Source organism: Cupriavidus sp. 01L43 (assembly GCF_056399925.1).
Map to the genome: position 1 here is coordinate 1 of NZ_JBFTSH010000016.1, position 56,378 is coordinate 56,378.

Below are 56,378 nucleotides of genomic sequence, written 5' to 3' on the forward strand. Positions count from 1 at the left end.
ACCGCCAGGAAATAGGCCTGACGCCCGGTCAGCCCCTCGTCCAGCGCGCCGCCGTAAGCCTTCAGTTCTTCCCCAAGATCCGCCATGCCTTTGCGCTCCGTTGTCAGCCTGATAAAGCCTGCTGCAAGGACAACGCGTCGTGCGACGCGTGCCTTGCGCGCCGCACGATAAACGGATTCTCAGGGGGTGGAAATGCTTTGGCTGGGGTAACTCAGAGGCGTTTGATCAAGGCTCAATCGCCATGCAGATTCAGGGTTCTTCTATATCTCTAGCCCGCCGTGCATGCTAGCGGGCGCGAAAGATCATCGTGCTACTTCTTGAGCCGATAGAGCACCTGCAGGATCACGAGCCCGAACAGCGTGCCGACCACGGCCGTGCTTTCGCGGCCGAGGCCGCAAGCCACGCCGATGGCGGCCACGGTCCAGATGCTGGCGGCCGTAGTCAGGCCCTGGATGTTTTCCTCGCTGTTGAGCTTGATGATGGCGCCCGCGCCCAGGAAGCCGATGCCGGACGCCACGCCCTGAAGCACGCGGCTCATGTCCGCGACCTCCATGCCTGCCATCAGCGGCACGAGCACGAACAGCGCCGATCCCAGCGCCACGAGCATGTGCGTGCGCAAGCCGGCGGCCTTGCCGGCCGCTTCCCGCTCGAACCCGATCAGCCCGCCCAGCACGATCGCGAGCGTGAGCCGCGTGAGAATGCGGGTCAGTTCCGCGACATCGGGGATATCGGCAAATTCCGAACGCAGCGTGCTGTAGACCTCTCCCCAGATACCATCCATGGCAGGCTCTCCGTGATCGTCTTGCGGGGAGGCTAGCATGCAGGGCGCTGCGCGCGCAGTCGGGCGCCGGCTGACAGCGGAAGTGCCGAGGTCAGCCCAAATTCAGCGCAGGCGCAGCGGCTCGAGCAGCGCGGCGTCGTACTGGGCGCGCGATATACGGCCCAGTTCCATCATCCGTAGCAGGATATAGGTCTGCCGCTGGCGCGCCCGGCGCGGGTTGACCACGGGATTGTTGGCCGATGGCGCCTTGGGCAGGCCGGCCAGCATCGCGCATTCGGCCAGCGAGAGCTGGGCCACGGGCTTGGCGAAGTAGGTCTGGGCGGCCTCGTCGAAGCCATAGGCGCCCTGGCCCAGGTAGATCTTGTTCAGATAGATCTCAAGGATCTCGTCCTTGGTCAGCGCGCGCTCGATGCGGTAGGCCATCAGCACTTCGTAGAGCTTGCGCGTGTAGGTCTTCTGGCGCGACAGGAAGAAGTTGCGCGCCACCTGCATGGTGATGGTGGACGCGCCTTGGGAGAGGTCGTCCGACAGATTGGCGATGCCGGCCCGCATCACGCCGACGTAGTCCACGCCGTCATGGAGATAGAATCGGTCATCCTCGATGGCCACCACCGCCTCGCGCAGCGCCGGCGGGAACTGGCGTAGCTCGACATAGTCCGGCGTCTTGCGGAACGCGGTCAGGGAGTCGAGCGACGGTAGCTGGCGGTCGGCCACCAGTACGGCGAAGGCGATGAGCAACGCACCGCCGAGTACGGCGAGCAGGACGAGTTTGACGAAGGCGGACCAGAGGCGTTGCATGGCGCATATTTTGCCATGGGTCCGATGACGATTCGGAAATTGCCGATCGCCCGCCTTAATTCGAGCACGGGTTTCGTGATGGGGGCGTCTTGTTGGCGGGGACGGCGGTCAGACCCAGCCGAGCCAGCGCCAGTACGTGGCCGCGAACAGCAGCATCAGGCCATAGCCGATGATCGTCAGCGGAATGCCCACGCGGGCGAACTGTCGGCCGTTGAAGGTGTCCGTGCCGAGGCAGACCATGTTCTGCGGCGCGTTGATCGGCAGGATGAAGCCGAAGCTGACCGTGAAGCCGAGCAGCATGGTCATGCCGACCTTGTTGATGTCGCCCGGCAGCGTCTGGAGCACCGAGATCAGGATGGGCAGCAGCGCGGCGGTCAGCGCGGTGGCGCTGGCGAACCCCAGATGGATCAGGATCAGGAACGCGGACAGCACCGCGAAGACCATCAGCACGCCATGGTCGGCAAGGCCGGAATGCGTGACCACGAACTTGCCGAGCCACTGGCCGGCCTGCGTGGTCAGCAGCGCGGTGCCAAGGCTGATGCCGACGCCGAATACGATCAGCGTGCCCCACGGCGTGCGCGCCTGCATGGTCTTCCAGTCCATCACGCCAAAGCGCGGCAGCATCAGGATTACCAGGCCGACGAAGGTGATCGTCGCGGTGTCGAAGCTGTGCAGCTTGCCCTCGGTCGCCCAGAACACCAGCAGGCCGATGGCGACGGCGGCGAGACGCTTCTGCGGGCCGGTCATCGGCCCGAGCGCGGCCAGTTCGCGCTGCACGGCTTCCTTACCGCCGGCAATCGCATCGGTTTCGGGCGGCAGCAGCCAGCGCACGAGGAAATAGAGCACCGCCGACATGACGAGCGCCCACGGCGCGCCGGCGATCAGCCATTGCAGCCAGGTCACGCGCTCCCCGAGCAGCTTGTCCATGAAGCCGGCGGTCAGCAGGTTCTGCGCGGCGGCGGTCTGGATGCCGACGTTCCACACGCTGGTGGCCATCGCCACCATGATCATGATGCCGGCGGCGGTATTGGACTTTTTGTCCACGCCGAACGCGGCAATCACGCCCATCATGATCGGCACCGTGCAGGCGCTGCGCGCGGTGGCGCTGGGTACGACCAGGCTGAGGATGATCGTGACCGCGATGGTGCCGATGAGGATGCGGCGCGTGCTGGTGCCGATGGCGGAGAGCGTGACCAGCGCGATGCGCCGGTCGAGCCCCGTCACGGTCATCGCGGCCGAGATGAACAGCGCGGCCGCCACCAGCGCGAGCGCCGTGTTCGAGAAGCCGGCCAGCGCCATGCCCAGCGCGCGCGAGGTGCCGTAGTTGACCGTGGGATCGGCCACCGTCGGCGCGAAGCCGATCAGGCCCGCCATCAGCGAGGTGATCATGATCGCGCTGGTCTCGTAGGTCACCGCCTCGGTGATCCACACGACCACGGCGAAGGCGAGGATGGCGAGCATGCGCTGCCCGGCGATGGGAAGCCCTTCGGGCGTAGGTATCAGGAGTACCGCGGCGAGCACGGCGAGGGCGAGGTACAAGCCCCAGTGGAGGGTCACCTTGGGGGTGACGGGCGCCGACATGGCGGCGGCGGGTGCAGCAGAGATATGCGGGTCAGGCATCTTGACTTCCTAAGTGGATGAGCCTGTCGACGCGGTCGTCACGCAGGGTCGCCGCGGTCGACCCACGCATTATGAGAAGCGTGCCTGCCCATGCCAAGGCACCGCGTCAGCGCGATTTGTCCAGGATCAAGCCTCTGCAAGATCAGGCATCGGGGGCGACACACGGTGCGTCACGGCGGCGCAACGGATTGCGGACATTGGGCGATTCCCGATGGCGCCGCGTGTCCTCGATCTGAAATAATTGGGGACGATGTTGAAAACCCTTCGATCACCCTTAACCGGACACCGACATGGTGACTCACGCAACACACATCCGTCCGTGCCTGCCGCTGGAGACCATCAGCAACGCACGTGACCTCGGTGGCCTCGTCGGCGCGCATGGGCGCCGCGTGCGTCACGGCAAGCTCTTTCGCAGCGGCAATCCTGCGCTGGCCAGCGTGGCGGACCTGGATCGCCTGCATGCGCTGGGCCTCGACATGGTCATCGACTTCCGCTCGACTGGCGAGAAGTCCCCACAGGAGGCCGCCTTCGGTGAGCGCTTCCGCTGGATTCCCGTGCCGGTGCTGGAGGGCAGCATGGCGATGGACGTGCTGATGCCGCGTCTGCGTGACAGCACGCCGGCGCAGGTCCATGCCTTCATGGTCGATGTCTACCGCGATTTCCCGGTGCGCTATCGCGACGCGTTCGGTGGCTTCCTGCGCAATGCGGAGACAGGCGGCACGCTGTACTACCACTGCACTGCCGGCAAGGACCGCACCGGCTTTGCGTCGCTGCTGCTGCTGTCCGCGCTTGGCGTGGCGCGGGACGACATCGTCGCCAACTACCTCGAGTCCAACCACTGGAACCGCCGCTTCAACGAGGCGATCCTCGCGCGGACCGAGGCGCTGGGCGTGCCGCCCGACGTCATCATGCCGTTGCTCGAGGTGCGGCCGGAATACCTGGAGGCGTCGATCGCCGCCATCGAGCAGGCGCACGGCGGCCTGGAGGCCTATCTGGCCGATGGGCTTCGCGTCGATATCGACCGCCTGCGCGGCCACTATCTCGAAGCCTGAGCCCGGCCGCCGCCGCTACTACAGTCCGCCGCGCTCGCGCAGGATGCGCGCGGTGGAGAGCGCAATCATGCCTTCCTCGTCGGTCGGCAGCACCAGCACGGGCACGCGGCTGTCGTCGCGGCTCACGCGCTGGGTGTTGGCGGCATTGGCCTGCTCGTCAAGGCGGACGCCGAACAGCCCGTCGAGGTAGGCGCAGATGCGCGCACGCACCTCGGCGGAGTTCGCACCGATGCCTGCCGTGAACACCAGCGTATCGAGCCCGCCCAGCGTGACGGCCAGCTTGCCGATCTCCTGCGCGGCGCGATAGGCGTAGAAGTTCACCGCCAGCACCGCACGCGGCTCGTTGCTGGCCAGCAGCACGCGCATGTCGCTGCTGATGCCGGAAATCCCCTTGAGCCCCGACTGGCCGTACAGCATGGCCTGGATCGCATCGGCTTCCATGCCTTGCGCGGCGAGCCACAGCACCGCGCCCGGATCGATATTGCCGCAGCGCGTGCCCATCGGCATGCCATCCAGCGCGGTCAGTCCCATTGTCGATTCCACACTCCGGCCCTCGCGCATCGCGCAGAGGCTGGCGCCGTTGCCGAGATGCGCCACGATGACACGGCCCTCGGCCAGATCCGGCGCCACCTGCCGCAGCCGTCGCGCGATATACGCATAAGACAGCCCGTGGAAGCCATAGCGGCGGATGCCGCGCTCGTAGTACTCGTACGGCAGCGCCATCAACTGCGCGAGCGGGTCGTGGCCGGCGTGAAAGGCGGTGTCGAAGCAGGCCACCTGCAGCAGCTCCGGCACGGCGGCGCGCACCGCACGGATCGCGGTCAGGTTATGCGGCTGGTGGAGCGGGGCGAGCGGGACGAGGGCCTCCAGCCGCTCGATCACGTTGTCGTCGATCGCCACCGCATCGGCGAAGTCTGCGCCGCCATGCACCACGCGATGGCCGACCGCCACCGGTGGCGTATCGCGCAGGCCCACGCTCAGCGTCAGCCGAATCAGGCGGAAGGCGGCATCGTGGTCGGCCACCTGCTCCACGGGAAACTGCTCATCGGCCACGACGCGGCCATCGGCCATGCGCGCGGTCAGGCGCGGCGCCACGCCGATGCCCTCGATCTGCCCGTGCGCGGCCAGTTCGGGCTGGATATCGACATTGTGATGCGCCGACTCGGGCACCACGTAGATGGAAACCTTCACGCTCGATGACCCGGCGTTGACAACGAGGATCACGGGATGGACGGTACTCAAGATGATTCTCCTGGCGACTGTCTTGGCGCTGGCATCGCGCTCAGGCGGGCACGGCGGCGGCGGTGCGGCGCGCGTGCGCAAGCAGCACGGCGATGGCGCAACTGCCGATGCGCGCGCGCACGCTGTCGGCACGGCTCGTCAGGATGATCGGCACCCGTGCGCCCAGCACGATGCCGGCGGCCTCGGCGCCGGCCAGGAAGGTGAGCTGCTTGGCGAGCATGTTGCCGGCCTCGAGGTCCGGCACGAGCAGGATGTCGGGGTCGCCGGCCACCTCGGAGTGGATGCCCTTGGTGTCCGCTGCGGCCTTGCTGATCGCGTTGTCGAAGGCCAGCGGGCCGTCGAGGATGCCGCCTTCGATCTGGCCGCGCCGGCTCATCATGCAGAGCGCCGCCGCGTCGATGGTCGACGGAATCTTGTCGGTGACGGTTTCCACGGCGGAGAGGATCGCCACCTTGGGCGTCTCGATGCCGAGCACGCGCACCAGGTCGATGGCGTTGCGGACGATGTCGGCCTTCTCGTTCAGCGTGGGGAAAATGTTGACCGCCGCGTCGGTGATGAACAGCGGCTTGTGATAGGTGGGCACGTCCATCGCAAACACGTGCGAGAGACGCCGGCCCGTGCGCAGGCCGCTCGCCGAACTGGCCACCGCGTGCATCAGCTCGTCGCTGTGCAGGCTGCCCTTCATCAGCAGTTCGGCCTCGCCGGCACGCACCGCTTCCACGGCACGCGCGGCGGCGGCGTGGCTGTGCGGGACGTCGAGGATGCGGGTGCCTTCCAGCGACAGCCCGTGTTCCGCCGCGACATGGCGGATGCGGACTTCGGGGCCGACCAGCAGCGGCACGATCAGGCCGAGCCGAGCCGCCTCGAGCGCGCCATCGAGCGAACTGTAGTCGCACGGATGGGCCACGGCGGTGGGAATCGGCGGCAGGCCCGCGCAGCGCGCGAGCAGCATGGCGTACTTGTCGCCGGTGGGCGGCAACGCGGACGGGTCCAACGTAGGTGTGAGCATGGGCAGCGTTCCCTGGAACCAAAATTCTGGAGTCGGGCAGGCATCCCCCGGGGGCCAAGGATGCTGCATTGCGCAAACGGCATCTGCGAGTATAGGTCGGGCGACGATGACACGCCAGCGTCATATCCGGCGCGGAAATTGCACGAATCTGCGCCATCGGTTGTCTTCGTCCGCCGAGGCTGGTAGATTTTTACTTGCTGCATCGCAACAGGCGCCTAGTACGCCGCTGCGACCCGTCTGACCACCTCCACACCTTCCCAGAGGGGAGAATCGGAATGAATGCACGCCAACCCGCCGGGAGCGGTCCCGCTCCCGCGCAAGATGAATCCGCATCGCCTCCGCCGTTCCCAGATCTCTCGGCAATCTCCGCTTACGCTGCCCATCCCCTGGCCCAGGCCGCCTGGGAGTATGGCGTCGACGCCTGGCAGCGCAGCATCCTCTTCCTCGACATCCTGCGCCGGCGCGGCAACGAGACGGCCGAGCACGAGCGCGGTGGCATGCCGCCCGTGCTGGTGTTCGAACATGAATTGCTGATGGACGGGCGCACGATGCCCAAGCCCGTCAATTACGCGCTGCTGCGCATCGTCCCGCCGGAGGCCAATCCGACCGATCCCGACAAGCGCCCCTTCGTGGTGATGGACCCGCGCGCGGGCCATGGCCCCGGCATCGGCGGCTTCAAGGCCGACAGTGAAATCGGCAACGCCATCCGTGGCGGCCATCCGTGCTACTTCATCACCTTCTTCCGCGATCCCTGCCCGGGGCAGACCATCGAGGACGTGGCGCGGCTCGAAGCCACCTTCCTGCTAGCGGTGGCCGAGCGCCATCCGAACGCGCCGGGCAAGCCGTTCGTGGTCGGTAACTGCCAGGCCGGCTGGGCGCTGCTGATCCTGGCCGCCGCCGCGCCCGACGTGACCGGCCCGATCCTGCTGGCCGGCGCGCCCGTGGCGTACTGGGCCGGCGTGCGCGGCAAGAATCCGATGCGCTACAGCGGCGGCCTGCTCGGCGGCTCGTGGCTCTCCTCGCTGGCTGCCGACATGGGCAACGGCCGCTTCGACGGCGCGTGGCTGGTGCAGAACTTCGAGAAGCTCAACCCGGCCAACGCGCTCTGGGAAAAGCTCTACAACGTCTACGCCAAGGCCGATACGGAAGGCCCGCGCTTCCTTGAGTTCGAGCGCTGGTGGGGCGGCCACTTCCTGATGAACCGCGAGGAGATCGACTGGATCGTCCAGAACCTGTTCGTCGGCAACCACTTGACCGCCGGTGAGATCCACAGCGCCGATGGCGAGACCGTGATCGACCTGCGCAACGTGCGCTCGCCCGTGATCGTATTCGCGTCCTGGGGCGACAACATCACGCCGCCCCAGCAGGCGCTGAACTGGATCCCCGATCTCTACGCCAACGTGGACGAGATCGTGGCCAACCAGCAGACCATCGTCTACTGCCTGCATCCGTCGATTGGCCACCTCGGCATCTTCGTCTCGGCCAGCGTGGCCAACCGCGAGCACACCGAGCTGTTCTGCGCGCTCGACCTGATCGACGTGCTGCCGCCCGGTCTCTATGAAGCGAAGATCGAGGACGTGGCGCCGGGGACCTCGCATCGCGACCTGATCGAAGGCCGCTACCTGGTCCGCTTCGAGCGCCGCACCATCGACGATATCCTCGCGCTCGACGATGGTCGAGACGACGAGCGCCCGTTCGAGGTGGTGCGCCGCGTGGCCGAGATCAACCAGCATCTGTACGACACCTATGCGTCGCCGTTCGTCCGCGCCGCCGCCACCGAAGTCACTGCCGAGGCGATCCGCGAGACCCATCCCTCGCGCATGGAGCGCAAGCTCGCCAGCGACACCAATCCGCTGATGGCCTGGGTCGGCGCGCTGGCGCCGATGGTGCGCGAGCATCGCCAGCCGGTTTCGGCCGACAACCCGTTCATCGCGATGCAGACGGCGATGTCCGACCAGATCGTCACGATGCTGAACCAGTACCGCGACGTGCGCGATGCCTGGCAGGAGCAGTGGTTCGAATCGCTCTACGCCACGCCGTGGCTGCCGGCGATGCTCGGCATGGAGACCACGGCGCGGCGCGCGGAGTCGCCGGCCATCCACGCGCTGCGCGCGGAGGTGGCCGAACTGCGCAAGCGCGAGGCGCTGGCGCACGTGGGCGAGGGCACCGCGCTCGACGCCTTCACGCGCATCCTGGCCTACGTGACGGAGGGCAAGTCCGCCATCGAGGAGCGGCCGTTCAACCTGCTGCGCAAGCTCGCGCGCGAGAACCCGCCGGAGAAGCGCGTGACGCTGGCGCAGTTCAAGGACGCGGTCTGGCGCCAGAGCTATGTGGTGAGCCTCGATGCCGCCGCGGCGCTGCAGGCGCTGCCGGCGCTGGTGCCGGACATGAAGGAGCGGCGCCGCGTGATGGTGCTCGCGCATCGTGTGCTGACCGTGGGCGGGCCGCTCGATGAGGACTGGCTGGCGCGCTATCGCCAGGTGGCCGCCGTGCTCGGCGCGGACCACAGCAGCCCGGCCACGCGCGACGCCGAGGCCGGTGCGGCCACCGATTCTGCCACCTGAGGAGGGCCGCGCCATGGTGCAGGTACCCAATCCGCCGCTGGCCGGCGCCCGTGTGCTGGTGGTGGGCGTGGCCAATGAAGACTCGATCGCCTGGGGCTGCGCGCGCGCGTTCCGCGAGCTGGGCGCCGAGATCGCCATGACTTACCTCAACGACAAGGCGCATCCGCACGTGGCGCCGCTGGCGGCACAGGTCGCCGCCCCAATCTTCATGCCGCTGAACGTGGAGGACGAGACGCAGATGACTGCGCTGTTCGCGCGCATCGCCGAGGACTGGGGCCGGCTGGACGCCGTGGTGCATTCGGTGGCCTTCGCACCGAAGGCGGACCTCCAGGGCGGGCTGCTCAATTCGTCCGCCGACGGCTTCGCCCGGGCCATGGATGTCTCGTGCCACTCGTTCATCCGCATGGCGCGCCGCGCGGTGCCGCTGATGACCGAAGGCGGCACGCTGTTCGCGATGAGCTACGACGGCGCCAACCGCGTGGTGCCGAACTACAACCTGATGGGGCCGGTGAAGGCCGCGCTCGAGGCCAGCTGCCGCTACCTCGCGCACGAGTTGGGGCCGCAGGGCATCCGCGTGCACGCGATCTCGCCGGGGCCGCTGAAGACGCGCGCGGCTTCGGGGCTCAAGGACTTCGACCTGCTGCTCGCGGAGGCCGCCGGCCGCGCGCCGCTTGGTGAACTGGTCGACATCATGGACGTGGGCTTCGCCACGGCCTACCTGGCGACGCCCTACGCGCGCCGGCTGTCCGGCAACACGGTCTACGTGGACGGTGGCGTGCACATCATGGCGTAGCGCGGCGGCGCAAGACTTTGGTAACCAGGAGAGGCTGTAATGCAGGTACTGATCCGTGGGCTGCATCGGGATGTGACCGAGGACATGCTGCGGGACAAGCTCAAGGGCTACGCGCCCGTGAACTCGGTGGAACTGGTGCGCGATGGCGATCCCAATCACCCGTGGGCCTGGGTGGACCTGGCGGTGGACCCGTTCACCGCATGGCGCCTGCTGCGCCAGCTGGACAAGCAATACTTCGCCGGCAGCGTGATGCGCTGGTACATCCCGGCGCACCAGAGCTGACGGGGCGGGGAGGTCGCCGGGGGCACCGCTTCGCAGTACCATAGCCGCACCTCGGCAACCGTACACCTCCACATGCTAGAACTCCAAGGCGCCATCTGGTTTCGCGCCGGCACGCAGGACTGGGGCGGACGCGACCGCATCGCGCTGCTGGCCGCCATTGGCGAGCGTGGCTCGATCACCGCCGCCGCGCGCGCGGTGGGCATCAGCTACAAGGCCGCGTGGGACGCCATCGACGCTATGAACAACAGCGCCGGCGAGCCGCTGGTCTCGCGCGCCGCGGGCGGCAAGGGCGGCGGCGGCACGCGGCTGACCGAACGCGCCGAGCGGCTGATCCGCACCTACCGGGCGATGGAAACCGAGCACGCCCGCTTCGTCGCCTATCTCGACAAGCTGGGCGGGGCGATTTCCGACGCCAATCCCGATGACATCCACCTGATGAGGCGCCTCATGATCCAGACCAGTGCCCGCAACAAGCTGTTCGGCCGCGTGGCCGCCGTGCGCAGTGGCGCAGTCAATGACGAAGTCACGCTGACGCTCTCGGGCGGCCAGCAGGTAGTGTCGACGATTACCCACGAGAGCGTCGAGACGCTGGGCCTGGCGCCCGGCGCCGAGGCGTTCGCGCTGGTCAAGGCGTCGTCGGTGCTGATCGGGCTGCCCGATCCGGGCATGCGGCTGTCCGCCCGCAACCAGTTGCCGGGCGTGGTGGCCCGCGTGGTGCCGGGCGCCGTCAATGCCGAGATCGTGCTCGACCTCGACGGCGGCGGCACCGTGGCGGCCATCATCACCAATGGGTCGCTGGCGGATCTGGGGCTGAAAGAGGGTGTCCGCGCCCTGGCGATCTTCAAGGCCTCCAGCGTGATCCTTGGGACGATGGCCTGACTAGATGGCGTGCGCGGGCTGCTGCGGAGCGTAGACCGGCGGATGCTGCCTGCCGCGCCCGCCGCCGTGGATGCGGCCGTCGCGGATCTCCAGCACGTGGTCGCCCAGTATTTCCACGTCCTTCGGGTCGTGCGAGATGACGACCATCGGCACGTCCAGGCTCTCCTGCAGCGCGCGCAGCTCGGCGCGCATCCGCGTGCGCAGCGCAGGGTCCAGGGCCGAGAACGGCTCGTCCAGCAGGACGATGTCCGGCTGCGCCACCAGCGCGCGTGCCAGCGCCACGCGCTGCTTCTGTCCCCCTGAAATCTGGATCGGATACTGGTTGACGATCTCGCGCAGCCCGAAGGCATCCACCCAGCGCGCAGCCTCGGGCGGCAGCGCGCGGCGCGCCGGGTTGCGCCAGCCCTGGCTGAGCCCGAAGGCGATGTTCTGCGCCACGGTCAGGTGCGGGAACAGCGCGTAGTCCTGGAACAGGTAGGCCACGCGGCGCTCCTGCGGGCGCACGTCCACGCCGGTCTCGCTGTCGAACAACACGCGGCCGTTCAGGACGATGCGGCCGCTGTCGGGCGCCAGCAGCCCGGCAATCGCGCGTAGCGTCAGGCTCTTGCCGGCGCCGGACGGGCCGAACATGGCGATGCGCCGGCTGTCGGAATCGAAGTCGATGTCGAGCGCGAACTGGCGGTCAGCCGTGACAATGCGCTTGCGGATGGTGACGTGCATGCTCATGGCGATCTCACCGTCAGCGCGTGGCCGGGCCGCGCCGGAAGCGGCGCCGCTCGTAACTATCGCCAAGACCACGCGCGGCCGGCGGCACGAGCCGGCCGGCAATCACCAGCAGCACCACGCAGGTGACCGACGTCACCAGCACCAGCAGGTTGGCGGTGTTGTCATCGCCAGCCTGCACCGCCTCGTAGATGGCCACGGACAGCGTCTGGGTGCGGCCCGGCAGGTTGCCGGCGATCATCAGCGTGGCGCCGAACTCGCCCAGCGCGCGCGCGAAGGCCAGCAGCACGCCGGCCACGATGCCGCGCAGCGCCAGCGGCAGCGTCACCCGGAAGAAGATCCCGGTCTCGGACACGCCCAGCACCCGGGCGGCGTTCTCAAGCTGGTGATCCACGCCCTCGAAGGCAGCCCGCGCGGACTTCAGCACCAGCGGGAACGCCACCACCGTGGAGGCCAGCACCGCGCCTTGCCACGTGAAGACCAGCGTGATGCCGATCGATTCGAGCCAGGCGCCGAACACGCCGCGCCGGCCCACCAGCACCAGCAGGTAGTAGCCGAGCACGGTGGGCGGCAGCACCAGCGGCAGGGTCAGGATCGCATCGACGACATCCCGCGCCGACGAGCGCCAGCGCGCGATGCCATACGCCGCCGCCACGCCCAGCACGGCGTTGAGCAGCGTCGCCCATCCCGCCACCTTGAGCGAGAGCAGGAGCGGGGTCCAGATGCCATCCATGACGATGCGGAGATCCTGAAAAGGGGGTTACGGCTTCTGGAAGCCGTACTTCGCCAGCACGGCCTGGCCGTCCGGCGACAGCACGTACTGCACGAAGCTGGCGGCCTGCGTCGGCTGCTTGGTCTGCGTGGTGATGGCGATGGGGTAGGTCACCGGCGTGCGGTTCGGCACGCGTACGGCCACCTTCACCTTGTCCGGCATGATGGCCGCGTCGGTGGCGAACACGAAGCCGGCGTCGACCTCGCCGCGCGCCACGTAGTCCAGGCTCTGGCGCACGTTCTGCGCCGGCACGCCCTTGGCGGAGACGGCTTCCCAGAGGTTTTCGGCCTCCAGCGCGCCCTTGGTATAGCGGCCCACCGGCACCGACGACGGGTTGCCATAGGCCACGCGCTTCACATCCGCCCGGGTCAGGTCGCGCAGCGCGCCAATGCCGAGCTTGCTGTCGGTCGGCACGATCAGCACCACCTGGTTGGCGGCGAAATCCTTGCGCGAGGCCGGCTGGATCACCCTCTCGGCCTCGGCCTTGTTCATCGCGTCCTGGTCGGCGGAGGCGAACACGTCCGCCGGCGCGCCGCGCACGATCTGCTGCATCAACACGTCCGAGGCGCCGAAGTTCAGCACGACCTTGGTGTCGGGATGCACCTTCTCATACTGCTCGGCCAGCGTCTTGAACGCATTGGTCAGGCTGGCGGCGGCCGAGACCACGAGGTCGGCGGCAAACGCGGAGGGCGCGGCGCCAAAGGTCAGGGCGGCGGCGAAAACGGTGCGGCGGAGAAAGGGAGTCATATGAGAGGGGTAGGTCGCCTGGACGTCACAGGCGCAATATAAGTTGCTATATAGCGCTGCGTCAATCCGCCGGGGCGTATAGCCATCTTCAGCCGGATCGAATAGTCCTGTCGGGCAATATGTGTTGTAAACGACACAAAATGACACAAGGCGGCCCATCCCGCGACTGTCACAGCGTTGACGCCTTGGCTCACCAAAATCCCCAGCGCACAGCAGCACAACAAAAAACACGCAAAAAGGGAATCCGAGACCATGTCACACCGCATCTCCCGTCTGCAGTCCGCCACCCTCGCGGCGCTCCTGGCCGGCACGGTGGCCATCGTGGCCGCGTGCGGCTCCGACGACAGCCCCACCAACAACAATGGCGGCAATGGCGGGACGCCGGCGGCCACGGTGCCGGCCGGCACCAAGGCCACACTGGCGCTGCTGGAAACCACCGACCTGCACACCAACGTCCGTAGCTACGACTACTTCAAGCTGGCCGATGACCCGTCGCTCGGCTTCGAGCGCGTGGCCACGCTGATCAAGGCCGCCCGCCAGGAATTCCCGAACAGCCTGTTGCTGGACAACGGCGACACCATCCAGGGCACCGCGCTGTCCGACTACCAGGCGCTGGTGAAGCCGGTGGCCTGCAGCGAGACGCTGGCGATGTACAAGGTGATGAACGCCGCCGGCTACGACGGCGGCGGCATCGGCAACCATGAGTTCAACTACGGCCTGCCGTACCTGAGCCAGGTCACGGGCAGCCGTTTCAATGTCGATGGCCTGCCCGAGCCGGGCACGCAGACGGTCTGCGCCGGGCCGAAGTTCCCGCAGGTGCTGGCGAACGTCTACAGCGTGAAGACCCGCGCGCCGCTGTTCCAGCCCTACGCGATCCTGACCAAGACGGTCACCGCCACGGGCCCGGACGGCAAGCCGGTCACCGCGCCGCTCAAGGTCGGCATCATCGGCTTCGCGCCGCCGGCCATCCTGAGCTGGGACAAGCGCTGGCTCGACGGCAAGGTCTATACGGAAGGCGCGGTGGAAACCGCCCAGAAGTACATCCCCGAGATGCGCGCCAAGGGCGCCGACCTGATCGTGGTGATCTCCCACGGCGGGCTGGACAACTCGACCTATTCGCCGGACATGGAGAACGGCAGCTACCACCTGTCGAAGGTGGCGGGCGTGGACGCCATGCTGATCGGCCACTCGCACCAGATCTTCCCGGACGCCACCAGCACCGTGCCGCAGTTCAACCTGCCCGGCGTGGACAAGGTCAAGGGGACGGTCAACGGCGTGCCGACCGTGATGGCCAACTACTGGGGCAAGCACCTGGGCGTGATCAACCTCGCGCTGGCCTATGACGGCAGCAAGTGGTCGGTGGACCGCGCCGGCACCACGGTCCAGGCGCGCTCGATCCAGAACGCCGACAAGACCTATGTGGCGGCGGACGCCTCCGTGGCAGCCGCCATCGACACCGAGCACCAGGCCACCATCCAGTACGTGAAGACGCCGATCGGCGCCACGAACTACCGCATGTCGAGCTACTTTGCCGATGTGGGCGACCCCGGCGCGATCCAGATCGTCAACATGGCCCAGGCCCAGTACGTGAAGGACTACCTCACCGCCAACCAGCCCGCGCTGGCCAGCCTGCCGGTGCTGTCGGTCTCCGCGCCGTTCAAGAGCGGCTTCGGCGGCGGCAGCGACTACACCGACGTCTCCGCCGGCAATCTGGCGATCAACAACGCGGCCGACCTGTACCTGTATCCGAACACGGTCTACGCGGTGAAGGTGAATGGCGACGAGGTCAAGGCGTGGCTGGAGACGGCCGCCAAGCGCTTCAACCAGATCAACCCGGTGCTGGCCACGGACCAGCAGTTGATCAGCAGCTTCCCGGGCTACAACTTCGACATGTTCACTTCGGTGGACATGCAGTACGAGATCGACGTCACCCAGCCGGTGGGCAGCCGCATCAAGAACCTGACCTACCAGGGCGCGCCGGTCACGGCAGCGATGTCGTTCATCGTCGCCACCAATAACTACCGCGCCAGCGGTGGCGGCAACTTCCCGGGGCTGGATGGCACGAAGACCGTGTACGCCTCGCCGGACGCCAACCGCGACGTGCTGATCGCCTATATCAAGAACGCGGCGAATGTGACGCGTGCGGCGCACGGTAATGCCCGTAGCTGGCGCTTCACGCCAGTGACGACGGCCGGCAAGGTCGTGTTCAGCTCGGGCGTGGGCATGCTCCAGCAGGCGGTCGATGCGGGCCTGACCAACATCACGCTCGATAAGGCCGACGATGGCGCGAACAAGAACCTGTCGCAGTACAAGATCGATCTGAGCCTCTGATGACCGCCGCTACTGTCGCCGCCCCGTTTCCCCCATCCGTCCGGCGCCGCCGGGCCCATCCGCTGTTCGCCGCCGCGCTGGTGGCGGTGACGGTGGCCGCAGCCGGCGTGGCCGGTGCCGCCGCGTGGCGCCACCATGCCGAGGCGCGCCAGGCCGAACTGGCGCAGTGGCAGCGCATGGCCAGCATGGCCGCCGATGCCGACGCGCTGTCGCGGCTGGCTCGGGCGGCAGATGCGGGCGAGACCGCCGCCCGCGCCGCGCTGGGCGAGACGCTGCTGGCCCGCCCCGACGCGCTCTCGCGCGCCGATGGCGAGCGCTGGCTGCGCCTGGCTGCCGACAGCGGCAGCGTGCGCGCCCACTTCGTGCTCGGCAAGGCGTCGATGCTGGGGCAACTGTCGGTGCGCCAGCCGGACCTCCCGCGCGCCTGGACCCACCTCGAAGCCGCCGCCCGCGCCGGCGATGCAGGCGCCGCGTACTACCTGGGCCTGCTGTGCCGGGGCGGTTATGGCCGCGCGCCGGACGCCCCGGCAGCCGTGCGCTGGCTCACCGTGGCAGCCGAGGGCGGCGTGGCGCAGGCCATGTTCCTGCTGGCCAACGCCTACCGCGACGGGGAGGGCGTGCCGCGCGACGACGCCCGCGCCACGGACTGGTACGAAGCCGCCGCCGAGCGCGAGCATCCGGCGGCGCTCCAGGCCCTGGCCATGGCCTACCTCAACGGCGAACTGGGCCTGGCGCGCGACGACAAGGCGTACCGCCAGCACATGGCCGAGGCGGCGCACGCGCTGCGGCACCCGGCGCTGACCCCCTGAGGTGGCTGGCATCCGGTAAGCTGGCATCCCACGACGGATGCCCACACCTCACGCCCCATGAAATCGATCTATCTCGCCGGATTCGACGTTTTCCGCAAGGACGCGCTTGCCCACGGCGCGCACCTCAAGGCGCTGTGCGCCCAGCACGGCTACGAAGGGTTGTATCCGCTCGACAAGGCTGCGCCGGCCGGCCTCTCCGGCCCCGACACCGCGCAGTGGATCTATGAGGCCAATCTCGCGCTGATCCGCCGCGCGGACCTCGTCATGGCCAATCTCGATGACTTTCGCGGCCCGGGCGAGCCGGATAGCGGCACGGCGTTCGAAGTGGGTTTCGCGGTGGCGCTCCAGAAGCCGGTGTGGGCCTATTCGGCCGATGCCGGCACGCTGCTGGACCGCGTGCGCGTGGGCACCGATGCCGATGGCGAGGCGCTCGATGCGCGCGGCTACGTGGTGGAGGACTTCGGCCTGCCCAAGAACCTGATGCTGGCCTGCAGCGTGCGGCTGGTGGCTGGCGACGCCGAGGTCTGCCTGGCTGCGATGGGCGAGGCGGACCGGCGCCGCGCCGCACGCCGGGCGCAGGCGCTGGAAGCCGGCGGCCCGGAAGACTGACTAATAGATAAGGATCAGGGCCGCAGCGATTGCACGCCGGCGGCGATGTCGGCGGCGGTGGTCGCCACGATCTGGCGGTAGGCGGTGACCATGCCGTCCACCTGGCCCGGCGCGGGCAGCTCGGTCTGCGTGCGGCCGCTCAGCACCTTGCCGTCGGGCAGCTTGCGCACGGTCCAGGCGATGGTGGCGGCAGCGCGCTGGCCCAGATCGCCATCGAGCCGCACCACTTCCGTGGTCACGCGGTACACCGGCGTCACTTCGGACAGACCCTGCTGGTAGGTATCCACCGCGCCGAGCCGCGCCTGCAACTGCTGGGACAGCGCGTCGCGCAGTTCGTCCGGCAGCGGCGACGACCAGCGCGACAGGTCGAGCAGCTTCAGCCCGCCTTCGCTGCCGTCCGCCACCACCAGTTGGGGTCGGTTCAGCCGCTCGGGCACCCGTACCGGGGCCACCTCGATCCAGATCGGAGTCGTGGCCGCCGCAGGCGCCGTGGCTTCGCCGTTCGCCAGCGTGTAGTAGCGCGGCTCGGGCGAGGCGCAGCCTGCCAGCACCGCCAGCGCGGCGAGAGCCGCCAGCACGGCCGGCGCCATCCTCTTCTTCTCAGCAGATCGCTTCATCATGGTTTCTCCGCCTTGCCGCGCAGCAGCGCCTCGGGGTGGCGTTCCAGGTAGTCGGTCAGCGCGCGCAGGGACACAGCCGTGCGCGTCAGTTCCTGCAGCATTCGGCGCGTGTCCTGCTGCAACGGCGCGTCAGACGCCAGCGTGCCGTTGGCCGCCGTCAGCGTGCGGCGCGCGTCCTGCAGCGCGGCCAGCACCTGCGGGGCCACGTCGCCGTTGAGCTGGGCCACGAGCTTGTCGGCGGAGGCCATCATCGCGTTCATCGAGGCCATGGCCGTGCGCAGGTCCTGCCCGATCTGGTCGAACGGCACCTTGTCGATGCGGTTGACGATATCGCCCAGCTTGGCCTGCAGGGCGTCGAACGTGCCCGGCGTGGTCGGCAGTTCCGGCATCGCCGCATTGAGGTCGATGTCGGTCGGCGGCGGCGCCTTCGGGAAGAAGTCGAGCGCCACGTAGAGCTGGCCGGTCAGCAGGTTGCCGGTACGTAGCTGCGCGCGCATGCCCCGCTTGACCAGCCCCTGCACGATGGCGCGCTTGCGCTCCTCGTCGGCCACGTCGCGTTCACGGAAGCCCATGCGCGACGGATAGAACTCCACCACCACCGGCATGCGGAACGCCTTCTTGTCGCGCACGTACTCGATGCCGATGGAGCGCACCGTGCCCACCACCACGCCACGGAAGTCCACCGGTGCGCCCGGCGTCAGCCCGCGCACGGACTGGTCGAAGTTGAGCACGGCCAGCGCGGGCGCCAGTTCATCAGGCTCCTTCATGGCCTCCGACTGATCGCCGGCGAGCAGATATTGCGTGTTCTCGGCGGCGGCAGTGCGGGCCGAGGAGTTGTCGGGCGACTGGAACGCCACGCCGCCCAGCAGGACCGTCACCAGCGACTGCGTGGAGAGCTTGAGCCCGCCCGCATCGAGCTTCAGGTCCACGCCGCTGGCGTGCCAGAAGCGGGTATCGGCGGTGACGAGGGTGTCGTACGGCTTGTTCACGAACACCCGCAGCGTGATGTCGCGCCCGTTCGGCTCAAGCTGGTAGGCCACCACCTGGCCCACCTGCACGCGGCGGTAGTAGACCGGCGAGCCGATATCGAGCGAGCCCAGGTCCTGCGCGCGCAGCACGAACTGCCGGCCCGAGGCATCGGTGGTGACCACCGGCGGCACCTCCAGCCCGGTGAAGCTGCGCGTGCTGGACTGCGACTTGCCGGCATCCACGCCGATATAGGCGCCGGACAGCAGCGTCTCCAGCCCGGACACCCCGCTGACCGCAAAGCGCGGTCGCACCACCCAGAAGCGCGTGTCGCTGACGGCGAAGTTCTCGGCATCCTTGGTCAGCTCGATGATGGCCACCACGTGCGAGCGGTCCGGCGCCAGCCGCACGGACTTCACCAGCCCGATATCGACATCCTTGTAGCGCACGGCGGTCTTGCCCGGCGTCAGGCCCTCGGCGGTGCGGAAGGTCACCGTGATGTCGGGCCCGCGCGAGGCCAGCGTGTTGATCAGCAGCGAGATGCCCACCACGGCGGCGACGATCGGGATCAGCCAGACCAGCGAGGGCAGCCAGCGCGCGGGCTTGCGCCGGGCGGGCTGGGGCAGGCCGCCGGGGGGCGGCGGGGGCGGAAGGGGTGGAGCGGCGTTGTCAGTGTCGGGCATCGTTGGATTCCGGCAATTCGAGTGAGTCCCACAGCAGGCGCGGATCGAAGCTCAGCGACGCCATCATGGTCAGGACGACCACGGCGCCGAAGGCCATCGCGCCGCCGCCCGGGATGATCGTGGCGAGCGCGCCGGCGCGCACCAGCGAGGCGAGCAGCGCCACCACGAAGATATCGAGCATCGACCAGCGGCCGATGATTTCCACCAGCCAGTACAGCCTGGTCTGCTGGCGGATGCGCCACGACGTGCGCAGGTGCACCGAGACCAGCAGCAGCGTCAGGATCATCATCTTCAGCAGCGGCACGACGATGCTGGCGATCAGCACCACGCCGGCCAGCAGGTGCGAGCCGGACACCCAGAGGTAGATCACGCCCGAGAGGATCGTGTCGCGCTGGGTGCCGAGGATCGACTGCGTGACCATCACCGGCAGCAGGTTGGCGGGAATATAGAGAATATAGGCGGCCAGCAAGAACGCCCAGGTGCGCGCCAGGCTGGCCGGCTTGCGATGGTGCAGCGTGGCGCCGCAGCGTGGGCAGGGCTGGCCTTCCAGCGTACGCGGGCTGACCAGGTCGCAGGCGTGGCAGGACACCAGCCCGCGCGAGGTGGCCGTGGGCACCTGGGGCAGCGGTGCGTCGTCGTCGTTGTCGGGTAGCCTGAACGTCTTCATGGCGCTGGGCTCCGGTCACGGGGCGGCACCTCGTCCGCGCCGGGCGGCTCGAGGTAGTGCCACAGGTCGCGCGGATCGAACGACAGCATCGCCGCCAGCACGATCACCAGCGCGCCGAACGACCACAGCGCCACGCCGGGCAGCACCTGCGCCATGGTGGACAGCTTCACCAGCGTGACCAGCACGCCGATCATGAACACCTCGATCATGCCCCAGGGCCGGGTCTGGCGGATGCCGCGCACGATGCGGTCGAACCCGGGCGGCATCTGCCGGCGCGACATCGGCACCAGCAGGTAGCCCATCATCAGCATCTCGGAGAGCGGGAACAGGATGGTGGTGGCGAAGACCAGCAGCGCCACGGGCGCCATCTGGTCCGCGAACAGCGCCTGCACGGCGCCGATCAGCGTGGTCTGGGTGCGCACGCCCTTGAGGTCCATCTCGACGATGGGGAAGGCGTTGGAGATCAGGAACAGGATCAGCGCCGTCACCACCAGCGGCAGCAGGCGGCGGTAGGCGCGCGAGCTTTCGCGGTAGAGCGGGCCGCCGCAGCGCAGGCAGGCGGCGCGCTCGCCGGGGGCCAGCGCGGTGCGTTCGTAGAGCGCGTCGCAGTATTCGCAGGCCACCAGCCGGTGCAGATCCGGGGGCAGGTCCTGCGGGGTGTCGGGAGGAGCGTGCGGCGCCGGCGTCATGCGTCCGGAGTGAGAGTCTTGGGCGGCGTGGCCGTGACGGCGGTCATCGGCGGCCGTTCCTGCGTGCCGATGGTCCAGTCGCGCAGCAGCGCGTAGGCCACGGCCAGCACGGTCGGGCCGATGAACACGCCGAGGAAGCCGAAGGCCAGCGCTCCGCCCAGCACGCCCATCATGATCCAGATCAGCGGCAGGCCGGTGCCCTTGCTGATCAGCAACGGCTTGACCACGTTGTCCGCCATGCCGACCACGGCGCCGCCCCAGATCACCATGAAGATCGCCCAGCCGGTGTGGCCCGAGTGGTAGAGCCACAGCGCGGCCGGAATCCAGATCAGCGGCGGGCCCATCGGCACCACGGAGAGGAAGAAGGTGATGAAGCCGAGGATGGCGGCGCCGGGCACGCCGGCAATCCAGAAGCCGATGGCGGCCAGCACGGCCTGGATGAAGGCGGTGCCGAGCACGCCGTAGACCACGCCCTTGACCGTGCTGCCGGCCAGCGCCAGCAGGTGGTCGGCGCGCTCGCCCGCCACGCGGCGCATGCCGCCGCGCAGCCACTGCACGGCCAGTTCGCCGCCGGTATAGAAGAAGAACGCCAGGACGATGGAGAGCGCCAGCTGGCCCAGCCCGGCGCCAATCGACAGGCCCGCGCCCAGCAGCACATGGCCGACCGGCGCGATCAGCTTGCGCAGGTTGGCCACCATCTCGGAGTCGGCGGTGATGACCTCCTGCCACGCGTTGGCGAGCTGGTTGCCGACGAAGGGCAGGCTGCTGAGCCATTCGGGCAGTTGGGGAATGCCGTGCTGGGTATAGCGTTCGACCAGCGCCTGGAGATCGTCCAGATGGCCGGAGAGGCTGGCGCCGGCATAGACGAACGGGCCGAGCACGATGACCGTGGAAATCAGCACGCAAATCAGGGCGGCGATGCCGCGCCGGTTGCCGAGCCAGCGCGTGAGTACGGTATAGGGGTACCAGGAGGCGTACGCGAGGATCGCGCCCCACAGCAGCGCGGTGGCGAACGGGGCGAGTACCAGCAGCGAACCGCCGATCAACACGATCAGCGCGAAGACGGCGGCGAGCTTTTCAATCAATTGTCCGGAACTCATCGGGCAGATCTCCAGGGGCGGCCGTGTGACGGAAACGCCGTAAGCATAGCGGAAATCGATGACAGCGCCGCCGGGGGCGCTGGCCTGGATGAGTGTAATGGGAGGCGGGATGTGGGGCGGAGACTTCGTGGAGAGGGCCGGCGCCTCAAGCCGCCATCACGGCTCCGTCACGCCCCGGCGCAGCAGGGCCGCCACGAGGTCCGTCTGCGTGACCATGCCGACCACGCAGCGGTTGTCGTCGATCACCGGCACATGGTGCAGCCCGCCGTCGGAGAAGGCGCGGCCCAGCTCCACGATGGGCTGGTCGGGGCGCGCGGTGACCACCGCGCGGGTCATCAGGTCGCGCACGGTGCCGTTCACGCGGCGCGAGTGCATGCGCTGGGCGCGGAAAAAGTCGGTCTGGGTGAGGATGCCGAGCAGGCGGCGCCGGCCGTCCACCACGGGCAGCGCCTTGATGTGATGGCGCGCCAGCAGCGCGGMGGCGTCCGCGGCGGCCTGGCCGGGGCGCACGGCCACCACGTCCCGCGACATGATGTCCCCGCACGCCACATCGCCAAAGCGGCGCCGATAGGCGCGCAGCTCGGCCTCCACGATGATGGCCTCGAGATCGTCTTCCTCGATGTCCAGGAACTCGCCGCGCGCGGCCAGCACGGCGTCCAGGTCGGCGCGCGTCACGCCCACGCGCTGGCTTGGCGGCACGTCGCGGGTGTGATGCTGCGTGGCGGCCTCGGGCGGCCGATGCGGATAGCGCCGCCGGGCGAAGTTGTTGAAGGCGAGGGCGGCCAGCAGCAGCAGCATCGAATTGATGGCCACCGGCATCACCACGAAGCCGAAGCCCAGCGCCTGCACAGCCGGGCCGCCCAGCACCGCCGTGACGGCGACGGCACCGCTGGGCGGGTGCACGCAGCGGAGCTGGAACATCAGGGCGATGGCGCCCGCCACGGCCACGCCGGCCGCCAGCCCAGGGTCCGGAATCCAGCGCGCGCAGGCCACGCCCACGGTGGCGGCGACCAGATTGCCGCCGATGATCGACCACGGCTGGGCCAGCGGGCTGGACGGCACGGCGAACAGCAGCACGGCCGACGCGCCCATCGGCGCGATGAACCACGGGTTGAAGCCCTGCAGGAAGCGGCGGCAGATCCACTCGGTCAGGAACAGGCCGATCAGCGCGCCAAGGCAGCTTTTCAGGCGCTCGCCAAGGCTCGCGGCGATCGGCATCGGCACGAAAGTGCGCAGCCAGGCACGTGCCTTGGCAACGGGTTGGGAAGTGTCGAATGCGGCGGGCATCGATATCGGGGAGCAGGGGCGCTCAGAATGCGGGGGTCCGCAAATATATCATCGCATGATATATTGCGCCGGCCTCCGGACTGCGCCCCCCTGCCCCCGCCCCCCCCTTATGCCTCCCTCATCACATTCCGACCCCGTCCCGTTCGAGAAACGCGACTACGCCGCCAACGGCCGCCTGCCCATGCTGGCCGGCATCGCGCTGGCCATCGGCGCGATCAGCACCGGCGCCGCCTTCGTGCTGGTCAATCTGATCCGCTTCTTCACCAACCTGTTCTTCTTCCAGACGATCTCCTTCGCCGACCGCTCGCCGGCCAGCCACGCGCTGGGCCCCTGGGTAATCGTCGTGCCGGCCATCGGCGGGCTGATCGTCGGCCTGATGGCACGCTACGGCAGCGACAAGATCCGCGGCCACGGCATCCCCGAGGCCATCGAGGCGGTGCTGTTCGGCAAGAGCCGCATGTCGCCGAAGGTGGCCGTGCTCAAGCCGCTGTCGTCCGGCATCGTGATTGGCAGCGGCGGGCCGTTCGGGGCCGAGGGGCCGATCATCATGACCGGCGGCTCCATCGCCTCGCTGCTGGCCCAGTACCTGCACCTGACCGCCGCCGAGCGCAAGACGCTGCTGGTGGCGGGCGCCTGCGCCGGCATGACGGCGATCTTCGGCACGCCGGTGGCCGCCGTGCTGCTGGCCATCGAGCTGCTGCTGTTCGAGCTGCGCCCGCGCAGCCTGCTGCCGGTGGCGCTGGCCTGCGCCGTGGCGGGCTTCCTGCGGCCGTTCGTGTTCGAGGCCGGCCCGCTGTTCCCGCTCCAGACCGCGCCGGCCAGCACACTGGCGCTGGGTTCGTGCGTGCTGGCCGGGCTGCTGTGTGGCGTGCTCGGCGCGGGGCTGACGCTGGCGCTCTATCGCACCGAAGACGCGTTCGGCAAGCTGCGCCTGCACTGGATGTGGTGGCCGGCCATCGGCGGGCTGGTGGTGGGCATTGGCGGCTATTTCGAGCCGCGCGCGCTGGGCGTGGGCTACGACGTGATCGGCGACCTGCTCAACAACCGCCTCGCGCTGGAGGTGGCCGTGGCGCTGCTGGCCGTCAAGGCCGTGATCTGGATTGCCGCGCTGGGCTCGGGTACCTCGGGCGGCGTGCTGGCGCCGCTGCTGATGCTCGGCGCCGGGCTGGGCGTGGTGCTGGCGCCGGTGTTGCCGGGCGGCTCCCCGGCGCTCTGGGCGCTGGTCTGCATGGCCGGCGTGCTCGGCAGCGTGCTGGGCGCGCCGCTGACTGCCATCGTGTTCGCCTTCGGCCTCACGCACGACAGCGAGGCGCTGCTGCCGCTGCTGCTGACCACGGCGGTGGCCTACGGTTTCTCGGTGCTGACCATGAAGCGGTCGATCATGACCGAGAAGATCGCCCGGCGCGGGCTCCATATCTATCGGGAGTACGGCGTGGACCCGCTCGAACGCGCCCACGTGGACGAACTGATGACGCGCGACGTAGTGACCATCGACGCCGAACTACCCGTGGCCGACGCCCTGCCACGCTACTTCGGTGACCACGCCGCCCATCGCGCCTATCCGGTGGTGCGCACGGGCCGGCTGGTCGGCATGCTCCATCGCACGGCCATCGTCGCGGCCCATGCCGGGGACGCGAGCGGCCATGAGGGGCTGCGTTGCGGGGATCTGGTGGCGGGGCAGGGCGATGCCGCGCCCGCCGCGCTGCTGCCCGCGCTGACTGGCCGCGCCGCCGCCGGCCGCATGGCCGAACTGAGCGTGGCGCGCCTGCCGGTGGTGGAGAGCGTGGCGACGATGCGCATCGTCGGCATCGTCTCGCTACGCGACCTGCTGGCCCCGAGCGGCCATGTGATGCACGAGGAAACCCGCCGCGAGCGGCTGCGCGGGGCAGTGCGCGCGGTGCGCGGGGTCGGTCAGAGCTTGTAGCTGGTCAGCAGGATGCTGGTTTCGGTGGCCGAGATCCCCTCGATCAGCCGGATCCGGTCCAGCGTGCGGTCGAACTGCTCCAGCGTGTCCGCGCGCAGTTCGGCGATGATGTCCCAGCGGCCGTTGGTCGTATGCAGGGTCTGCACATTGGGCTCCCCGCGCAGGGCCTGCAGCACCTGCCGGGCGCGATTGCCCTCCACGGCCACCGTCATCCAGGCGCGGATGCGGTGTGGCTCGGCCTCGGCCTTGAGTCGCACCGTGTAGCCGACGATCAGCCCTTCCTTCTCCAGTTTGTCGATCCGGTTCTGCACCGTCGCGCGCGAGACGCGCAGCGCCTTGGCCAGCGCCGTCACGGGCGTGCGGGCGTTGTCGCGCAACAGGCTCAACAGTTGTCGGTCGGTGGCGTCCATCGGGGGCTCCTCTGGCGATTTGTCGCCCTATGCTGGCGAATTGTCGAATCGTGCGCGCATTTTGTCCATCTTGCTGGCTATTTGTTGGCGCGGGCGGGCACCACAATGCACGCACGGCAGCCACAACAGACAAAGGAGCCCAGGTGACCGACCGCCCGACCATCCTCCTCATCGCCCCCACGTTCTATGACGTGTCCTACAGCATCAACCCGTGGATGGACCCGGCAGCCTGGGCGCGCGACCCGCGCGGCATGCATCGCCAGGCCCGGGCGTCGTTCGACGCGCTCCACGCCGCGCTGACCGCCGCCGGGTTTGCCGTCGAGGTGGCCGAAGGGGCGCCGGGCCAGCCCGACATGGTGTTCCCGGCCAACGCGGCGGTCGTGCTCGACGGCAAGGCCGTGCTGGCGCGCTTCCGCTACCCGCAGCGCCGGGGCGAAGAAGCGCCGTTCGCGGCAATCTTCGACGCGCTGCGCGCGCGCGGTCTGCTCGACAGCGTGATCACGCTGCCCGAGGGCTGCTATCAGGAAGGGGCGGGCGACTGCATCTGGGACGCGCAGCGCGGCCATTTCTGGGCCGGCTTCGGTCCGCGCTCCTCGCGCGAGGCCGCCGATGCCGTCGGCGCGCAGTTTGGACAGGAGGTGGTGGCGCTGGAACTGGCCACCGAGCAGAGCTATCACCTCGACGTCTGTTTCTGCCCGCTGGCCGGCGGCGAGGTGCTCTATTACCCGCCCGCGTTCTCGGCGGCGGCGCTGCGCACCCTGCACGCGCGCGTGCCGGCGGCACTGCGCATCGAGGCCACCGAGGACGACCTGCGCCACTTCAGCGTCAACGCCGTCAATCTGGACGACCACGTGGTGATGACCCGCACCACGCCGCATCTGCGCGGCGAACTGGGCCGGCGCGGCTACCGGCTGCACGAGGTAGACCTGTCGCCGTACATGCTCTCCGGCGGCGGGGCTTACTGCATGACGCTGCGCCTGGATCGCACCAGCACGCCCGCGCGCCGCGCCGTGGCCGCATGACCAGGAGACCGCCATGACGGCCAAAATGACAACCTTCCTGGATGCCGCCGACGCCGCCACGCTGGTGCGCCGCATCGGCGTCGCCCGGGCCATCGGCGAGGTCGCCGAGCACGTCCGCCAAGACTTCCTGCGGTGGCCCGCCTTCGAGAAATCGGCGCGGCTGGCCAGCCATTCGCCGGTGGGCGTGATCGAACTGATGCCGGTCAGCGACGGCGCCCAGTTCGCCTTCAAGTACGTCAACGGGCATCCCGGCAACGCGCAGCAGGCGCTGCCGACGGTGATGGCCTGCGGCATGCTGGCCGATGTGCGCACGGGCTTCCCGCTGCTGCTGGCCGACCTGACGCTGGCCACGGCGCTGCGCACGGCCGCCACCTCGGCGCTGGCGGCGCGCGCCATGGCCCGGCCCGGTGCCCGCACGATGGCGCTGGTCGGCAACGGCGCGCAGGCCGAATTCCAGTCGCTGGCCTTCCACGCGATGCTCGGCGTGCGCGAGATCCGCGCCTACGACATCGACCCGGCGGCCACCGCGCGGCTGGTGCACAACCTTGCCGGCGTGGCGGGCTTGTCGATCGTGCCGGTGGGGTCGATCTCGGCCGCGCTGGCGGGGGCCGACATCGTGGCCACGGTGACGGCCGACAAGACCCACGCCACCATCCTCACGCCAGACATGATCCGTCCCGGCATGCACCTGAACGCCGTGGGCGGCGACTGCCCGGGCAAGACCGAGCTGCACGCGGACATCCTGCACGCCGCGCGGATCGTGGTGGAGTACGCCCCGCAGTCCCGCATCGAGGGCGAGATCCAGCAATGGCCCGAGGCGCCGGTGCATGAGTTGTGGGAAGTGCTGTCAGGCGCCGCGCCGGGCCGGGTGTCGGTGGACGATGTGACGATCTTCGATTCGGTCGGATTCGCGCTGGAGGACTACGCGGTGCTGCGCTGGCTCCATGCTGCGGCGCGCGCGCATGGGGTGGGAAGGCCGATCGCGCTCGTGGCGCTGCCGCCGGACCCGCGCGACCTGTACGGCTGGATGATGGCGTCCTGCCAGGAAGCCGTGGCGGCCTGAGGGGAAGGGGAGCGGGAGTGTACGGGGCTCTTACTTAATACCGGACGCGTGGTCTTGCTCCCCTCTCCCGGAAGGAGGAGGGGAGCCAGCCTGCGCTCAGGCGCCCACGCGCCCCATCATCAGCTGCGCGCGCAGGAAGCCCTTGATCTCTTCCAGCGACGGCGTCTTCAGGAACACCATGATGCCCCATTGCTGGAGCGCATCGGCCACGCCGTCATAGGCCTGGCGGTTGGTGATCACGGCGAAGATCACGCGTTGCCGCGCGAAGAAGTTCTGGAGCTTCTCGATGGTCGCCGACTCGGCGTCGTTCAGCTCCTCCACGTAGTAGAGCACCACGCGCGGCCGGGCGTCGACCGAGGTGATGACCGTGTCGACCACGTCCTCGAGCACCTGGCTCTTGAGCGGCAGCGACCACTTGCCCAGCTGGGCGCTGATGCGCTGCGCTTCCTGGTGGTTCGGGTGAAACACCACAAGGTCGAGGTCGTGCTCGGCGGCCATGTCGGGCGTGGCGCGGCTCGCCAGCAGGCGATGGACGGTTTCCTTGTGAATGCGCCGATGGCCGCCGTTGGTCTTCCACGCGCCCAATTCGCCGCGTTCGACCATTTTCTGGACGGTGCCCAACGAGACGTTGAGAAGTTTTGCCGCGGTCCGCGTGCTGTAGTAGGGCTTTTCAGCCAGTTCCGGATCCAGTTTCATCCAATCACCCGTAGTGTCGATCGGCAGCACGGCGCCTGTTGCTCGCCGCGTGGCACCCTCGGACGCGCCACGCCGTTTTGATCCGGGCTGCCGGATTTACTGACCCTGACATTTGCGACCCGCTCCCCGGCCGGTCTTTGTTGCTTTTACGCGTGCGTGGGCTCAGGTGCCCGCGCGCGCGGTTGGAACCTGGCAGTCTGTGCCGCCTGTCGGTAGGGTTCCGCCATGCCAATAGTATGGCTTCATCGCGCTGTGCCGCCACAGGGAAACCCGTGGTTGGCGTCACACTTTTGTTGTTTAACGTACATCGGGCAGCTTCGGTGGACGGCACCAACGCTGTCGGTTCGCATTCTCGCCGGCATTTTTGCCCGCGTGCCAGTCCCAGCGCACCTCTCAAGGGACAGGTGCCAGGCGCGGCAGTTCCCCCGCTCGTACATTCGATACATTGCCGTCGACGGCGTGACGGTCAGTTCAGCCCGTACTTCCTCACCTTGTCGAACAGGGTGGTCTTGGCCACGCCCAGCGCCTCGCCGGCGCGGCTCAGGTTGCCGTCGTGACGGCGCAGCGCATCGGCGATCAGCGCGCGCTCGAACTGCTCCACGGCCTGGGAGAGCGGCAGCGCGTGCGGCGCGGCGCCACCCTGGGCGGGGTCGCAGCCCAGGCCGAGCACGTGGCGTTCCGCCAGGTTGCGCAGCTCGCGCACATTGCCGGGCCAGGGGTAGGCCACCAGCCGGGCCAGCTCGGCCGCCGTGGCCGGCACGGCCTCGCGCTCGAAGCGCAGCGCGGCCTGGGCGACGAAATGCTCGAATAGCTGCGGCACGTCCTCGCGCCGCTCGCGCAGCGGCGGCAGGGCCAGCGTCACCACGTTCAGCCGGTAGTACAGGTCGGCGCGGAACTGGCCGGCATCCGCCAGCGCGCGCAGGTCCGCCTTGGTCGCCGCCACCACGCGTGCGTTCACCGGCACCGGCAGGTTGGAGCCCAGCCGCTCCACCACGCGCTCCTGCAGCACGCGCAGCAGCTTGATCTGCATCGGCATCGGCATGCTCTCGATCTCGTCGAGGAATAGCGTGCCGCCGTCGGCATGCTCGATCTTGCCGATGCGGCGCCGCGCGGCGCCCGTGAACGAGCCGGCCTCGTGGCCGAAGATCTCCGATTCGAACAGCTGTTCGGGCAGGCCGCCGCAGTTGATCGGCACGAAATGGCGCGCCCGCCGGCCGCTGGCTTCGTGCAGGCAGCGCGCCACCAGCTCCTTGCCGGTGCCGGTCTCGCCGTGGATCAGCACGTTGGCGGCGGTGTCGGCCAGGTCGGCAATCATCTGGCGCAGCCGGCCGATGGCCGGGGAGTCGCCGATCAGCCGGGCGGACAGCGTCTCGCGCCCGGCCAGCCGCGCGCGCAGCTCGGCCACTTCCAGCGCCAGCCGGCGCTTGTCGAGCGCGCGGCGGCACGTGGCCACCAGCCGCTCGGGCGAGAACGGCTTCTCGAGGAAGTCGTACGCGCCTTGTTTCATCGCCTGCACGGCCAGCGACACGTCGCCGTGACCGGTGATCATGATGACCGGCAGCGCGGCGTCGCGCGTCATCAGCTCGCGCAGGAGCGCCATGCCGTCGGCGCCGGGCAGGTGGATGTCGCTGACGACGATGCCGGCGTAGCCGGCCTGCACCTCGCGCAGCGCGGCCTCGGCGCTGGGCACGCCGCGCGTGGCCATGCCTTCGAGCCGCAGTGCCTGCTCGCAGCCGAGCCGCACGTCCGGGTCGTCCTCGACGATCATCACCGTCATCGTCGTCATGCCAGCCGTCATGGCGTCCGGCTGCTGCACCTCAGCCGACATGCCGCGCCTCCGGCCCGGCCTCGGGCAGGGCGAGCGTAAAGCAGGCGCCGCCCTCGGGATGGTTGATCGCGGTCAGCGTGCCGCCGTTCTCGTTCAGGATGCCGGCGGACAGCGTCAGGCCGAGCCCCAGCCCTTCGCCAGCCGGCTTGGTCGTGAAGAATGGCTCGAACAGCCGCGCGAAGGCCGCCTCGGACAGCCCCGGGCCGCTGTCGCGCACGGTCAGGTGCACCAGCCCGCCGCTCTGGTAGGCGTGCAGCGAGAGCCGGGGCGCGGTGCGGCCGGCCATCGCGGCCATCGCATCGAGTGCATTGCCGACGAGGTTGACGAGCACCTGCTCGAGCCGGTTCGGGTCGCAGGCCACCATCAGATGGGGGTCGATGTCGCGCTCGATGGCCGGCGCCACCGCCGCGATGCGCGTCTCCAGCAGGAACAGCGCGTTGTCCACCGCCTCGGCCAGCCGGGCCGTGCCGCGCTGGCCCACCGACGGGTTGCGCGCGAAGGACTTCAGCGCGCCCGTGATGCGCCCCATGCGGTCCACCAGCCCGATGATCTTGCCGAGGTTTTCCTGCGCCGTGGCGTGGTCGCCGCGTTCGAGGAACTTGCCGGTGTTGCCCGAGAGCGTGCGCAGCGCCGCGAGCGGCTGGTTCAGTTCATGGGCGATGCCGGCCGACATCTGGCCCACCGCCGCGAGCTTGCCGGCCTGCATCAACCCGTCCTGCGCCTGGCGCAGGAAGGTCTCGGTGCGGGTGCGTTCGGCCACTTCGGCATGCAGTTGCTGGTTCGCGGCGAAGAGGTCGGCGGTGCGTTCGGCCACCTTGCGTTCGAGTTCGCTGTTGGCCGCCTCCAGCGCCGTGCGCGCCGCCAGCCGCTCGCTGACGATGCGCCGCCGCACGTTCCAGGCCGCCCCGAGCAGCAGCACGAACGCCGCCAGCACGCCGGCCAGCGCCGCGCTGTTGAGCGCGGCCACGCGGGCCTGCGAGGTATTGGTCAGCAGGGTCAGGTTCCAGTCGGTGCCGGGCAGGGCCAGGTGCTGGGCCAGCATCGGCGGGCCCTGGCGCAGCCGTACCAGGGCGTCGCCGCCCTCGCTGGGGCCGAGGCCGAGTTCGCGCACCGTGGTCAGCGCCAGCGGGGGCAGCGGGGCGCGGTTGTACTGGAGCGAGCGGTCCAGCTTCTCGCGCTGGGCCGGCGCCAGCGGCCGCGTGGCGGCCAGCTTCCAGGACGGGTCCGAAGCGAGGATCACCACGCCGTTCTCGTCGCTCAGCAGCATCTGGCTGTCGTTGCCCTGCCAGCGGTTCTCGAGCGGCTCCAGGCCGATCTTGACCACCGCCACGCCCACCGGCTTGTCACGGTCGCCCAGCGGGGCGGAGAGGTAGTAGCCAGATTCGCTGCGCGTGGTGCCCACGCCGTAGAAGCGGCCGAGCTGGCCTTCGATGGCGCTGCGGAAGTAGGGGCGGAAGCTCAGGTCTTCGCCGAGATAGCTGTCGGGACGCTGGAAATTGCTGGTCGCGAGGACCTTGCCGCGCGCGTCGAGGATATAGACCACGCGGGTGCCGGCCCGGCCGTTCAGCGCGGCGAGGTAGGCGTTGGCGGCGGCCACGCGCTCGGGGTTGCCCGGCTGGCGCAGCAGCCCCTCGATGCGGGCATCGAGCGAGAGCAGGCTTGGCACGTAGTCGAAACGGGCCAGTTCGCTCTCCAGCGCCTGGGCGTACAGGCGCATCTGCACCTGGCCACGTTCGGCCTGGCGGTTCAGCGCGGTGTCATAGGTAAAGCGATAGCCGAGCCAGCCCGCGGCCGTCACCAGCGCGGCCAGGGCCAGCAGGGCGACGATCGGCGCGGCGCGGCGCCAGGGCGAGGTGCCGCCGCCCCCGCCAGGAGCGAGGCCGGTATCGGCGGAGGACAGGGGGCCGGTCATGAGGAATTCTGTGAGGCGGATGCACAGCCGTCGGGTGACGCCGACGCCGCATGCTGCTGGCGCGGTGCGGGCCGGATCCGCGGCGAGGCCCACGTTTTACCACACCCCATGCAAGTGCCGGCCAAATCGGACGGGTCAGACGTCCCGGTAAACGCAAAAAGGCCCGGCCGCCTGATCGGCAACCGGGCCCTGGCACGCCTGGCCGGCTTACTTGCTGGCCAGCGCCTGAGCGGGTGTCAGGCCGGTGTTGCTGTCCGCCGAGGTGTCGTCCTCGTCGGAGAGATCCGGCGCGCCGATCGCGCCTTCGCTTTTGGCGACGACGGTCGTGGCAATGGCATTGCCCAGCACATTGGTGACGGTACGGCCCATGTCCAGGATGTGATCGATCCCCAACACGAGCAGGATGCCGGCCTCCGGCAGGCCGAACATCGGCAGCACGGCGGCCACCACCACCAGCGAGGCGCGCGGCACGCCCGCGATGCCCTTGCTGGTCACCAGCAGCACCAGCAGCATGGTGATCTGCTGCGTGAGCGAGAGCTGGATGCCGTACACCTGCGCCACGAACAGCGCGGCGAACGAGGTGTACATGATGGAGCCGTCCAGGTTGAACGAGTAGCCGAGCGGCAGCACGAAGCCGGTGATGCGCGGCTTCACGCCGAAGCGCGTGAGCTGCTCGATCACCTTCGGGTAGGCCGATTCGCTGCTGGCCGTGGCGAAGCCGATCATCAGCGGCGCACGGAGCTGGCGGATCAGGCGGAAGATGTCACGGCCCAGGAAGTAGTAGCCGCCGGCGATCAGCGCCACCCAGAGCAGGGCCAGCGACAGGTAGAGGCTGCCCAGCAGCTTGGCGTAGACGGTCAACACGCCCAGGCCCTGCGCCGTGATCACGGCAGCCACCGCGCCGAACACGCCAGCCGGCGCGAACGCCATCACGTAATTGGTCACCTTCAGCATCACGTGGCCGAGGCCGTCCACGCCCTGCAGCACCGGCTTGCCGATGCCGTCCTTGAGCGTGCCGAGCGCGAAGCCGAAGAACAGCGAGAACACCACGATCTGGAGGATCTCGTTGGTGGCCATGGCCTCCACGAAGCTCTTGGGGAACATGTGCGCGATGAACTCGCGCAGGTTCAGCGCCCCGGTCTTCAGGTTCGAGGCGGCGTCCGCGGCTGGCAGCGGCAGGTTCATGCCGTGGCCCGGCGCCAGCAGGTTGGCCATCACCAGACCCAGCAGCAGCGAGGTGATCGATGCGCCCAGGAACCAGGCCATCGCCTTCAGGCCGATGCGGCCGACGGCCTTGCCGTCGCCCATGCCGGCGATGCCGGCGACCAGCGTGGCGAACACCAGCGGGCCGATGATCATCTTGATCATCCGCATGAAGATGTCGGTGAGGATGGCGAAGTGGTCCGCGATCGATTTCGCGGTGGCGGCGTCGGGCGCCAGGTGGTGGGCAGCGGTGCCGGCCAGAACGCCGAGCAGCATCGCGATGAAGATCAGTGTGGGCAGTCGCTTCATTGTCATCGTCAGTACATCCTCCTTGGGGTCGGGCACGTAGGCGTCGCGCCCTGACAGCGGCGCCTAGGTGTGCACGAGGCGTGCCAGCGCGGCGGCGCTTTGGGAAGGGTGTAAGTCGATGATTGGAAAGGGATTTTGCGCGTGGCGGCGGCGCGGCGTTCGGGGATCCGGACGGATGGGCGGCAGGCCGTTCGGAAAACCGAACGGCCATGTGATGTTTTGCTCCCCTCGCCCGCTTGCGGGAGAGGGGTTGGGGGAGAGGGCCGGCGCTGGCCGAAGCCTGCGCGCTGGAGCACACCGAGGGCCCCGCTGTGTGTGGTCGCTTGCTAGACCACCCCTCTCCCCGGCCCTCTCCCGCTGAGGGGAGAGGGAGAAACGGTGGTGTCGATGTGCGCCTGGGCGTGGTTTGCGGTGTCGCCGTTAACAGGTCAGGCCGCGTCCGCCTCGTGCTCCCACGCCTCGAGCAACTGCTCCACCGGCACCGGCCGGCCGATCACATAGCCCTGGGCGTAGTCCACGCCGATCGCGCGCAGCGTGCCCAGCGTTTCCTCGTCCTCCACGGACTCGGCCACGGTCTGCACGCCCAGCCGGTGGCCGATGTCGTTGATCGAACTGACGATCTCGCGGTCCACCACGCTGCCGGTGAGGTTGCGGATGAAGCTGCCGTCGATCTTGAGGTAGTCCACCGGGAACTGCTTCAGATAGGAAAACGACGAAAGGCCGGCGCCGAAGTCGTCCAGCGCCACGGTGCAGCCGGTGCTGCGCATCTCGGCCACCAGCCGGCTGGCGGCGGTCATGTTGTTGATCAGCGCGGTCTCGGTGATCTCCAGCCGGATGCGGTTGGCGGGGAGCACGGAGTCGCGCAGGGCGTCGTGCAGGAAGGGCAGCAGGAAGGGCTCGCCCAGCGAGTTGGCCGACAGGTTGATCGACACCGACAGCCCCGGCACCGCCGCCAGCCGCCGCCCGTACTGGTGCAGCACGTTGCGGATCACCCAGCGGTCGATGTGACCCATCAGGTCGTAGCGTTCGGCGGCCGGGATGAACGCGCCGGGCATGATCAGCGCGCCTTGCTCATCGACCATGCGGACCAGGATCTCGACGTGCCGGCCCTGCTCGCCCTCACGCAGCGAGCGGATCTCCTGGGCGTAGAGGCGGAAGCGGTTGGCGTCGAGGGCCGAATGGATGCCGGCGGCCACCTCCAGCTCGCGGTGATGGCGCCGCGCGTCGCTTTCATCGCGCCGGTAGACCGAGACCCGGTTGCGACCGGCGGCCTTGGCGGCGTAGCAGGCCACGTCGGCGCGGCTCATCAGCTCGCCTACCGGCGGGGTGTCCGCGTCGATGGCGGCGATGCCGATGCTCGCGCCCACGTCGTAGACGCGGCCTTCCCACGGGAAGCGGCGCTCGCGCACGGCGTCGATGACCTTCTGGCACACGTGCTCGGCCTGGTCCACCGAGCAGTCCTTGAGCAGCAGCGCGAATTCGTCGCCGCCCAGCCGGGCGAGCAGGTCGTCCGGGCGCACGTGGTGGCGGATCACGTAGCCCAGTTCGCGCAGCAGCACGTCGCCGGCGCCGTGGCCGGCGGTGTCGTTGACGATCTTGAAGCGGTCCAGGTCGATAAAGCACAGCGCGGCGCGGTGGCCATGCAGGCGGGCGGCCTCGCAGGACTCGCGCAGGCGCTTTTCGAACCAGGCGCGGTTGGGCAGGCCGGTCAGGGCGTCGTGGGTGGCCGAGTGGGCCAGTTCGCGCTGCAGCGCCCGGGAGGTCGTGATGTCCTGGAACACCAGCACGGCGCCCAGCACGCCGCCGTCATTGGTCAGCACCGGCGCGGCGGAGTCCTGCACGTCGTGGCGCTCGCCGGTCAGGCTTTGCAGCACCGCGCCTTCCTGGAGGTAGGCCGGGCGCAGGGTTTGCAGGCACTGCTCCACCGGGCTGGGGATGGTCACCCCGGTGATTTCATCGACGATGCGGAAGACCTGCTCGAGCGGCTGGCCCATCGCGGCGTCCATGCTCCAGCCGGTGAGCTGCTCGGCGATCGGGTTCATGAAGGTCACGCGCATCACGCGGTCCGTGCAGATCACCGCGTCGCCGATCGAGCGCAAGGTGATGTGCAGCCGCTCCTTTTCCTCGAACAGCGCGCGGTTCAGGCGGCGCTGCTCGGTGATGTCCCAGTTCGTGCCGACCAGGGCGCGCGTCATGCCGCGGCGCGTGGGGGTGCCTGCGCTGGCGCCGCCGCCATCGTCGTCGTCCTCATCGTCGTGGTGCGAGACCATGGCCATGGCGCGCACGTGGCGCACCTCGCCGGTGGGGCAGACCACGCGGTATTCGGTGTCGAAGCGATGCACGCCGCGAATCGCCTGGCGCATCTCGGTGCTGACCCGGCTCACGTCCTCGGGGTGCAGCATGGCGATCCACTGCGCCAGCGTGGGCGCGCCCAGCTCCACCGAGGTGCCGTGCAGCGCGTGCATGCGGGCGTCCCAGGTGATGGTGGCGTTGGTGAAATCCCATTCCCAGATGCCCACGCCGCCGGCTTCCACGGCCAGTTCCATGCGGCGTGCCAGTTGTTCCATGCGCTCGTGGTCCGTCTTGCGGCTGTGGATATCCTCGATCTGGGAGATGTAATGGTCCGGCTGGCCGGTCTGCTGGTTGCGCACCATCGACACGGCCAGCAGCGCCCAGCGGTAGCGGCCGTCCTTGTGGCGGTAGCGCTTTTCCATGCGGTAGGCGTCGATCTCGCCGGCGGTCAGGCGTTCCAGCTGGCGCAGGTCGGCGTCCAGGTCGTCCGGGTGGGTCATCCGCTGGAACGGAATCTCCCGGAACTCCTCGGGCGTGTACCCGAGCAGCTCGCACATGGCCCGGTTCACCAGTTGCCAGCGCCCGTCCAGCCCGACCAGCGCCATGCCGATGGCCGAATGCTCCAGCGCCTGCCGGAAGCGCTGCTCGCTGCTGCGCAGGTTGGCGCGGCTCTTGCGATTCTGCGCGCTCATGAAGGCGATGCAGGCCGGGAAGATCGCCACCAGCGCGGCCGAGACCAGCAGTTCGTGGCCGGCCCAGATGGCCGCCACCCCGGCGAGCGTGCACAGTGCCAGCAGCGCGCCCTGCAGCCGCCGCCGCCAGGGGGCAGCCGCCGGGGGCGGGGGTTGGAGGGGGTTCGCGGCCGTCTCTGGCGTCATGTCTTGTGTTGTCGATGGCTGCCCCTGTGCATCAGGAGGCGGTCCGGGGTACGGCGGGTGCCGGTGCAACGGTCGCACCCCTGCCCAGCGTATGGCGCAATGTAGTCGTTCTGCGGGGCGGACGAGCCCCGAGATACGGGGCATGGCGGGGCGTTGTTGGGGCTGGCGCTCGGGCGCATTTTTTGGTAGGGGGTGGGGAAGACCCGATGCCGCGGGCGGTCGGCGTCTGTATCATCGCGCACAGAATCCGCGCCCCGATCCGGCTGCAATCAGGCCGGGGCGGGCCGCGCGGCGGCCGTGCCTCCGCCACGGAGAGGGGAACCCATGGATATTGCGCGATTCTTCCGCATCGCCAGTTCGGCGTCGATTACCTTCGTTGTCGTGGTGGTGGTGGCCGTGGGCAGTACCTATTGGTGGGGCGGACGCAAGCTCGCGCGGACCGTGAAGGTCAACGTGACCCCGGTGACGATTCCCACCGACACCGCCGCCATCGCCCATGGCAAATATCTCTACGAATCGCGCGGCTGCATGGACTGCCACGGCGCCAAGGGCGCCGGCAAGCAGGTCTTCGACGAGCCCAACGGCCTGCGCGTGCGGGCGCCGGACATCACCCAGGCCAACCCCGACGTCGCCAAATACCGCCCGGAGGACTGGGACCGCGCCATCCGCCACGGCGTGGCGCCAACGGGCCGGCCGCTGCTGATCATGCCGAGCGAGGATTACAACCGGCTTTCAAACGAGGACTTCGGCGCGCTGGTGGCCTACGTGCGCAGCCTGCCGCCGGCCAACGGGCAGCCGGCCGAAGTGCGCTTCCCGTGGTTCGCGCAGGGGCTGTACGGCGCGGGCGTGATCCGGGACGCCGCCGAGAAGATCAACCATGACCTGCCGCCCGCGCCGGCGATTGCCGCCGCGGTGACGCCGGCCTATGGCCAGTACATGGCCAATGCCTGCATGGGCTGCCATGGCGGCGACCTGCGCGGCGGCCATATCCCCGGCGCGCCGCCCGACTGGCCGCCGGCCGCCGACCTGCGCCCGAACGGCGTGATGAAGCGCTACCCCCAGCCGGACCAGTTCGTCGCCATGATGCGCACCGGCAAGCGGCCCGACGGCACCGACGTCAGCCGGGTCATGCCGTTCTCGTCGTTCGCCAAGATGAACGACACCGACCTCAACGCGCTGCATCTCTATTTGTCCGCGACTAAATAGAAGGGGCGCTACTTAATTAGCAGGGCCCAGAAACTTCCGTTTCGCCCCATCCCGGTGCACGCCAACCCGTGTGCGTAGGGCGGCGCACGTTTCTCGAATTTGTTCTATCCTCCGTGGGCGCCGCCGGGTGGCCAGGGATCCCGTGCCACGTTGCTTGCCAACGAGCCCGGCGGTGCGATGCAAGAAGACTAAGGGCAACGCACCCAAGGAGTTCCCCGCAATGACTACCCTCACCCTCAACGGCAAGACCGTGGACGTGGACGCCGATCCGTCCACGCCACTGCTCTGGGCCCTGCGCGACAACCTCGGCATGACCGGCACCAAGTTCGGCTGCGGCATGGCTGCCTGCGGCGCCTGCACGGTCCACATCAACGGTCAGGCCACGCGTAGCTGCGTGATGCCGATTTCGGCCGTGGCCGGCAGCAAGGTCGGCACCATCGAATCGATGCCGGACGACAAGATCGGCCGCGCCGTGCTCGACGCCTGGCTGCGCCACGACGTGGCCCAGTGCGGCTACTGCCAGAACGGGCAGGTAATGAGCGCCGTGGGCCTGCTGCGCAGCAAGCCGCGCCCCACCGACGCCGACATCGACCAGGCCATGGCTGGCAACATCTGCCGCTGTGGCACCTATCAACGGATTCGCGCGGCCATCAAGGATGCCGCCCGGGCCATCGCCTGAGCGGGGAATCATCATGCGAATTCGTGGCATTGAAGCACTGGCCGGCGGCAGCGGCGCGCCGGTGAGCGAGGCGTCCGCGCCGGCAGAAGGCATCGCCCCGCTCTCGCGGCGCAGCTTCCTGAAGCTGGGCGGGCTGGCTGGCGGCGGGCTGGCGATCGGCATCGGCGGGCTCAGCGCGGTTGCGCAGGCCCAGGAAGGCGCCCCCAAGGCGCCGTCCGCGCCGCAGGCGTTCCTGATCATCGGCCCGGACAACACCGTGACGGTGGCCGTGAACCGGCTCGAGTTCGGCCAGGGCGTGCACACGGCCCTGCCGATGGCGCTGGCCGAGGAACTGGATGTGGACTGGAAGAACGTGCGCGCGGTGCTGGCCCCGGCCGGCGACGCGTACAAGGACCCGGCCTTCGGCATCCAGATCACCGGGGGCTCCACGGCCCTGAACCACTCGTTCCAGCAGTATCGTGAGCTGGGCGCGCGCGCCCGGGCGATGCTGATCTCGGCGGCGGCCCAGCAGTGGAAGGTGGACCCGGCGAGCTGCAGCACGTCGCTGGGCGTGGTCACCTCCGGCAGCCATCGCGCGACGTATGGCGAGCTGGCCAACGCCGCCATGGGCCTGCCCGTGCCGGCGCAGGTCACGCTCAAGGACCCGGCGCAGTTCCGCATCGTCGGCAAGCCCACGCCGCGCCTGGATTCGGCGGCCAAGCTGCACGGCGACGCCGTGTTCGGCATCGACACCCGGCTCAAGGACATGGTCGTGGCCGTGGTGGCCCGCCCGCCGCGCTTTGGCGGCAAGGTCAAGACGTTCAACGCCGACCGCGCGCGCAAGATCAAGGGCGTGGTCGATGTGATGCTGGTGCCCGTGGACCGTGGCGGCACCGGCGTGGCCGTGGTGGCCGATGGCTACTGGCCCGCCAAGACCGCGCGCGAGGCGCTGGAGATCGTCTGGGAAGACACCGGCTCGACGGTGAGCACCGCCGCGCTGTTCGACCAGTACAGCAAGCTGGCCACGCAGCCGGGCACGGTGGCCAGGCCGCTCGAGGGGATAGACGCCTCGCTCAAGGGCGCGGCGAAGGTCATCGACGCCGAATACCGCCTGCCGTACCTGGCCCACGCGCCGATGGAGCCGCTCAACTGCACCATGCAGGCCGAGGTGGCCGGCAACAAGGCCACGGCGGTGAAGGTGTGGGTGGGCTCGCAGTTCCAGACCGTCGACCAGGCCGCCATCGCCCGCACGCTGGGGCTGGCGCCGGAGAAGGTCACGCTGAACACGATGATGGCTGGCGGCGGCTTCGGCCGGCGCGCGGTGCCGACCTCGGACTATCTGGTGGAAGCCGCCAATGTGCTGCGCACGTGGGTCGGCAACGGCCACACCGAGCCGCTCAAGGTGATGTGGAGCCGCGAGGACGACATCAAGGGCGGCTACTACCGGCCGCTGCACGTGCACCGCGCGCGCATCGGCGTGGACGCCAAGGGCGCCGTGGTGGGCTGGCAGCACACCATCGTCGGCCAGTCCATCGTCAGCGGCACGCCGTTCGAGTCGATGATGGTCAAGAACGGCGTGGACGTGACGATGACTGAGGGCATCGTCGAGAACGACTACGACGTGCCGCTGCAACTGGCCGTGCATCATCCGAAGGTGGACGTGCCGGTGCTCTGGTGGCGCTCGGTGGGCAACACGCACACGGGCTTCGTCAAGGAAACGCTGGCCGACGAGATGGCTACCGCCGCCAGGCAGGACCCGGTGGCGTGGCGCCTGGCCCGGCTGGACCCGCAAAAGCACGCCCGGCACCGCGCCGCGCTGCAACTGGCGGTGGACAAGTCCGGCTACGGCAAGAAGAAGCTGCCGAAGGGGCATGCCTGGGGCGTGGCCGTGCACGAGTCGTTCGGCTCGGTGGTGGCCTATGTGGTGGACGTGTCGGTGGTCAAGGGTGAGCCGCGCGTGCACCGCGTGACCGCCGGCGTGCACGCGAACCGCGTGGTCAATCCGCTCTCGGCCGAGGCGCAGATCCAGGGCGGCTGCGTGTTCGGGCTGTCGATGACCCGGCCCGGGTTTGCCATCGAGATCGAGAACGGCGCGGTGAAGAACAGCAACTTCCCCGACTACCCGCCGCCCCGCATGCCGGACGCCCCGCAGGTGGACGTGTTCTTCGTCCCCTCGCAGGACAACCCGACCGGCCTCGGGGAACCGGGCGTGCCGGCCATCGCGCCGGCAGTGGCCAACGCGCTGTTCCGGCTCACCGGCAAGCGCCAGCGCCAGTTGCCGTTCGTGGTCTGAGGCGGGTTGGCCGCGTCGGCCCGGCTGGTCCGGGCCGTCCGCATTGTCCAGGTTAGGCCCCGCAGTTAGGTCTATTTCGCCCCGCTTCCCGTGCCAACGGGGGCGGGACGAATGCCGTCGAGGCTTGCGTTTGCCGCGTTACCGCGCTACAAACCACTGCATACACGACGACACGGGGTTGGACATGGCCACTCAGGAAAGCGCGCTGACGTTTGCGCTGCTCGCCGTGCCCGCGCGCGCGGCCATCTGCCGCGCCTTGCTCGAGGCCGGCGATGACGGCCTGCCGGCCGACCAGCTCGCCCAGCTTGCCGGGCTCACCCTCCATCGCGCGGCCCATCATTTCGGCGAGATGGTGCAGGCCGACGTACTCGTCCTCGTGATTCGTGACCGCCGAGTCGGCTATGTGCTCAAGGCGCGCCGCGAGGTGCGCGAGGCGCTGGGCTACCTCGACAGCAGCGGACTCGACTAAGCCCGGGGCAGGGCGGCCGCGATCCGGGCGATGTTGTCGCGCGCGGGTTGCTCGGCATCGGCAAAGGCGGGCGTCAGGAACAGGCGCTCGCGCTGCGCCAGCGTAGTGAGGAAGCCCACGCGGCGTGCCATGAAGGCCGCGTGCAGCGCCGCGCCGGCCAGCCCGGTGCGGCGGGCCAGCAGCGCGCGGTTCTCCTCGAACACGGCTTGCGTATAGGCGTCGAACGCCTCGGCGGGGGCCGCCAGCCGGTACAGGTCCAGATCGAGCACTGTGGCCGCGTCGGGCGCGGTCGGCGTGTGCGCGCGGGTGTCCAGCACGATCTGCATGGCCTGGCGCAGCACGTCGGCATCCACATCCCCCACCATGGTTTCGATCAACGCCGCCGAGGCGGCCTCGTTGTGCTCGCAGCCGGGCACGTACACCGCGTCATGGAACAGCACCGCCAGCGCCTGCGCCGGGTTCAGCGCGAGGCCCCGGGCGTGCGCCACCTCGAACATCTCGAGCACATGGGTGCGGTCGTGGTAGCGGCGATAGGGCGCCTCATAGAGCGCCAGCGCCTGGAGCACGGTCTGGCGCGGCAGGAAGTCCAGGCAGGCCAGCGCGGCCGGCCAGTCCGGCGCGAAGCGGGGCATCTCGCCGGCGTCGGTCCGCACCGGCTCGGTGAAGACTTCCGCCGTGCGCACCCACAGGATCGAGCGGTCGCGCATGGACTCGTAGACCACCACGGGCGCCAGGTCGGCCTCGAAGCGGCCCAGGCCGGTCACACGGTAGGCGCCGCCCTTGTAGTGGCGGTAAGGCATGCCCGGCACAAGGTCCGGGTCGTTCGGCATCGGTATCGACTTCGGAATGGGATTCGCCAAGATATAGACTCCACGGTTGCGGCGGATCATAAGCCATAGGGTAAACCCTTGTGTAGGGAAACCCCGTATTCAGCCCCTGTCTTGAAAACGACAACCCTCGTCCCTATAATTAGCACTCCCCGGGGGTGAGTGCTAACAGAGCCCTTGCGGTACCCGAAAACCGTTGGCCGTYGCCTTCAGACGGCCATTTGTGAATCAAAACTCACTTTTTGTACCTAGGAGTCCGTATGAACCTGCGTCCTCTGCACGACCGTGTGATCGTGAAGCGTCTGGACAATGAAACCAAGACCGCATCCGGCATCGTGATTCCCGACAATGCTGCCGAGAAGCCCGATCAAGGCGAAGTCCTCGCCATCGGCCCCGGCAAGAAGGATGACAAGGGCAACAACATTGCCCTCGACGTCAAGGTGGGTGACCGCGTGCTGTTCGGCAAGTATGCCGGCCAAGGCGTGAAGGTGGATGGCCAGGAACTGCTGGTCATGCGCGAAGAAGACATCATGGCCGTGGTCAACAAGTAATCCACGCGTCACTCGTACAGATCAGGAGAAACAGAACATGGCAGCAAAAGACGTAGTGTTCGGCGACGCCGCCCGTGCCAAGATGGTCGAAGGCGTGAACATTCTCGCCAACGCAGTGAAGGTGACCCTGGGCCCGAAGGGTCGCAACGTGGTGCTGGAGCGCAGCTTCGGCGGCCCGACCGTGACCAAGGACGGCGTGTCCGTGGCCAAGGAAATCGAACTGAAGGACAAGCTCCAGAACATGGGCGCGCAGATGGTCAAGGAAGTGGCTTCCAAGACCAGCGACAACGCCGGTGACGGTACCACCACCGCTACCGTGCTGGCCCAGTCGATCGTCCGCGAAGGCATGAAGTTCGTTGCCGCCGGCATGAACCCGATGGACCTGAAGCGCGGCATCGACAAGGCTGTCGGCGCTGCCGTGGAAGAGCTGAAGAAGCTGTCCAAGCCCACCACCACCAGCAAGGAAATCGCCCAGGTTGGCGCGATCTCGGCCAACAGCGACGCCTCGATCGGCGAGCGCATTGCCGAAGCCATGGACAAGGTTGGCAAGGAAGGCGTGATCACCGTGGAAGACGGCAAGTCGCTGGCCGACGAGCTGGAAGTCGTGGAAGGCATGCAGTTCGACCGCGGCTACCTGTCGCCGTACTTCATCAACAACCCGGAAAAGCAGGTTGTTGCCCTGGACAGCCCGTTCGTCCTGCTGTTCGACAAGAAGGTGTCGAACATCCGTGACCTGCTGCCGGTGCTGGAGCAAGTGGCCAAGGCTGGCCGTCCGCTGCTGATCATCGCCGAAGACGTCGAGGGCGAAGCCCTGGCAACGCTGGTGGTGAACAACATCCGTGGCATCCTGAAGACCGCCGCCGTGAAGGCCCCGGGCTTCGGCGACCGCCGCAAGGCCATGCTGGAAGACATCGCCATCCTGACCGGCGGTACCGTGATCGCCGAGGAAATCGGCCTGACGCTGGAAAAGGCGACCCTGAACGACCTGGGCCAAGCCAAGCGCATCGAGATCGGCAAGGAAAACACGATCATCATCGACGGCGCCGGCGACGGCTCGGCCATCGAAGGCCGTGTGAAGCAGATCCGCGCCCAGATCGAAGAAGCCACTTCGGACTACGACCGTGAAAAGCTGCAAGAGCGCGTGGCCAAGCTGGCCGGCGGTGTTGCCGTGATCAAGGTTGGCGCTGCCACCGAAGTCGAAATGAAGGAAAAGAAGGCACGCGTGGAAGACGCGCTGCACGCCACCCGCGCTGCCGTGGAAGAAGGCATCGTCCCCGGCGGTGGTGTGGCCCTGCTGCGCGCCCGCGCTGCGATCTCGGGTCTGCAAGGCGAGAACGCCGACCAGAACGCCGGTATCAAGATCGTGCTGCGCGCCATGGAAGAACCGCTGCGCCAGATCGTGCTGAACGCTGGTGAAGAGGCTTCGGTCGTGGTGGCCAAGGTGATCGAAGGCAACGGTAACTACGGTTACAACGCTGCCTCGGGCGAGTACGGCGACCTGGTGCAAATGGGCGTGCTGGACCCGACCAAGGTGACCCGCACCGCGCTGCAAAACGCCGCTTCGGTTGCTTCGCTGATGCTGACCACGGACTGCGCCGTGGCTGAATCGCCGAAGGAAGAGTCGGCTCCGGCCATGCCGGGCGGCATGGGCGGCATGGGCGGCATGGACGGCATGATGTAAATCACGCCGGACCAGACGAGGCCTCCGGGCTTCGTCAACGTCTGAAAAAACCCCCGCGGGCGAAAGCGCGCGGGGGTTTTTGTTTTGGGGGCGGAGGGGGCGGAGGGGGCGGGGGTCTAGATCTCCACCACCCGCCCCCAATCAAACACCGGGTTCTCCGGGTTGCCTGTTCGTCTCGATATATACCCGCGCGGGTTGCAGACTACGCGGGACTGGTCGATCCAGTAGTCGAAGCTGGTGTGGGTGTGGCCGTGGATCCAGAGGTCGGCTTGGGCTACGAGGTCGGGGCGGCGGGAGAGGAAGCCGGCGGAGACGATGTCGTGGGCGTAGCGGGGGTCCAGGCTGCCGAGGTCGGGGCCGTGGTGGGTGACGACCACGGTCTTGCCGTCGAAGGGTTCGGCCAGGGTGTCCGTCAGCCAGGCGGTGGCGGCGCGGTGGCGGGCCAGGGCGTCGGCGGGGGTGTAGGGGCGATGCTGGCCGGCCTCGTCGGTGGTTTCGATCAGCCGGTGGTCCACCACCACGCGGGCGCAGGCCTGCATGGCGTCGTCGATGCGGTCGGTGCCGTAGAGGCAGTAGTCGGTCCACCAGGTGGTGCCGATCACGCGCACCGGGCGGCCGTCGCCATCGGCGTACTCGGCCACGGCGCCGTTGAGCAGCGCCACGTTGGGCGCCGCCTCCGCCGCTTCGGCCATCAGGCGGTCCACGGTGTCGAAGTTGTTCTCGTAGTACTCATGGTTGCCAGGCACGTAGACCACGGGCACGTCGAAGGTGCGGGCGGCCCAGTCGATGCCGTCGCGGCCGTTGGCGATGTCGCCGGCCAGGATCACGAGGTCCGCCGCGCACGCGGGGATCGCGTCGGTCTGGTTGTGCTCCAGGTGGATGTCGCTGAGGATGCGCAACTTCATGGGGGCTCCCGGGGACGGGCGGCGCGGGCCGCGGGCGCCTTGATTCTCCCACGATCCGGGCCGCGCGCGCATCCCCCGGAGGCAATCCCCCGGGGGCGCGGGCCCCCGCTCGGCAAACCGGGCTCCGGCGCTACTTGGAGATGCGCAGGATTTCCGAGGCCAGCTTGGCGAAGCATGGCCGCAGATCGTTGACGGTGGCGGCAAAGCAGTAGATGCCGGTGGGCTGGTTCGTGTTGTAGCGCGTGGCGTCGCTGGTGTTGGCGATGTTCTTCAGCAGGTTCTGGTCGAGATCGCCGTTGCTGCCCAAGCCCAGCGTGAACACGTAGACACCCTGCGCGCGCAGCGACGAGGCCATCGCCATCGGCACGTTGGTGGCGGCGTTGTAGACATTGGTGTAGGCGATGTTCTTGTTGTTCGATGCCGACGTCACCGTGTTGGGCTGGCTGCCGACGATCAGGAACTCCGTATCCGTGGCGTTGTGGGCGTTGTAGTACTGGGGCATGTTCTTGGGCAGTTCGTTGCCCCGGAGGGTGTCGGCATTGCAACTCCCGCTGAGCGTGTCGTCCTGGACGTCGATCTTGTAGTAGCCGGTCACGTCATTGCCGGTGGCCGTGATGCCGCCGGTACAGGTGCTGCCGCCGGCGGTCTTGTACGCCGCCGCCAGCGTGTTGGGGTTGCCATCGGAGAAGAACACCACCACGCGCAGGCTGGAGCGGTTCAACTGGGCAATGCTGTTGAGCTGGGCGCGCGCCTGCCAGAGTCCCTCGGCATAGTTGGTGTTGCCGCCGTAGTTGAGCTTGGTGATCTTGGTCTGCATGGCGGGGCGGTCGAAGCCACGCTGCGACGTGCGGATGGCGACGTCCACTTCCGCGCCGGACGAGAAGTGCACCAGGCCCACCCGGTCCGTGGACGGGCTGAACTGGTTCAGGAAGCTGTTGGCGTTGGTGCGCACGGTGCTCCAGACGTCCTTCATCGACCCGGAAGAATCGATCACGAACACCATGTCCAGGTCCTTGCGGATCGATGTGGACGAGGCGGCCACCGCCACGTCATGGAAGCCCAGCACCTTCAGCAGCGTCAGCGGCATGGTGGCGGAGGCCGAGACGCCGATCGTCACCTTGCCCTGCTCGAACGTCACGCTGGGCGTGTCCAGCGAGGGCGTGCCGTGCAGGTAGCCGTTGGGGAAGTTGGCGTTGAAGAAGTCCGTGGCGGCCTGGCGCGCGGCGGCGGTCTGCTCCGCCTGCGTGGTGCCGTTGGTCACGGCGCGCGCGGCGGCCACCGCGGCGGCGTCGACGGCGGCATTGAGGCGCGCGCGCGTCATGTAGGCCATGCCGGTGTCGATGGCGAGCCCGGCCGTGCCGAGCAGCCCGATCATCAGCGCGCCGGCGATGATCGTGATCTGACCGCGCTGGAACTTCTGGTGCATGCGTTGCGGTCTGTGGGTCATGGCGCCTCCCTGCCGTGGCTCAGAACGTCGTGGACGAATAGAGGTTCGGACCAATCGTGGGCATCTTGAGCGTGCCCATCGTCAGGCCCTGGAAAAGCATGTTGAAGCTGTACCAGGACTCCACCACGTAGACCACCTGGCCATCGGTGAGCTTGCCGGTCATGGCATTGGCCGTGGGGGATCCCGTGCCGGGCGAGGGCAGGTTCTTGCAGGCGCCGTCGCTGCTGCCGTAGCTGCCGCAGCCGTAGACCTTGCTGGGTGGCGCGCTGCCGCCGAGGCTCCAGCCATCGGTCCAGCGGGTTTGCTCCAGCACGATGTTGCGGACTGTGCAATTTGTGCCGCTTTTGTTGCAGTTCTCGGCATTGCCCATGAGCTTGGTGATGTAGATCATGCCGCGCTGGCCCATGTTGAGCGGCGGCGTGGTCTGGGCCAGCGAGTCCATGATGACCTGCGGCAGTTGCGGGCTGCGCGAGGCCAGGCTGGCGCCTTCGCGGGTCAGGTTGACGAGGATCAGATTGGCCTGGATGGCCCGGCCGAAGTCGATCACCGGCAGCGTCAGGAAGATGAAGATCGGCAGCAGGATGGCGAACTCGATGGTGGCGATGCCGCGCGGCGCCGTGCGTGCCGTCCGGCGGGAACTCGGGCGGGAATTCGGGCGGAGGGGGGAGTGGGCGCGGGTCATCAGAAGGCCTCGTTGCGCATGGTGGCGGCCACGCTGAAGCGGTACTTGCCGCCGTTGGACTGGTAGAACGCGGCCACGATCGGGGTGATCAGCGGCCAGTTGCAGGTCACCTGGATCACTACGATGTCCCCCGCGCTGCCGAACATCCCCGCGCCGTTGGGCTGCGAGGTGCCGTTGACCCACGTCGTCACCTGTGCGCCGGACCGGTCGAAGATGCCGTGGGAGCTGTCGTGGATTTTCTCGAGCACCGCGCGGTAGCGCTGCGGCGCGCTGGCGTTGGGGTCGAGCGCGTTCTGGCCGGTCACGGCGTAGCGCGCGCCCTCGCGCACGGCATGCTGCATGGTCACGGTGGCCCACATCATGGCGCTGAAGTCGACGACGGAGAACAGCAGGAGGAAGAACAGCGGCGCCACCAGCGCGAACTCCACGGCGCTGGCGCCGCGCTGGCGGGGGATGGACCGGTTGCGGAGCATGGTGTGTCTCCCGGTGGAGTGTGGGCTCGCCGGCCGGTTCAGCCGGACTGGCCCATCATGAAGGGCATCAGCGAGCGGTAGAACTGCAGGGCGGGCGAGCCCAGCAGCACCACCATCAGCGACGGGAAGATGAAGAAGATCAGCGGGAACAGCAGCTTCACGGCGATCTTGGCGGCGGTCTCCTCGGCGCGCTGGCGGCGCTTGGTGCGCAGCGTATCGGCCTGCACGCGCAGCGATTYGGCAATGCTGGTGCCGAAGCGGTCCGCCTGGATCAGCATGCTGACCAGCATGTCCACGTCTTCCACGGCGGTGCGCAGCGCCAGGTTGCGCAGTGCCTTCTCGCGCGAGAGCCCGGCGCGCAGTTCCAGCACCAGCAGTTCCAGCTCCTCGCCCAGCGCGCTGCGCTCCGCGCGCAGTTCCTCCACCACCTTGAGCAGTGCGGCGTCCATGGCGAGCCCCGCCTCCACGCAGACCGTGATCAGGTCGAGCGCGTCCGGAAAGGCCTCGAAGATCTGCCGCCGGCGGGTGCGCACGCAGTGGCGCAGGGCCAGGTCCGGCAGGTAGAAGCCGGCGATGGCCACCGCGAGCAGCGCCACCGGCAGCAGGCGGGGGTTGTCTTCGCTCAGCACGCCGCCAGTGGCCAGGAACAGCGCGGCGGGGAAGAGCAGCGCCAGCGCGGTCTTGGCGGCGAAGTAGACCGGGATGGCGGCCGGATTGCGCCAGCCGGCGTTCATGAAGCGCGTGCGCAGCGCCGAGTTGTTCCAGCCCTCGCTCGGCAGGGCCAGCCGGGCGAGCGGCCGGGAGACCCGGGCCATGCGTTGCAGCCACTCCTCCTGCAGCACCACGGGCGTGCCGCCCTCCGCGCGCGTGGATTGCGTGGCCTGGGAGATGCGGCGGCGCACGGCACGCGGCTGGAACAGCAGCATCGCGGCCAGCGCAGCCCCGAAGGCCAGCACGAAGGTCAGCACCAGGATGGCGATTTGCTCGAATTTCATGTCAGCTCCCCTTCGTCCCGCGTTGGTCCTGCTTTGTACGGCTTGGCGCCTCAGATATGAATCCGCACGATGCGCCGCATCCACATCAGCCCGAGCGCCATCAGCGCCAGCGCGTAGCCCACGATCCACGGCCCCACCGGGTCCTCGACCAGCGGATCGAGGAACTCGGGATTGACCAGGTACATCGCCCCGGCCACCGCGAACGGCAGCAGCGACAGGATGATCCCGGACAGTCGCCCCTCGGCAGACAGCACGCGCACCTGGCCCATCAGCTTCATGCGCTCGCGGATGATGTGGCTGACGTTGCCCAGGATCTCGGCGAGGTTGCCCCCCGACTCGCGCTGGATCAGCACGGCGATGACCAGGTAGCGCAGGTCGGGCAGTGGCGCACGCTCGGCCAGCGCGCCCAGCGCGTCGTGCATCGACGCCCCGTAGTTGATTTCGTCGAAGGTGGTGCGGAACTCCGCGCCGAGCGGATCAGGCAACTCGTCGCCGGCCATGTCGAGCGCGCTCGAGAACGAGTGCCCGGCCCGTAGCGCGCGGCTGATCAGGTCGGCCGCCTCGGGCAGCTGGGTCTCGATGCGCTGCAGCCGGCGCGTGCGGCTGCGGTTGACGTACCACGCGGGCACCGCCAGCCAGCAACACGCCACCACGGCCACCGGCATCTCGGGCAGCTCGATCGCCCGGGCCACCACCGCCAGCGCCACGGGCGGGATGCACGTCATCGCCAGCAGCGTGGATACCTTCCAGCGCAGCCCCGATTGCATCAGCCAGCGCTCCAGCGCATGGCTGTGCGGCAGCCGGTTCAGCAGGGCGGTGAGCAGGGGCGAGCGCGCCAGCGCGTGCGCCTTCATGATCGACGCCTCCGCGTCCTCCTGCCACGGCGTCTCGGTGACCGCGCGCAGGCGCCGGCCATAGCGCCGGGCGGCCGCGCTGTGGCGGCGCATCCACCACTGGTAGCCCACCGTGATCGCTGTCACGATGGCGACGAACAGGCAAAGCGCGAAGCCGATGAGGTTCTGGTCCATGGCGGTCCCCGGGGGTTCTCAGGCGTCAAACGTCGTAGCGCACGGAGGGCTCGTACAGCCGGTCGGGCACGGTCAGGCCGAAGGCCTGCAGGCGGTCGGAGAAGTGTGGCCGCACGCCGGTGGCGCAGAAGTGGCCCTTGACCCGGCCCTCCGCATCCACGCCGGTGCGGCGGAAGGTGAAGATCTCCTGCATGTTCACCACGTCGCTCTCCATGCCGGTGACTTCCTGGATGCTCAGCAGCCGGCGCCGCCCATCCGTCAGCCGGGACACCTGGAGGATCACCGTAATGGCCGAGGTGATCTGCTGGCGCATGGTGCGCGGCGGCAGCGCCAGGCCCGCCATGCTGACCATGTTCTCCAGCCGCGTCAGGGCGTCTCGGGGGCTGTTGGCGTGGATGGTGGCCAGGGAGCCCTCATGGCCGGTGTTCATGGCGTGGAGCATGTCCAGCGCCTCGGCACCGCGCACTTCGCCCAGGATGATGCGGTCCGGGCGCATGCGCAGCGCGTTGCGCACCAGCGAGCGCTGCGTGATCTCGCCCCGGCCCTCGATGTTGGGTGGGCGCGTTTCCAGCCGCAGCACATGGTCCTGCCGCAGTTGCAGCTCCGCCGCGTCCTCGATCGTCACCATGCGCTCCGTAGCGGGGATGAAGCCCGACAGGATGTTCAGCATGGTGGTCTTGCCGCTGCCCGTGCCGCCCGAGATCAGGATGTTGAGCTTGGCCTTGACCATGGCCTCGATCAGCTGCGCCATCGGCGGCGTGAGCGTCTGCAGCTCCACCAGGTCCTTCACCTGCAGCGGGTTCACGGAGAAGCGGCGGATGGAGAGCAGCGGGCCATCCACGGCGGAGGGCGGAATGATGGCGTTGATCCGCGAGCCGTCCGGCAAGCGCGCATCCACCATCGGGCTCGATTCGTCGATGCGCCGCCCCACGCGCGAGACCATCTTGTCGATCACCTTCATCAGGTGGGCATCGTCCTGGAAGGTCACGTCGGTCAGCTCCAGCTTGCCGCGCCGCTCCACATAGACCTTGCTGGCCGTGTTGACCAGGATGTCGGAGATGGTGGGATCGGCCAGCAGCGGCTCCAGCGGGCCATAGCCGAGCATCTCGTCGCGCACATCGGTCACCAGCCGCCGGCGTTCGGACTCGTTGATGGGGATGTTCCGCTCGTCGATCAGATGCTCGACCTGCGCGGCCAGCTCGCGCTTGATCTGCTCGGGCGTCAGGCGCTGGAGCTTCTCCAGTTCCACGCGCTCGATGATGGCGGCGTGGATGTCCATCTTCAGTTGCTGGTAGGCCGCGCTCGCGGTCTGGGTGCCGCCGCCGGCCGCCACGCGGTCCGCCACGCGCTCCGTGACGGATTCGCCGGCCTTCTCGAACAGTTGTGCGCGCAGGGACATGTCGGTTCTCCGCTGGGGTTAGGCGTGCTTGCCTGCCGGCAGCACCGGGGCGGGGTGGCTGCCTGAATCAGTCTGGGCCGCGCGCTGGCCGAGCCAGCGGGACAGCAGGCCAGCCTCCCGGCGCGTGGCGTCCGGGAAGACGGCATCGACCATATGGGTCAGCGCGCGCGCCATCGTGCTGCGCGGTGCCAGCTGCAGCACCGGAACGCCCTGGTTGGCAGCCTCGCGCGCGGTGCGGGCATCGGCGGGCAGGGTGTGCGCCACCCGCATCCCCAGGGTGTCTTCCAGCGTGCGCTGGGCGATCGGGGCGTGCTTGTCGAACTGGTTGACCAGCAGTTGCAGCCGCTCCGTGGCATAGCCGAGCGAATGGAAGATCTCCGTCATGTGGCGCCCGGCGCGCAGGTAGGGCAGCGCGAGCTGCACCACGGGCACGATGGTCTCGCTGTGGTCGAGCACCATGATCGACGAGGGATTGATCTCCTGGCCGACATCGAACACCACGACGTCGTACACCGGCCGGGCGAGGTCCAGGATGCGCTCCAGGTGGGCCGCCTTGATGTCGCCGGCCTTGACCGGGTCGCCGGCGCCGGCCAGTACATCGAGCATGGGATGGGCGTGCAGCGTGCAGGCATCGAGCAGGGCCAGGTCCAGGCGGTCGATCTGCTGGCAGATGTCCGGGAGGGTGGCCGGCGGCGCCTTGTCCGTGACCACGAAGGCGGCATCGCCGAACTGCTGCACGAGGTCTACCAGCAGCACGCGCTTGTTGCGGAGCGCGGCCACTGCGGCGGCGAAGTTGGCGGCAGCGAAGGTCGTGCCGCTGCCGCCCTTGCAGGACGTGAAGGCGATGGTGCGGGCCAGCGTCTCGCCGACTTGTGCGCGGGTGTCCAGCCGCGCCAGCTCGTCATTGAACTCGCGCGGGTCGAGCGGCCAGCGCAGCACGCTGCGCACGCCCATGCGCATGGCGCGCATCAGCAGCTCGGCGGTGGGCTGCGGCGTGACCAGGATGCACGGCACGTCGCCATCGGGAAAGCGCTGGCGCAGGCGGTCCAGCACCTCGGTGTCGAATTCATCGGCCTGCAGGACGAGGAAGTCGGATGTGTGGATCAGGCCGGCCATGGCCAGCGCCTTGCCGGGTTCCACGCAGACCAGCTGGGGCTGGCGGCGCGTATCGGCCTGTTGCGCCAGGGCCAGCAGCTGGCGTGCGCGCGTGTCGTCGGCCGCGACCAGTATGAGCTTTGCCATCTCGATTCTCCGTTCTGCGTTGCCGGGTTCAGGGCGCGGACGAGGCCGTGCCTACGCCCACCACGTAGGCGTTGCCGTCCGGCTGCGGGTTGCGGTACGACTGGCCGTAGCGGTCCATCGCCGCCGTGGCCGCGCGGGCATCGACGCCGGTCACCGGGTCCGTGTTGGCCGAGGCATTTGGGTTGAGCGTCTGCATCATCCGCACGGTGCGCACGGCATCGCCGAACTGGGCGTCCCAGACGGGCGAGGTGCTCATGCAGCCGGCGCAGGCGAGGGCGGCGGCCATGGCCAGCGCGGTTCGGGCGAGGCGGGAGGGTTGGATCATGATGGTCCCCTGTCTGGGTGCATGCGTGGCGCGGATCATTGAAGGGCGCTGCCGACGACCGTGGCAGCGGTGATGGCGCTGGTCGTGGCGGGCGGCGAGGGTGCCAGTGCGGCGGTCGGCACGAACCCGCCGCTCGCGGGCTGCGTCGGGTCGGCCGGGGCGGGCACGATGGAGGTGGTGGGCCGGACCGGGGCGAGGGGGGTGGCCGGGGCGATGGGCGCCGCAGCCGGTGTGGCCGGTGCAGCCTGCGGCATCGGGGCGCCGACCGGCGCGAGGTTGTCCGGCGCGCGGCGCGGGTGGCCTTCCATATTGCCGTTGATGAAGACTTCGCCCGGCGTGGCAGGGCCGAAGGAATCGGTCGGCATCGGGTAGTTGGCCGGCAGCGGCTTCACCAGGCGCGGCGTGACGATGAACAGCAGCTCGCTGCGGTCCTGCTGGAAGTTCGTGCTGCGGAACAGGTTGCCCAGGATCGGCAGCTCGCCCGCGCCCGGCAGGGCCTTCAGGCTGCCCGTGACGTTGCTCTTGATCAGGCCGCCGATGGCGAAGCTCTGACCGTCCATCACCTGCAGCGTGGTGGAGGCGCGCCGCGTGGTGATCAGCGGCAGGATGGTCGAGCCGGACAGGTTGGGCGCGGTGAGCGCCACGCCGGTCGGCGAGAGTTCCGACACCTCCGGCGCCACCTTCAGGTTGATGCGGCCGTTGGCCAGCACCGTGGGCGTGAACTTCAAGCCCACGCCGAAGGTTTCCTCCTGCAGCACGATGGTGGCCACCCCGCCGAAGGACGACTGCGGCACCGGGATGAACACCTTGCCGCCCGCCAGGAAGCTCGCCTCCTGCCCGCTGATGGCCATCAGGTTCGGCTCGGCCAGCACCTTGACCAGGCTGTCGCCCTTCTGCGCATCGATCTGGAACGCCAGCGGCAGGTTGTTGCTCTTCATGCCGGTGAGCACGCCGGCGCCGCCCGAGAGGAAGTTGGCCAGCAGGCCGAAGCTCCAGCTGCCGAAGGCGCCGTTGAGGTTGGCCGCCGCGCCGAGCTGGTCGATCAGCGTCTTGCTGACTTCGGCCACTTTCACCTCGAGCATCACCTGCTGCGGCGCGTCCACGGTCATCATGTTGATGATGCGCGCGCTGCGCATGGGCATGCCGTTGCCCTGGTTGGCGTTGGCCGAGACGGGCATCATCGCGCCGCCCATGTTCATCGGCATGCCGGGCGCGCCCACGTTGGCCGGCGTGCCCAGCGGCTGCTGGGGCGCCTGCAGCGGGCTGCGGGTCTGGCGCATCACGAAGGCGTTGGCGATGTCCATCACCTTCTGCGCGGTGGTCGAGTCCGGCACGTTGCCGCTGAGCACGAGGCTGTCGGCGGCGGAGGAGACCCGCACGCCGCGTGCCTCGGGCATCAGCGAGTGCAGCGAGGCCTGCAGGCCGCCGGGGTCGGCGCCGACCGTGACATCGATGATGGTGCAGCGGCCAGTGCGGCCCTGCACGATCATGTTGGTGGTGCCGACATCGAGCCCCAGCAGGTAGAGCGTCTGCGGGGAGACCAGCATGGCCTGCACCACGCTCGGATTGYCCAGGGTGCGTGTGCGCACCGGCTCGGGCAGTTGCAGCATGCGGGACTTGCCCACCGGCACCGTGACCTGTTCGGCCTCGGCCGCCGCGCCCACGCAGCTTGGGCCGCGGCTGGTGTTGTTGTCCGCGGCGGGCGGGGCGGCGGCGGCCGCGCCGATGGTCAGCTGGATCGGCCCCGTGGCGGCGATGCGCGTGGGCTGACTGGCCTGCACATCGTCGGCCGCCTGCACCTGGGCGCTGGCCAGCCAGACGCTGGTGATGGCCAGCGTGGAGAGGGCCGTGGTGCGCAACGCGCGGTGATGATTGGCTTTCATGATCGGTTTCCCCGGTGGGTGTGTCCTGGCGCCGCGTGCGGGCTCAGAAGCACTCCATGTCCTGTTTCATGCCGCTGATGACGCCGACGCAGTTGGTCTGGAGTTTTTGGGCGGCGATGCGCTGGATCACCTGCACTGCCTTGACCACCGGCGCCACGGGCGCGGCGGCCTGCACCACCGGCTCGTTGAGCAGGCTGCGCTTGGTGGCGCCGGCGGTGTCCACCGGCCGTGCTTCCACCTGGTTGCGCAGCACCAGCGAGAGCGAGCCCACGCTGCGCGCCAGGTCCAGCTTCTCGGCTTCCTGCGGGGAGACTTCCAGCGTCACGGCGTTCACCACCTTGGGCTTGGTCTCGTCGCGGTTCACCTCCTGCGCCACCGCCAGCACCAGGATCTTCTCGAGCACGATCTTCGAGATCGACTGCTCGGCCTGCGGCCCGGCATCGCCCTTGGCGGCGTCCTTCTGCGTGTTGACGATGATGTCGACGAAGCTGCCCGGCAGCGCGAAGCCCGCCACGCCCACCACGTCGTTGACCCGCACCGTGATGGCGCGCTTGCCTTCGGCGATCACGGCCGAGAGGCCGCCCTTGGTGCCCATCGGCGTGAGCTTGGCTTCCAGGATCGGCTCGCCGCGCATCACGCTGGCCTTGGTGACGCGCCCGTCGATGGCTTTGAGGTCCGAGAGCACGCCGGCCGGCAGGCTTTCGCGCGGCCAGTCGACCAGCTTGACGAACTCGGGCGCCAGACGCTGGCCGAGGTTGATGTCGGTGGTGGCCACGGCCACCTTGACCGTGGTGTCGGCGCTCTGCTGCATCATCCAGCGCGAGGCCATGACCACCGCAGCCAGCCCGGCGAGGGCGGCCACCAGCAACATCAGCAGGGTGCGTACGTTTCTCATTTCAGGGTCCTCCCGGTTTCAAGGCGCGCCGGCTCCCCTGGCGGTCCCGGGGGGCGGGACGCCATGGCAGACCTGCGTGGTACTGCTGAGGGTGGTCTAGTGGTGGAAGACCCAGCCGATGTGCTGGCGCAGGGTGCGCGCCGCCTGGGCGGGCGGTTGCGCCAGCGGGGCGCGGTCGAACAGGCGCGACGGGCAGCGGCGTTGGCGGGTGGCGCTGTCGGCGCTGGCGTTGTTGCGGATCTTCGTGGTCATGGTGCTTCTCCCGTTCCTGCCCGGTCTGGCCGGGCTGTTCCTTCTCTTGTGCCGGGCGTGTCAGAGCACGCCGGTCATCACCAGCAACACGCCTGCCGCAATCGCTACCGCGTAGGGCAGGCGCGCAGTCGTCTGGGTCCGTGCCGTGGCGGCGGGCGCCACCGTGTAGGGCATCCACAGCAGCGTGGAAAACATCGCCTGCAGCGTGCGGCGGGCGTGCCGGCGGGCGATCATCACGGTGATGGCCAGCACGCCACCGGCGAGCAGGGTGCCGAGCAGGATCATCGGCATCGCGGCAGGACCCACGCACGCGCCGATGGCGGCCATCAGCTTGGCGTCGCCGGCGCCCACGGCGCCGAGCAGGTAGAGCAGAAGGAACGGCACCAGGCCGGCCGCGAGGCCAGTGAACCAGTGCCAGGCGCCCGCACTGGCGCCCAGCAGCGCGGTCTGCAGCAGCAATGCCGCGGCGGCGCCGGCCAGGTTCAGCCAGTTGGGAATCCGGTGGCTGCGCAGGTCGGTGACCACCGCTACGCTCACCAGCGCGAGGACGCAGCCGGTGGTGAGGGCATCGAACGCGCCAATCTGGCTGGCGAGGCGTTCGGCAAGC

General features: G+C 68.9%; 51 protein-coding genes (1 of these 51 running past the window's edge). 17 read left to right on the forward strand and 34 right to left on the reverse strand.

The genetic code is table 11. From position 1 onward, the window contains the following. Positions 1-310: 310 nt before the first annotated feature. From AC1DP9_RS21975 to AC1DP9_RS21985, 3 genes are all read right to left on the reverse strand, one after another. The gene (locus tag AC1DP9_RS21975) at positions 311-781 is read right to left on the reverse strand and encodes an MgtC/SapB family protein (protein ID WP_092298156.1); all 471 of its coding nucleotides are present in this window, start codon (positions 779-781) and stop codon (positions 311-313) included. Positions 782-883: 102 nt separating this feature from the next. Further along, complete coding sequence (locus AC1DP9_RS21980; protein WP_092298159.1) at positions 884-1,579, reverse strand: transglycosylase domain-containing protein; 696 nt, start codon at positions 1,577-1,579, stop codon at positions 884-886. A 108-nt stretch (positions 1,580-1,687) separates the two neighbouring features. Further along, positions 1,688-3,199: a DASS family sodium-coupled anion symporter gene (locus AC1DP9_RS21985; protein WP_477108490.1), complete on the reverse strand. Its 1,512-nt coding sequence runs from the start codon at positions 3,197-3,199 to the stop codon at positions 1,688-1,690. Between the two features lie 290 nt (positions 3,200-3,489). Between AC1DP9_RS21985 and AC1DP9_RS21990 the strand changes: the two genes are divergently transcribed. Further along, positions 3,490-4,251: a tyrosine-protein phosphatase gene (locus AC1DP9_RS21990; protein WP_477108491.1), complete on the forward strand. Its 762-nt coding sequence runs from the start codon at positions 3,490-3,492 to the stop codon at positions 4,249-4,251. An 18-nt stretch (positions 4,252-4,269) separates the two neighbouring features. On the opposite strand, the gene AC1DP9_RS21995 is transcribed toward AC1DP9_RS21990, so the two are convergent. Continuing rightward, positions 4,270-5,493: an acetate/propionate family kinase gene (locus tag AC1DP9_RS21995; RefSeq protein ID WP_477108492.1), complete on the reverse strand. Its 1,224-nt coding sequence runs from the start codon at positions 5,491-5,493 to the stop codon at positions 4,270-4,272. Positions 5,494-5,533: 40 nt separating this feature from the next. Then, positions 5,534-6,502, reverse strand: a complete 969-nt coding sequence (locus tag AC1DP9_RS22000) for a phosphate acetyltransferase (protein WP_092298171.1) — start codon at positions 6,500-6,502, stop codon at positions 5,534-5,536. Between the two features lie 275 nt (positions 6,503-6,777). On the opposite strand from AC1DP9_RS22000, the gene AC1DP9_RS22005 reads away from it, so the two are divergent. The 4 genes from AC1DP9_RS22005 to AC1DP9_RS22020 all read left to right on the forward strand — a co-directional run bounded on the left by AC1DP9_RS22005 (position 6,778) and on the right by AC1DP9_RS22020 (position 11,020). Then, positions 6,778-9,066: a DUF3141 domain-containing protein gene (locus AC1DP9_RS22005; RefSeq protein WP_477108493.1), complete on the forward strand. Its 2,289-nt coding sequence runs from the start codon at positions 6,778-6,780 to the stop codon at positions 9,064-9,066. Positions 9,067-9,079: 13 nt separating this feature from the next. After that, positions 9,080-9,859: an enoyl-ACP reductase FabI gene (fabI, locus tag AC1DP9_RS22010; protein WP_477108494.1), complete on the forward strand. Its 780-nt coding sequence runs from the start codon at positions 9,080-9,082 to the stop codon at positions 9,857-9,859. Positions 9,860-9,898: 39 nt separating this feature from the next. Further along, positions 9,899-10,141, forward strand: coding sequence for an RNA-binding protein (locus AC1DP9_RS22015; protein WP_092298180.1), 243 nt, complete (start codon positions 9,899-9,901; stop codon positions 10,139-10,141). A 72-nt stretch (positions 10,142-10,213) separates the two neighbouring features. Next, positions 10,214-11,020 (forward strand): TOBE domain-containing protein, encoded by an 807-nt coding sequence (locus AC1DP9_RS22020; RefSeq protein WP_441644509.1) that lies wholly within the window; start codon positions 10,214-10,216, stop codon positions 11,018-11,020. On the opposite strand, the gene AC1DP9_RS22025 is transcribed toward AC1DP9_RS22020, so the two are convergent. From AC1DP9_RS22025 to modA, 3 genes are read right to left on the reverse strand one after another with little or no spacing between them, the layout of a single operon-like run. Continuing rightward, a complete protein-coding gene (locus AC1DP9_RS22025) occupies positions 11,021-11,746 on the reverse strand; it encodes an ATP-binding cassette domain-containing protein (protein ID WP_092298186.1) in 726 nt (241 codons plus the stop codon). Positions 11,747-11,759: 13 nt separating this feature from the next. After that, a complete protein-coding gene (gene modB, locus AC1DP9_RS22030; RefSeq protein ID WP_441591826.1) occupies positions 11,760-12,476 on the reverse strand; it encodes a molybdate ABC transporter permease subunit in 717 nt (238 codons plus the stop codon). A 27-nt stretch (positions 12,477-12,503) separates the two neighbouring features. Continuing rightward, positions 12,504-13,262 (reverse strand): molybdate ABC transporter substrate-binding protein, encoded by a 759-nt coding sequence (gene modA, locus AC1DP9_RS22035; RefSeq protein ID WP_477108495.1) that lies wholly within the window; start codon positions 13,260-13,262, stop codon positions 12,504-12,506. Positions 13,263-13,514: 252 nt separating this feature from the next. Here modA and AC1DP9_RS22040 point away from each other — a divergent pair, with 252 nt between their 5' ends. The 3 genes from AC1DP9_RS22040 to AC1DP9_RS22050 are packed head-to-tail and all read left to right on the forward strand — an operon-like array spanning position 13,515 to position 17,011. After that, positions 13,515-15,593 carry a bifunctional 2',3'-cyclic-nucleotide 2'-phosphodiesterase/3'-nucleotidase gene (locus tag AC1DP9_RS22040; RefSeq protein WP_477108496.1) on the forward strand — a complete coding sequence of 693 codons (2,079 nt, stop codon included), beginning with the start codon at positions 13,515-13,517 and terminating at the stop codon, positions 15,591-15,593. Next, positions 15,593-16,402, forward strand: a complete 810-nt coding sequence (locus AC1DP9_RS22045; protein ID WP_477108497.1) for a tetratricopeptide repeat protein — start codon at positions 15,593-15,595, stop codon at positions 16,400-16,402. The genes AC1DP9_RS22040 and AC1DP9_RS22045 overlap by 1 nt, the downstream gene beginning before the upstream one ends. A 57-nt stretch (positions 16,403-16,459) precedes the next feature. Then, the gene (locus AC1DP9_RS22050; protein WP_477108498.1) at positions 16,460-17,011 is read left to right on the forward strand and encodes a nucleoside 2-deoxyribosyltransferase; all 552 of its coding nucleotides are present in this window, start codon (positions 16,460-16,462) and stop codon (positions 17,009-17,011) included. A 14-nt stretch (positions 17,012-17,025) separates the two neighbouring features. On the opposite strand, the gene AC1DP9_RS22055 is transcribed toward AC1DP9_RS22050, so the two are convergent. The 6 genes from AC1DP9_RS22055 to AC1DP9_RS22080 form a co-directional block, all read right to left on the reverse strand. Continuing rightward, positions 17,026-17,631: a PqiC family protein gene (locus AC1DP9_RS22055; RefSeq protein WP_477108499.1), complete on the reverse strand. Its 606-nt coding sequence runs from the start codon at positions 17,629-17,631 to the stop codon at positions 17,026-17,028. Then, a complete protein-coding gene (locus tag AC1DP9_RS22060) occupies positions 17,628-19,280 on the reverse strand; it encodes a PqiB family protein (protein ID WP_092298205.1) in 1,653 nt (550 codons plus the stop codon). The genes AC1DP9_RS22055 and AC1DP9_RS22060 overlap by 4 nt, the downstream gene beginning before the upstream one ends. Next, positions 19,267-19,947 carry a paraquat-inducible protein A gene (locus tag AC1DP9_RS22065; RefSeq protein WP_477108500.1) on the reverse strand — a complete coding sequence of 227 codons (681 nt, stop codon included), beginning with the start codon at positions 19,945-19,947 and terminating at the stop codon, positions 19,267-19,269. Before AC1DP9_RS22065 ends, AC1DP9_RS22060 begins: the two co-directional genes overlap by 14 nt. After that, positions 19,944-20,636 carry a paraquat-inducible protein A gene (locus tag AC1DP9_RS22070; protein ID WP_092298211.1) on the reverse strand — a complete coding sequence of 231 codons (693 nt, stop codon included), beginning with the start codon at positions 20,634-20,636 and terminating at the stop codon, positions 19,944-19,946. Before AC1DP9_RS22070 ends, AC1DP9_RS22065 begins: the two co-directional genes overlap by 4 nt. Beyond that, positions 20,633-21,736: an AI-2E family transporter gene (locus tag AC1DP9_RS22075; RefSeq protein ID WP_092298214.1), complete on the reverse strand. Its 1,104-nt coding sequence runs from the start codon at positions 21,734-21,736 to the stop codon at positions 20,633-20,635. Before AC1DP9_RS22075 ends, AC1DP9_RS22070 begins: the two co-directional genes overlap by 4 nt. 156 nt (positions 21,737-21,892) lie before the next feature. Beyond that, on the reverse strand, positions 21,893-23,023 hold the full coding sequence (locus tag AC1DP9_RS22080) for an HPP family protein (protein WP_477108501.1): 1,131 nt from the start codon (positions 23,021-23,023) through the stop codon (positions 21,893-21,895). 109 nt (positions 23,024-23,132) lie between these two features. Here AC1DP9_RS22080 and AC1DP9_RS22085 point away from each other — a divergent pair, with 109 nt between their 5' ends. Beyond that, positions 23,133-24,947, forward strand: a complete 1,815-nt coding sequence (locus AC1DP9_RS22085; protein ID WP_477108502.1) for a chloride channel protein — start codon at positions 23,133-23,135, stop codon at positions 24,945-24,947. Here the strand turns inward: AC1DP9_RS22085 and AC1DP9_RS22090 are convergent. Further along, entirely contained in the window at positions 24,935-25,357 is a 423-nt protein-coding gene (locus tag AC1DP9_RS22090) for an Lrp/AsnC family transcriptional regulator (protein WP_092298223.1), read from the reverse strand. The genes AC1DP9_RS22085 and AC1DP9_RS22090 overlap by 13 nt on opposite strands. A 143-nt stretch (positions 25,358-25,500) precedes the next feature. Between AC1DP9_RS22090 and AC1DP9_RS22095 the strand changes: the two genes are divergently transcribed. Then, positions 25,501-26,379 carry a dimethylarginine dimethylaminohydrolase family protein gene (locus AC1DP9_RS22095; protein ID WP_092298225.1) on the forward strand — a complete coding sequence of 293 codons (879 nt, stop codon included), beginning with the start codon at positions 25,501-25,503 and terminating at the stop codon, positions 26,377-26,379. Positions 26,380-26,392: 13 nt separating this feature from the next. Next, entirely contained in the window at positions 26,393-27,442 is a 1,050-nt protein-coding gene (locus AC1DP9_RS22100; RefSeq protein WP_477108503.1) for an ornithine cyclodeaminase, read from the forward strand. A gap of 96 nt (positions 27,443-27,538) precedes the next feature. Here the strand turns inward: AC1DP9_RS22100 and AC1DP9_RS22105 are convergent, their stop codons facing one another. The 5 genes from AC1DP9_RS22105 to AC1DP9_RS22125 all read right to left on the reverse strand — a co-directional run bounded on the left by AC1DP9_RS22105 (position 27,539) and on the right by AC1DP9_RS22125 (position 36,560). Further along, positions 27,539-28,138 carry a helix-turn-helix domain-containing protein gene (locus AC1DP9_RS22105; RefSeq protein ID WP_092298228.1) on the reverse strand — a complete coding sequence of 200 codons (600 nt, stop codon included), beginning with the start codon at positions 28,136-28,138 and terminating at the stop codon, positions 27,539-27,541. Between the two features lie 466 nt (positions 28,139-28,604). Next, positions 28,605-29,924: a sigma-54-dependent transcriptional regulator gene (locus AC1DP9_RS22110; RefSeq protein ID WP_477108540.1), complete on the reverse strand. Its 1,320-nt coding sequence runs from the start codon at positions 29,922-29,924 to the stop codon at positions 28,605-28,607. Positions 29,925-29,955: 31 nt separating this feature from the next. Continuing rightward, positions 29,956-31,878 (reverse strand): sensor histidine kinase, encoded by a 1,923-nt coding sequence (locus AC1DP9_RS22115; RefSeq protein WP_477108504.1) that lies wholly within the window; start codon positions 31,876-31,878, stop codon positions 29,956-29,958. A 207-nt stretch (positions 31,879-32,085) separates the two neighbouring features. Continuing rightward, complete coding sequence (locus AC1DP9_RS22120; protein WP_092298234.1) at positions 32,086-33,396, reverse strand: dicarboxylate/amino acid:cation symporter; 1,311 nt, start codon at positions 33,394-33,396, stop codon at positions 32,086-32,088. A gap of 422 nt (positions 33,397-33,818) precedes the next feature. Further along, positions 33,819-36,560, reverse strand: a complete 2,742-nt coding sequence (locus AC1DP9_RS22125; RefSeq protein WP_477108505.1) for a diguanylate cyclase — start codon at positions 36,558-36,560, stop codon at positions 33,819-33,821. Between the two features lie 324 nt (positions 36,561-36,884). Between AC1DP9_RS22125 and AC1DP9_RS22130 the strand changes: the two genes are divergently transcribed. From AC1DP9_RS22130 to AC1DP9_RS22145, 4 genes are all read left to right on the forward strand, one after another. Continuing rightward, positions 36,885-37,766, forward strand: a complete 882-nt coding sequence (locus AC1DP9_RS22130) for a c-type cytochrome (protein WP_092298237.1) — start codon at positions 36,885-36,887, stop codon at positions 37,764-37,766. Positions 37,767-37,986: 220 nt separating this feature from the next. After that, entirely contained in the window at positions 37,987-38,445 is a 459-nt protein-coding gene (locus AC1DP9_RS22135; protein WP_092298240.1) for a (2Fe-2S)-binding protein, read from the forward strand. Between the two features lie 13 nt (positions 38,446-38,458). Beyond that, the gene (locus AC1DP9_RS22140; protein ID WP_477108506.1) at positions 38,459-40,717 is read left to right on the forward strand and encodes a xanthine dehydrogenase family protein molybdopterin-binding subunit; all 2,259 of its coding nucleotides are present in this window, start codon (positions 38,459-38,461) and stop codon (positions 40,715-40,717) included. Between the two features lie 184 nt (positions 40,718-40,901). Beyond that, positions 40,902-41,186, forward strand: a complete 285-nt coding sequence (locus AC1DP9_RS22145) for a winged helix-turn-helix domain-containing protein (protein WP_477108507.1) — start codon at positions 40,902-40,904, stop codon at positions 41,184-41,186. On the opposite strand, the gene AC1DP9_RS22150 is transcribed toward AC1DP9_RS22145, so the two are convergent. After that, positions 41,183-42,016 carry a DUF1653 domain-containing protein gene (locus tag AC1DP9_RS22150; protein ID WP_477108541.1) on the reverse strand — a complete coding sequence of 278 codons (834 nt, stop codon included), beginning with the start codon at positions 42,014-42,016 and terminating at the stop codon, positions 41,183-41,185. The genes AC1DP9_RS22145 and AC1DP9_RS22150 overlap by 4 nt on opposite strands. 257 nt (positions 42,017-42,273) lie before the next feature. Here AC1DP9_RS22150 and groES point away from each other — a divergent pair, with 257 nt between their 5' ends. Continuing rightward, a complete protein-coding gene (gene groES, locus AC1DP9_RS22155) occupies positions 42,274-42,564 on the forward strand; it encodes a co-chaperone GroES (protein WP_008644494.1) in 291 nt (96 codons plus the stop codon). 37 nt (positions 42,565-42,601) lie between these two features. After that, positions 42,602-44,245 carry a chaperonin GroEL gene (groL, locus tag AC1DP9_RS22160; RefSeq protein ID WP_092298252.1) on the forward strand — a complete coding sequence of 548 codons (1,644 nt, stop codon included), beginning with the start codon at positions 42,602-42,604 and terminating at the stop codon, positions 44,243-44,245. Positions 44,246-44,361: 116 nt separating this feature from the next. Here groL and AC1DP9_RS22165 read toward each other — a convergent pair whose 3' ends face one another. The 13 genes from AC1DP9_RS22165 to AC1DP9_RS22225 all read right to left on the reverse strand — a co-directional run. Further along, entirely contained in the window at positions 44,362-45,150 is a 789-nt protein-coding gene (locus AC1DP9_RS22165) for a metallophosphoesterase (protein WP_092298255.1), read from the reverse strand. Positions 45,151-45,280: 130 nt separating this feature from the next. Continuing rightward, positions 45,281-46,597 (reverse strand): vWA domain-containing protein, encoded by a 1,317-nt coding sequence (locus AC1DP9_RS22170; RefSeq protein ID WP_477108508.1) that lies wholly within the window; start codon positions 46,595-46,597, stop codon positions 45,281-45,283. A gap of 19 nt (positions 46,598-46,616) precedes the next feature. Then, positions 46,617-47,279, reverse strand: a complete 663-nt coding sequence (locus AC1DP9_RS22175) for a TadE family protein (RefSeq protein WP_477108509.1) — start codon at positions 47,277-47,279, stop codon at positions 46,617-46,619. After that, the gene (locus tag AC1DP9_RS22180) at positions 47,279-47,752 is read right to left on the reverse strand and encodes a TadE/TadG family type IV pilus assembly protein (protein WP_477108510.1); all 474 of its coding nucleotides are present in this window, start codon (positions 47,750-47,752) and stop codon (positions 47,279-47,281) included. The genes AC1DP9_RS22175 and AC1DP9_RS22180 overlap by 1 nt, the downstream gene beginning before the upstream one ends. Positions 47,753-47,790: 38 nt before the next feature. Beyond that, on the reverse strand, positions 47,791-48,747 hold the full coding sequence (locus AC1DP9_RS22185; RefSeq protein ID WP_477108511.1) for a type II secretion system F family protein: 957 nt from the start codon (positions 48,745-48,747) through the stop codon (positions 47,791-47,793). 50 nt (positions 48,748-48,797) lie between these two features. After that, on the reverse strand, positions 48,798-49,775 hold the full coding sequence (locus AC1DP9_RS22190) for a type II secretion system F family protein (protein WP_477108512.1): 978 nt from the start codon (positions 49,773-49,775) through the stop codon (positions 48,798-48,800). Between the two features lie 25 nt (positions 49,776-49,800). Continuing rightward, complete coding sequence (locus AC1DP9_RS22195; protein ID WP_477108513.1) at positions 49,801-51,174, reverse strand: CpaF family protein; 1,374 nt, start codon at positions 51,172-51,174, stop codon at positions 49,801-49,803. 18 nt (positions 51,175-51,192) lie between these two features. Next, positions 51,193-52,416, reverse strand: a complete 1,224-nt coding sequence (locus tag AC1DP9_RS22200) for a CpaE/TadZ family protein (protein ID WP_477108514.1) — start codon at positions 52,414-52,416, stop codon at positions 51,193-51,195. 28 nt (positions 52,417-52,444) lie between these two features. Next, entirely contained in the window at positions 52,445-52,741 is a 297-nt protein-coding gene (locus tag AC1DP9_RS22205; protein WP_477108515.1) for a hypothetical protein, read from the reverse strand. Between the two features lie 35 nt (positions 52,742-52,776). Next, on the reverse strand, positions 52,777-54,624 hold the full coding sequence (locus AC1DP9_RS22210; protein ID WP_477108516.1) for a type II and III secretion system protein family protein: 1,848 nt from the start codon (positions 54,622-54,624) through the stop codon (positions 52,777-52,779). A gap of 43 nt (positions 54,625-54,667) precedes the next feature. Beyond that, entirely contained in the window at positions 54,668-55,519 is an 852-nt protein-coding gene (gene cpaB, locus AC1DP9_RS22215; protein ID WP_477108517.1) for a Flp pilus assembly protein CpaB, read from the reverse strand. 96 nt (positions 55,520-55,615) lie between these two features. Then, positions 55,616-55,771 (reverse strand): hypothetical protein, encoded by a 156-nt coding sequence (locus tag AC1DP9_RS22220; protein WP_477108518.1) that lies wholly within the window; start codon positions 55,769-55,771, stop codon positions 55,616-55,618. A gap of 60 nt (positions 55,772-55,831) precedes the next feature. Then, a protein-coding gene (locus AC1DP9_RS22225; protein WP_477108519.1) for an A24 family peptidase crosses the window boundary here: on the reverse strand, positions 55,832-56,378 show its 3' portion. Its footprint extends 20 nt past the window's final position; only the last 547 of its 567 coding nucleotides appear in the window; the start codon falls outside the window, past its right edge; the stop codon is at positions 55,832-55,834.

Coding starts and splice junctions, on each gene's coding strand:
- AC1DP9_RS22190 (WP_477108512.1), bottom strand. CDS start 49,775: ATGGACCAGAACCTCATCGGCTTCGCGCTTTGCCTGTTCGTCGCCATC.
- AC1DP9_RS22025 (WP_092298186.1), bottom strand. CDS start 11,746: ATGAGCATGCACGTCACCATCCGCAAGCGCATTGTCACGGCTGACCGC.
- fabI (WP_477108494.1), top strand. CDS start 9,080: ATGGTGCAGGTACCCAATCCGCCGCTGGCCGGCGCCCGTGTGCTGGTG.
- AC1DP9_RS21975 (WP_092298156.1), bottom strand. CDS start 781: ATGGATGGTATCTGGGGAGAGGTCTACAGCACGCTGCGTTCGGAATTT.
- AC1DP9_RS22045 (WP_477108497.1), top strand. CDS start 15,593: ATGACCGCCGCTACTGTCGCCGCCCCGTTTCCCCCATCCGTCCGGCGC.
- AC1DP9_RS22070 (WP_092298211.1), bottom strand. CDS start 20,636: ATGACGCCGGCGCCGCACGCTCCTCCCGACACCCCGCAGGACCTGCCC.
- AC1DP9_RS21985 (WP_477108490.1), bottom strand. CDS start 3,199: ATGCCTGACCCGCATATCTCTGCTGCACCCGCCGCCGCCATGTCGGCG.
- AC1DP9_RS22005 (WP_477108493.1), top strand. CDS start 6,778: ATGAATGCACGCCAACCCGCCGGGAGCGGTCCCGCTCCCGCGCAAGAT.
- AC1DP9_RS22055 (WP_477108499.1), bottom strand. CDS start 17,631: ATGATGAAGCGATCTGCTGAGAAGAAGAGGATGGCGCCGGCCGTGCTG.
- AC1DP9_RS22085 (WP_477108502.1), top strand. CDS start 23,133: ATGCCTCCCTCATCACATTCCGACCCCGTCCCGTTCGAGAAACGCGAC.
- AC1DP9_RS22050 (WP_477108498.1), top strand. CDS start 16,460: ATGAAATCGATCTATCTCGCCGGATTCGACGTTTTCCGCAAGGACGCG.
- AC1DP9_RS22170 (WP_477108508.1), bottom strand. CDS start 46,597: ATGACCCACAGACCGCAACGCATGCACCAGAAGTTCCAGCGCGGTCAG.
- AC1DP9_RS22125 (WP_477108505.1), bottom strand. CDS start 36,560: ATGACGCCAGAGACGGCCGCGAACCCCCTCCAACCCCCGCCCCCGGCG.
- AC1DP9_RS22165 (WP_092298255.1), bottom strand. CDS start 45,150: ATGAAGTTGCGCATCCTCAGCGACATCCACCTGGAGCACAACCAGACC.
- AC1DP9_RS22000 (WP_092298171.1), bottom strand. CDS start 6,502: ATGCTCACACCTACGTTGGACCCGTCCGCGTTGCCGCCCACCGGCGAC.
- AC1DP9_RS22130 (WP_092298237.1), top strand. CDS start 36,885: ATGGATATTGCGCGATTCTTCCGCATCGCCAGTTCGGCGTCGATTACC.
- AC1DP9_RS22075 (WP_092298214.1), bottom strand. CDS start 21,736: ATGAGTTCCGGACAATTGATTGAAAAGCTCGCCGCCGTCTTCGCGCTG.
- AC1DP9_RS22060 (WP_092298205.1), bottom strand. CDS start 19,280: ATGCCCGACACTGACAACGCCGCTCCACCCCTTCCGCCCCCGCCGCCC.
- modA (WP_477108495.1), bottom strand. CDS start 13,262: ATGACTCCCTTTCTCCGCCGCACCGTTTTCGCCGCCGCCCTGACCTTT.
- AC1DP9_RS22110 (WP_477108540.1), bottom strand. CDS start 29,924: ATGACGACGATGACGGTGATGATCGTCGAGGACGACCCGGACGTGCGG.
- cpaB (WP_477108517.1), bottom strand. CDS start 55,519: ATGAGAAACGTACGCACCCTGCTGATGTTGCTGGTGGCCGCCCTCGCC.
- modB (WP_441591826.1), bottom strand. CDS start 12,476: ATGGATGGCATCTGGACCCCGCTCCTGCTCTCGCTCAAGGTGGCGGGA.
- groES (WP_008644494.1), top strand. CDS start 42,274: ATGAACCTGCGTCCTCTGCACGACCGTGTGATCGTGAAGCGTCTGGAC.
- AC1DP9_RS22140 (WP_477108506.1), top strand. CDS start 38,459: ATGCGAATTCGTGGCATTGAAGCACTGGCCGGCGGCAGCGGCGCGCCG.
- AC1DP9_RS22135 (WP_092298240.1), top strand. CDS start 37,987: ATGACTACCCTCACCCTCAACGGCAAGACCGTGGACGTGGACGCCGAT.
- AC1DP9_RS21980 (WP_092298159.1), bottom strand. CDS start 1,579: ATGCAACGCCTCTGGTCCGCCTTCGTCAAACTCGTCCTGCTCGCCGTA.
- AC1DP9_RS22020 (WP_441644509.1), top strand. CDS start 10,214: ATGCTAGAACTCCAAGGCGCCATCTGGTTTCGCGCCGGCACGCAGGAC.
- AC1DP9_RS22205 (WP_477108515.1), bottom strand. CDS start 52,741: ATGATCCAACCCTCCCGCCTCGCCCGAACCGCGCTGGCCATGGCCGCC.
- AC1DP9_RS22175 (WP_477108509.1), bottom strand. CDS start 47,279: ATGACCCGCGCCCACTCCCCCCTCCGCCCGAATTCCCGCCCGAGTTCC.
- AC1DP9_RS22120 (WP_092298234.1), bottom strand. CDS start 33,396: ATGACAATGAAGCGACTGCCCACACTGATCTTCATCGCGATGCTGCTC.
- AC1DP9_RS22040 (WP_477108496.1), top strand. CDS start 13,515: ATGTCACACCGCATCTCCCGTCTGCAGTCCGCCACCCTCGCGGCGCTC.
- groL (WP_092298252.1), top strand. CDS start 42,602: ATGGCAGCAAAAGACGTAGTGTTCGGCGACGCCGCCCGTGCCAAGATG.
- AC1DP9_RS22145 (WP_477108507.1), top strand. CDS start 40,902: ATGGCCACTCAGGAAAGCGCGCTGACGTTTGCGCTGCTCGCCGTGCCC.
- AC1DP9_RS22220 (WP_477108518.1), bottom strand. CDS start 55,771: ATGACCACGAAGATCCGCAACAACGCCAGCGCCGACAGCGCCACCCGC.
- AC1DP9_RS22065 (WP_477108500.1), bottom strand. CDS start 19,947: ATGAAGACGTTCAGGCTACCCGACAACGACGACGACGCACCGCTGCCC.
- AC1DP9_RS22100 (WP_477108503.1), top strand. CDS start 26,393: ATGACGGCCAAAATGACAACCTTCCTGGATGCCGCCGACGCCGCCACG.
- AC1DP9_RS21990 (WP_477108491.1), top strand. CDS start 3,490: ATGGTGACTCACGCAACACACATCCGTCCGTGCCTGCCGCTGGAGACC.
- AC1DP9_RS22150 (WP_477108541.1), bottom strand. CDS start 42,016: ATGCCGAACGACCCGGACCTTGTGCCGGGCATGCCTTACCGCCACTAC.
- AC1DP9_RS22195 (WP_477108513.1), bottom strand. CDS start 51,174: ATGTCCCTGCGCGCACAACTGTTCGAGAAGGCCGGCGAATCCGTCACG.
- AC1DP9_RS22200 (WP_477108514.1), bottom strand. CDS start 52,416: ATGGCAAAGCTCATACTGGTCGCGGCCGACGACACGCGCGCACGCCAG.
- AC1DP9_RS22180 (WP_477108510.1), bottom strand. CDS start 47,752: ATGCTCCGCAACCGGTCCATCCCCCGCCAGCGCGGCGCCAGCGCCGTG.
- AC1DP9_RS22015 (WP_092298180.1), top strand. CDS start 9,899: ATGCAGGTACTGATCCGTGGGCTGCATCGGGATGTGACCGAGGACATG.
- AC1DP9_RS22105 (WP_092298228.1), bottom strand. CDS start 28,138: ATGAAACTGGATCCGGAACTGGCTGAAAAGCCCTACTACAGCACGCGG.
- AC1DP9_RS22115 (WP_477108504.1), bottom strand. CDS start 31,878: ATGACCGGCCCCCTGTCCTCCGCCGATACCGGCCTCGCTCCTGGCGGG.
- AC1DP9_RS22090 (WP_092298223.1), bottom strand. CDS start 25,357: ATGGACGCCACCGACCGACAACTGTTGAGCCTGTTGCGCGACAACGCC.